49 protein-coding genes and 2 pseudogenes (2 of these 51 only partly in view) are annotated in these 56,102 nt (G+C 73.4%); 21 read left to right on the forward strand and 30 right to left on the reverse strand.

What is annotated here, in order from left to right:
* From QRN89_RS03775 to QRN89_RS03800, 6 genes and pseudogenes are all read right to left on the reverse strand, one after another.
* Positions 1-1,200 carry the 5' portion of a cytochrome P450 gene (locus QRN89_RS03775; protein WP_290347916.1) on the reverse strand. It extends 30 nt beyond the left edge of the window, so the window shows 1,200 of its 1,230 coding nt (coding positions 1-1,200); its start codon is at positions 1,198-1,200; the stop codon falls past the left edge of the window.
* Between the two features lies 1 nt (position 1,201).
* Positions 1,202-1,426, reverse strand: a pseudogene (locus QRN89_RS03780) (MbtH family protein); the annotation flags it as partial.
* Between the two features lie 72 nt (positions 1,427-1,498).
* Positions 1,499-2,248: a thioesterase II family protein gene (locus QRN89_RS03785; RefSeq protein WP_290347917.1), complete on the reverse strand. Its 750-nt coding sequence runs from the start codon at positions 2,246-2,248 to the stop codon at positions 1,499-1,501.
* Between the two features lie 3 nt (positions 2,249-2,251).
* Complete coding sequence (locus QRN89_RS03790) at positions 2,252-4,060, reverse strand: amino acid adenylation domain-containing protein (protein ID WP_290347918.1); 1,809 nt, start codon at positions 4,058-4,060, stop codon at positions 2,252-2,254.
* A complete protein-coding gene (locus QRN89_RS03795; protein ID WP_435833295.1) occupies positions 4,057-5,568 on the reverse strand; it encodes an aldehyde dehydrogenase family protein in 1,512 nt (503 codons plus the stop codon). Before QRN89_RS03795 ends, QRN89_RS03790 begins: the two co-directional genes overlap by 4 nt.
* A 90-nt stretch (positions 5,569-5,658) precedes the next feature.
* Positions 5,659-6,645, reverse strand: coding sequence for an AfsR/SARP family transcriptional regulator (locus tag QRN89_RS03800; RefSeq protein WP_290347920.1), 987 nt, complete (start codon positions 6,643-6,645; stop codon positions 5,659-5,661).
* Positions 6,646-6,901: 256 nt separating this feature from the next.
* Here QRN89_RS03800 and QRN89_RS03805 point away from each other — a divergent pair, with 256 nt between their 5' ends.
* The 3 genes from QRN89_RS03805 (at position 6,902) to QRN89_RS03815 (ending at position 10,601) form a co-directional block, all read left to right on the forward strand.
* On the forward strand, positions 6,902-8,500 hold the full coding sequence (locus QRN89_RS03805; RefSeq protein ID WP_290347921.1) for a tryptophan halogenase family protein: 1,599 nt from the start codon (positions 6,902-6,904) through the stop codon (positions 8,498-8,500).
* Positions 8,501-8,686: 186 nt separating this feature from the next.
* Positions 8,687-9,325, forward strand: a complete 639-nt coding sequence (locus QRN89_RS03810) for a flavin reductase family protein (RefSeq protein ID WP_290347922.1) — start codon at positions 8,687-8,689, stop codon at positions 9,323-9,325.
* Positions 9,312-10,601, forward strand: coding sequence for a cation:proton antiporter domain-containing protein (locus QRN89_RS03815; RefSeq protein WP_290347923.1), 1,290 nt, complete (start codon positions 9,312-9,314; stop codon positions 10,599-10,601). The genes QRN89_RS03810 and QRN89_RS03815 overlap by 14 nt, the downstream gene beginning before the upstream one ends.
* 431 nt (positions 10,602-11,032) lie before the next feature.
* On the opposite strand, the gene QRN89_RS03820 is transcribed toward QRN89_RS03815, so the two are convergent.
* The 6 genes from QRN89_RS03820 to QRN89_RS03845 all read right to left on the reverse strand — a co-directional run bounded on the left by QRN89_RS03820 (position 11,033) and on the right by QRN89_RS03845 (position 17,416).
* Positions 11,033-12,043, reverse strand: a complete 1,011-nt coding sequence (locus QRN89_RS03820) for an ABC transporter substrate-binding protein (RefSeq protein ID WP_290347924.1) — start codon at positions 12,041-12,043, stop codon at positions 11,033-11,035.
* 16 nt (positions 12,044-12,059) lie between these two features.
* The gene (locus QRN89_RS03825; protein WP_290347925.1) at positions 12,060-12,833 is read right to left on the reverse strand and encodes an ABC transporter ATP-binding protein; all 774 of its coding nucleotides are present in this window, start codon (positions 12,831-12,833) and stop codon (positions 12,060-12,062) included.
* A gap of 1 nt (position 12,834) precedes the next feature.
* Positions 12,835-13,854 (reverse strand): FecCD family ABC transporter permease, encoded by a 1,020-nt coding sequence (locus tag QRN89_RS03830; RefSeq protein ID WP_435833296.1) that lies wholly within the window; start codon positions 13,852-13,854, stop codon positions 12,835-12,837.
* 248 nt (positions 13,855-14,102) lie between these two features.
* A complete protein-coding gene (locus tag QRN89_RS03835; protein WP_290347927.1) occupies positions 14,103-15,482 on the reverse strand; it encodes an MFS transporter in 1,380 nt (459 codons plus the stop codon).
* Entirely contained in the window at positions 15,479-16,324 is an 846-nt protein-coding gene (locus QRN89_RS03840; protein ID WP_290347928.1) for a Rossmann-like domain-containing protein, read from the reverse strand. Before QRN89_RS03840 ends, QRN89_RS03835 begins: the two co-directional genes overlap by 4 nt.
* A 51-nt stretch (positions 16,325-16,375) precedes the next feature.
* Entirely contained in the window at positions 16,376-17,416 is a 1,041-nt protein-coding gene (locus QRN89_RS03845; RefSeq protein WP_290347929.1) for a pyridoxal-phosphate dependent enzyme, read from the reverse strand.
* Positions 17,417-17,749: 333 nt separating this feature from the next.
* Between QRN89_RS03845 and QRN89_RS03850 the strand changes: the two genes are divergently transcribed.
* Both QRN89_RS03850 and QRN89_RS03855 read left to right on the forward strand, forming a co-directional pair.
* A complete protein-coding gene (locus QRN89_RS03850; protein WP_290347930.1) occupies positions 17,750-18,709 on the forward strand; it encodes a GHMP family kinase ATP-binding protein in 960 nt (319 codons plus the stop codon).
* A 308-nt stretch (positions 18,710-19,017) separates the two neighbouring features.
* The gene (locus QRN89_RS03855) at positions 19,018-20,418 is read left to right on the forward strand and encodes an MFS transporter (RefSeq protein ID WP_290347931.1); all 1,401 of its coding nucleotides are present in this window, start codon (positions 19,018-19,020) and stop codon (positions 20,416-20,418) included.
* Between the two features lie 483 nt (positions 20,419-20,901).
* Here the strand turns inward: QRN89_RS03855 and QRN89_RS03860 are convergent, their stop codons facing one another.
* From QRN89_RS03860 to QRN89_RS03885, 6 genes are all read right to left on the reverse strand, one after another.
* Positions 20,902-22,797: a helix-turn-helix domain-containing protein gene (locus tag QRN89_RS03860; RefSeq protein ID WP_290347932.1), complete on the reverse strand. Its 1,896-nt coding sequence runs from the start codon at positions 22,795-22,797 to the stop codon at positions 20,902-20,904.
* Between the two features lie 105 nt (positions 22,798-22,902).
* Complete coding sequence (locus QRN89_RS03865; protein WP_435833240.1) at positions 22,903-23,730, reverse strand: 3-hydroxybutyrate dehydrogenase; 828 nt, start codon at positions 23,728-23,730, stop codon at positions 22,903-22,905.
* A 55-nt stretch (positions 23,731-23,785) separates the two neighbouring features.
* Positions 23,786-24,268: an NUDIX hydrolase gene (locus QRN89_RS03870; RefSeq protein ID WP_290347933.1), complete on the reverse strand. Its 483-nt coding sequence runs from the start codon at positions 24,266-24,268 to the stop codon at positions 23,786-23,788.
* 9 nt (positions 24,269-24,277) lie between these two features.
* A complete protein-coding gene (lnt, locus tag QRN89_RS03875; protein WP_290347934.1) occupies positions 24,278-25,882 on the reverse strand; it encodes an apolipoprotein N-acyltransferase in 1,605 nt (534 codons plus the stop codon).
* A gap of 354 nt (positions 25,883-26,236) precedes the next feature.
* Positions 26,237-26,800, reverse strand: a complete 564-nt coding sequence (locus QRN89_RS03880) for a hypothetical protein (RefSeq protein ID WP_290347935.1) — start codon at positions 26,798-26,800, stop codon at positions 26,237-26,239.
* 146 nt (positions 26,801-26,946) lie between these two features.
* On the reverse strand, positions 26,947-27,750 hold the full coding sequence (locus QRN89_RS03885; RefSeq protein ID WP_290347936.1) for a glutamate racemase: 804 nt from the start codon (positions 27,748-27,750) through the stop codon (positions 26,947-26,949).
* A gap of 58 nt (positions 27,751-27,808) precedes the next feature.
* Here QRN89_RS03885 and QRN89_RS03890 point away from each other — a divergent pair, with 58 nt between their 5' ends.
* A complete protein-coding gene (locus tag QRN89_RS03890) occupies positions 27,809-28,990 on the forward strand; it encodes a glycosyltransferase (protein WP_290347937.1) in 1,182 nt (393 codons plus the stop codon).
* A 13-nt stretch (positions 28,991-29,003) separates the two neighbouring features.
* Here QRN89_RS03890 and QRN89_RS03895 read toward each other — a convergent pair whose 3' ends face one another.
* Positions 29,004-30,329: a TerD family protein gene (locus QRN89_RS03895; RefSeq protein WP_290347938.1), complete on the reverse strand. Its 1,326-nt coding sequence runs from the start codon at positions 30,327-30,329 to the stop codon at positions 29,004-29,006.
* Between the two features lie 239 nt (positions 30,330-30,568).
* Here QRN89_RS03895 and QRN89_RS03900 point away from each other — a divergent pair, with 239 nt between their 5' ends.
* The 4 genes from QRN89_RS03900 (at position 30,569) to QRN89_RS03915 (ending at position 35,182) form a co-directional block, all read left to right on the forward strand.
* Positions 30,569-31,021, forward strand: coding sequence for a DUF6643 family protein (locus tag QRN89_RS03900; protein WP_290347939.1), 453 nt, complete (start codon positions 30,569-30,571; stop codon positions 31,019-31,021).
* 56 nt (positions 31,022-31,077) lie between these two features.
* Complete coding sequence (locus tag QRN89_RS03905; RefSeq protein WP_290347940.1) at positions 31,078-31,902, forward strand: MOSC domain-containing protein; 825 nt, start codon at positions 31,078-31,080, stop codon at positions 31,900-31,902.
* Positions 31,903-32,065: 163 nt separating this feature from the next.
* Positions 32,066-32,674: an Rv1733c family protein gene (locus QRN89_RS03910; RefSeq protein ID WP_290347941.1), complete on the forward strand. Its 609-nt coding sequence runs from the start codon at positions 32,066-32,068 to the stop codon at positions 32,672-32,674.
* Positions 32,675-32,764: 90 nt separating this feature from the next.
* Entirely contained in the window at positions 32,765-35,182 is a 2,418-nt protein-coding gene (locus QRN89_RS03915) for a right-handed parallel beta-helix repeat-containing protein (protein WP_290347942.1), read from the forward strand.
* Here QRN89_RS03915 and QRN89_RS03920 read toward each other — a convergent pair.
* Complete coding sequence (locus QRN89_RS03920) at positions 35,152-37,845, reverse strand: hypothetical protein (RefSeq protein ID WP_290347943.1); 2,694 nt, start codon at positions 37,843-37,845, stop codon at positions 35,152-35,154. The two genes, QRN89_RS03915 and QRN89_RS03920, sit on opposite strands and share 31 nt — an antisense overlap.
* 225 nt (positions 37,846-38,070) lie before the next feature.
* Here QRN89_RS03920 and QRN89_RS03925 point away from each other — a divergent pair, with 225 nt between their 5' ends.
* The 3 genes from QRN89_RS03925 to QRN89_RS03935 all read left to right on the forward strand — a co-directional run bounded on the left by QRN89_RS03925 (position 38,071) and on the right by QRN89_RS03935 (position 40,075).
* Positions 38,071-38,952 carry a DeoR/GlpR family DNA-binding transcription regulator gene (locus QRN89_RS03925; protein WP_290347944.1) on the forward strand — a complete coding sequence of 294 codons (882 nt, stop codon included), beginning with the start codon at positions 38,071-38,073 and terminating at the stop codon, positions 38,950-38,952.
* Positions 38,949-39,401, forward strand: coding sequence for an SRPBCC family protein (locus tag QRN89_RS03930; RefSeq protein WP_290347945.1), 453 nt, complete (start codon positions 38,949-38,951; stop codon positions 39,399-39,401). The genes QRN89_RS03925 and QRN89_RS03930 overlap by 4 nt, the downstream gene beginning before the upstream one ends.
* A 194-nt stretch (positions 39,402-39,595) precedes the next feature.
* Positions 39,596-40,075, forward strand: a complete 480-nt coding sequence (locus QRN89_RS03935) for an SRPBCC family protein (RefSeq protein WP_290347946.1) — start codon at positions 39,596-39,598, stop codon at positions 40,073-40,075.
* A 217-nt stretch (positions 40,076-40,292) separates the two neighbouring features.
* On the opposite strand, the gene QRN89_RS03940 is transcribed toward QRN89_RS03935, so the two are convergent.
* Positions 40,293-41,408 (reverse strand): PLP-dependent cysteine synthase family protein, encoded by a 1,116-nt coding sequence (locus QRN89_RS03940; RefSeq protein WP_290347947.1) that lies wholly within the window; start codon positions 41,406-41,408, stop codon positions 40,293-40,295.
* 182 nt (positions 41,409-41,590) lie between these two features.
* Between QRN89_RS03940 and QRN89_RS03945 the strand changes: the two genes are divergently transcribed.
* Positions 41,591-41,956 carry a hypothetical protein gene (locus QRN89_RS03945; RefSeq protein WP_290347948.1) on the forward strand — a complete coding sequence of 122 codons (366 nt, stop codon included), beginning with the start codon at positions 41,591-41,593 and terminating at the stop codon, positions 41,954-41,956.
* Between the two features lie 201 nt (positions 41,957-42,157).
* Positions 42,158-42,679 carry an ATP-binding protein gene (locus QRN89_RS03950; RefSeq protein ID WP_290347949.1) on the forward strand — a complete coding sequence of 174 codons (522 nt, stop codon included), beginning with the start codon at positions 42,158-42,160 and terminating at the stop codon, positions 42,677-42,679.
* 91 nt (positions 42,680-42,770) lie between these two features.
* Here QRN89_RS03950 and QRN89_RS03955 read toward each other — a convergent pair.
* From QRN89_RS03955 to QRN89_RS03975, 5 genes and pseudogenes are all read right to left on the reverse strand, one after another.
* Positions 42,771-42,872 (reverse strand): annotated as a pseudogene (locus QRN89_RS03955) (SHOCT domain-containing protein); the annotation flags it as partial.
* A gap of 55 nt (positions 42,873-42,927) precedes the next feature.
* Positions 42,928-44,166 (reverse strand): IS256 family transposase, encoded by a 1,239-nt coding sequence (locus QRN89_RS03960; RefSeq protein WP_290347950.1) that lies wholly within the window; start codon positions 44,164-44,166, stop codon positions 42,928-42,930.
* 37 nt (positions 44,167-44,203) lie between these two features.
* Entirely contained in the window at positions 44,204-44,506 is a 303-nt protein-coding gene (locus QRN89_RS03965) for an SHOCT domain-containing protein (RefSeq protein ID WP_290347951.1), read from the reverse strand.
* A gap of 532 nt (positions 44,507-45,038) precedes the next feature.
* Positions 45,039-45,896, reverse strand: a complete 858-nt coding sequence (locus QRN89_RS03970; protein WP_392857281.1) for an SAM-dependent methyltransferase — start codon at positions 45,894-45,896, stop codon at positions 45,039-45,041.
* Between the two features lie 251 nt (positions 45,897-46,147).
* On the reverse strand, positions 46,148-47,374 hold the full coding sequence (locus tag QRN89_RS03975; protein WP_290347953.1) for an ROK family protein: 1,227 nt from the start codon (positions 47,372-47,374) through the stop codon (positions 46,148-46,150).
* Positions 47,375-47,724: 350 nt separating this feature from the next.
* Between QRN89_RS03975 and QRN89_RS03980 the strand changes: the two genes are divergently transcribed.
* The 4 genes from QRN89_RS03980 (at position 47,725) to QRN89_RS03995 (ending at position 51,114) form a co-directional block, all read left to right on the forward strand.
* Entirely contained in the window at positions 47,725-49,011 is a 1,287-nt protein-coding gene (locus QRN89_RS03980) for an MFS transporter (RefSeq protein ID WP_290347954.1), read from the forward strand.
* A gap of 234 nt (positions 49,012-49,245) precedes the next feature.
* Positions 49,246-49,638: a TraR/DksA family transcriptional regulator gene (locus QRN89_RS03985; protein WP_290347955.1), complete on the forward strand. Its 393-nt coding sequence runs from the start codon at positions 49,246-49,248 to the stop codon at positions 49,636-49,638.
* Positions 49,639-49,928: 290 nt separating this feature from the next.
* The gene (locus tag QRN89_RS03990) at positions 49,929-50,291 is read left to right on the forward strand and encodes an SCO4225 family membrane protein (RefSeq protein ID WP_290347956.1); all 363 of its coding nucleotides are present in this window, start codon (positions 49,929-49,931) and stop codon (positions 50,289-50,291) included.
* Positions 50,292-50,373: 82 nt separating this feature from the next.
* Positions 50,374-51,114, forward strand: coding sequence for a maleylpyruvate isomerase family mycothiol-dependent enzyme (locus QRN89_RS03995; RefSeq protein WP_290347957.1), 741 nt, complete (start codon positions 50,374-50,376; stop codon positions 51,112-51,114).
* Between the two features lie 189 nt (positions 51,115-51,303).
* On the opposite strand, the gene QRN89_RS04000 is transcribed toward QRN89_RS03995, so the two are convergent.
* Positions 51,304-51,708 (reverse strand): MarR family winged helix-turn-helix transcriptional regulator, encoded by a 405-nt coding sequence (locus tag QRN89_RS04000; protein WP_290347958.1) that lies wholly within the window; start codon positions 51,706-51,708, stop codon positions 51,304-51,306.
* A gap of 88 nt (positions 51,709-51,796) precedes the next feature.
* On the opposite strand from QRN89_RS04000, the gene QRN89_RS04005 reads away from it, so the two are divergent.
* Together QRN89_RS04005 and QRN89_RS04010 are read left to right on the forward strand one after the other, a co-directional pair.
* Positions 51,797-53,305 (forward strand): MFS transporter, encoded by a 1,509-nt coding sequence (locus QRN89_RS04005; RefSeq protein ID WP_290347959.1) that lies wholly within the window; start codon positions 51,797-51,799, stop codon positions 53,303-53,305.
* A 95-nt stretch (positions 53,306-53,400) separates the two neighbouring features.
* Positions 53,401-53,694 (forward strand): DUF6332 family protein, encoded by a 294-nt coding sequence (locus QRN89_RS04010; protein ID WP_290347960.1) that lies wholly within the window; start codon positions 53,401-53,403, stop codon positions 53,692-53,694.
* Here the strand turns inward: QRN89_RS04010 and QRN89_RS04015 are convergent.
* The 3 genes from QRN89_RS04015 to QRN89_RS04025 form a co-directional block, all read right to left on the reverse strand.
* Complete coding sequence (locus QRN89_RS04015; RefSeq protein WP_290347961.1) at positions 53,655-54,320, reverse strand: response regulator; 666 nt, start codon at positions 54,318-54,320, stop codon at positions 53,655-53,657. The two genes, QRN89_RS04010 and QRN89_RS04015, sit on opposite strands and share 40 nt — an antisense overlap.
* Positions 54,317-55,558 carry a sensor histidine kinase gene (locus QRN89_RS04020; RefSeq protein ID WP_290347962.1) on the reverse strand — a complete coding sequence of 414 codons (1,242 nt, stop codon included), beginning with the start codon at positions 55,556-55,558 and terminating at the stop codon, positions 54,317-54,319. The genes QRN89_RS04015 and QRN89_RS04020 overlap by 4 nt, the downstream gene beginning before the upstream one ends.
* Positions 55,559-55,675: 117 nt before the next feature.
* Positions 55,676-56,102, reverse strand: partial view of a TetR/AcrR family transcriptional regulator gene (locus tag QRN89_RS04025; protein WP_290347963.1) — the 3' portion only. It continues 317 nt past the right edge of the window; only the last 427 of its 744 coding nucleotides appear in the window; its start codon lies off the right edge, out of view — the gene reads right to left on this strand; it ends in the stop codon at positions 55,676-55,678.

Consider the following 56,102-nt stretch of genomic DNA (forward strand, 5'->3'; position numbering starts at 1 on the left):
GACTCGGCTGCGCAGCAGCCGCACCGGGAGGCTCCTGATGCCCCAGGTGAAGTTGGACGAGTTGAAGAGCGCGGGCCCGGTCAGTTCGAACCCGTCGAGCGTGCCGAGCATCTCGGTGAGCAGGGCGCCGAGTTCGAAGCGGGCGAGGCGGGCCCCGAGGCAGAGGTGCCGTCCGTGGCCGAAGGCGACGTGCCGGTTCGGCCGCCGGTCGACGCGGAAGGAGTGCGGGTCGGTGAAGACGTCCTCGTCGCGGTTGGCGGAGACGTTCCACAGCGTGACGCGGTCGCCGGCGGCGATGCGCGTCCCGTTGACCTCCGTGTCGCGCAGGGCGGTCCGCAGGGCGTGCACACCCGGTGTGGTCCAGCGCAGGATCTCCTCGACGGCCGGGGCGATCCCGGCGGGCCCCAGGCTCCGCAGCAGCTCCCACTGTTCCGGCAGCTGCGCGAACATGTGCACCGCACCGGCGGCCGAGTAGCGCGTGGTCTCGTTGGCACCGGAGAGCACGCCGTTGCAGTTGAAGACGATCTCCTCGTCGCTGAGGGGCCGTTCGGTGCCGTCGCCCTCGTCGACGAGGGTGTCGTGGGCGATCTGGCTGACCAGGTCGTCACCCGGGCGGGCCCGCCTCTCGGCCAGCAGTTCCATGAAGTACAGGAAGATCTCCGAGTGGGCGTTGCTGCGCACGGAGTCGTCCGGGGAGTCGAACGCGTCGGTGGTGAGCGCCCCGATCCAGGACCAGTCGGCGCGGGGGATGCCCATCATGGCGCAGACCACCCTGTTGGGGAGCTGCTTGGCCAGGTCGATGAAGTCCAGTTCGTCCAGTTCGGTGGCCTCGGCGACGAGTTCGGCGACGACACGCGTGACGAGGGCTTCCAGCCGGGGCATCTGCTGGGGCCCGAACGCCTGGTAGAGGGCCCGCTTCAGCCGGGTGTGGTGGGGGGCGTCGGAGACGATCAGCATGCGCTGGCTGACGGCGGTGACGGCGGCGGGGTCGCTGCCGAGCCGCATGCCCTGTGCGGAGCTGAACGTGTCGCTGTCGGCGTACACCCGCACGATGTCGCGGTGCTTGCTGAGCACCCAGAAGTGATCCCCGCCGTCGGGTCCGGGGTGCCGGTGGACGGGGTCGTTGGCGCGCAGCCAGGTGAACACGGGCCAGAAGTCGTTGCGTCCGAAGGGCCCCGGGTCGAGCAGGTCGATGTGCATCTCAGGCTCCTTCGCCCGCGGCCGTGGCGGCGCGGGCGGCGGCGGTCGCGTCGCGGACGCTGCGGGGGCGGGTGTCGGTCCAGCGCGTGTCCACATGGGCCACGCACTCGTCCTCGCTGCCGCTGAACCCGGCCGGCGTCCAGCCGTCGGGCACCTCGCGTGCCGCGGGGTAAAGGGCGTACTGCTCCTCGTCGTTGACGAGGACCTGATGGGTCGTGGGCACGGCGTCCTCCGGGCTCGGGCGGTGCTGCGGGAAGCTGCGGGAAGCGGACTGCGCTGTCGGCGGATCACCCGCCGGTCACGCGGTGGTGACGGCCGCGGTCGTGTCGTCCCGCAGCAGTGAGGCGAGGTGTTCCAGGACCGCCGCGGGGCGCCGCAGCACGGCGTGGTGGCCGCCCTCGACGCGGTGCACCCGGAAGCCGGCCGTGGTGACGGCTGCCCAGCCGGCCAGGTCCCCGACGGTGACGGTCTCGTCGCCGGCCGCGCTCCAGGCGTGCACCGGCACGCGCAGCGGGTCGCCGGGCGTGTGGGTGTAACTCAGCGACAGCACGGCGTCCTTGCGGAGCATCGCGACCATCAGGGCCCGGGTGTCCTCGTCGAGGAACGCCGGGTCGAGCCCGGCCGTGTCGAAGAGCTTGTCCAGTTCCTCGTCGTCCTCGACGATGCCCCGCCCGGCGCCGTCCCAGTGCCCGGGCGCGCGGCAGGCGCTGACCACGAGGACGTCGGGCGTCACCCGGCGGGCGATCTCGTAGCCGAGGAGACCGCCGAAGCTGTGGCCGAAGACCACCAGCCGGCGGCCGCCCGCGACGATCGGGCGCAGCTCGCCGGTGATCGCCTCGACGGCCTCGCCGAAGGTCTCCGGCATCGGCTCGCGCCAGCGGTTCTCGCGTCCGGGCAGTTGCACGCCGTGGACCTGGCCGACTCCGGCGAGGGCCTTGGCCCAGGCACGGAACTGCTGGCAGCCCGCGCCGGCCTGCGGCAGGCAGAGCAGTGCGGGAAGGTTCCCGTCGTCCGGGCCGGTGGGCCAGGTGGAGATCCAGCTTCCCATGGCTCAGGCCCCCTCGGCGGTGCGCAGCGTGGTGTCCGGTGCCCCGGACTCCGCGGCGAGGCGGTCGAGTTCGGCGGCGACATCGGCGACGGTGGGCCGGGTGAGGAGCGTTCCGAGCGTGAGGCGCAGCCCGGTCGTCCGCCGCAGGTCCGCGACGACGCGGGCCGCGGCGAGCGAGTGTCCGCCCAGTTCGAAGAAGTCGGCGTCCGGTCCGGGGATCTCGCGCTCCAGGGCCTCGGCCCAGACCGCCATGACGTCGCGCTCCCGCGCGGTGGCGCTGTCCGTCCCCTCCTCCTGGGCGGGCGCGGCGAGCAGGCGGGCGAGCTCGCCGCGGTCGGCCTTGCCCGTGGCCAGGGTGGGGACACGGTCGACGACCCGGACCGTCGTGGGCACCGCCGCGTCCGGCAGCAGCTTGGCGCAGTGCCCGGTCACGGAGCCCGCCAGGTCCCCGCCCGCTCCGGGGGCGGCGACCACCGCGAGCCCCAGGGTGCCGCCCGGGCCGAGGACGCAAGCGGCGGCGGCGACCACCTCGGGGAGTTCGGCGGCGACCCGCTCGACCTCGCCCAGTTCGATGCGGTGGCCGCGGATCTTCACCTGGTCGTCGCGCCGGCCGCGGTACTCCAGTTCGCCGCCGGGCCGGCGGAGCACGACGTCCCCGGTGCGGTACATCCGGGCGCCGCCGCCCTGGAACGGGTCGGGCAGGAACCGGGCGGCGGTGAGCCCCGGCCGGTTGCGGTAGCCGCGGGCCACGGCGGGTCCGCCGAGGTAGAGCTCGCCCTCCGTGCCTTCCGCGACCGGGATCAGGTCGTCGTCGAGCACATAGGCGCGGTAGTCCGGCAGTGGCCGTCCGATGGCGCTCACGTCGTCACCCCGCTCGCTGTCGGCCCAGGTGGCCGCGATGGTCACCTCCGTCGGGCCGTACACGTTGAGCAGCCGCCGGCCGCGGGAGAAGCGCTCGGCGAGAGCGGCCGGGCACTGCTCACCGGCGACCACGACGGCCTCGGCCCCGGTCAGCGCCCCGCCGTGGGCGGCGAGCAGCGACGGGGTGAGGGAGGCGGTGCGCAGTCCGGCGGGGATCGGTTCGCGGCCGGCGTCGGCGGCCCGCCGCAGCCCGTCGAGGGACAGGTCCACCAGGGCGACGCCCTGGCCGTGCACGAGGTACAGCAGGGTGCACCACAACCAGCCGTCGAAGGCGGGCGAGACGGCGTTCAGGCCCAGTCCGCCGGGCGGCAGGCCGAGTCCGGCGAGGGCGCGCACGAAGACGTCGAGGCCGCGGTAGGTGACCTCGACACCCTTGGGGCGGCCGGTGGTGCCCGAGGTGTAGATGACGTACGCGCAGGTGTCCGGCCCCGGCGTCGCCACGTCGAGCGGGCCGGTCGCGGCGCTCACCCGGCAGGCGGGGCCCACCGGGTCGAGGGTGCGGACGCCGGTGACGTCCAGCCCGGCGGGCACCTCCGTGGCGACCAGGACGGCGACGCCGGAGTCGCGCAGTACGGACGCGAGCCGTTCGACGGGGTGCCCGGGGTCCAGCGGCACGGCCGTGGCGCCGAGGCTCCACACGGCCAGCAGCGCGGGCACGCTGTCCCGGGACCGTCCGAGGAGCAGGCCGACGGCGGTCTCGGGACCGGCCCCGGCGCCGGACAGCGCGGCGGCGATGGCCGCGGTGCGTGCGGTGAGTCCGGCGTGGCTCAGCTCGCCGTCCTCGGCGCTGACCGCAGGGTCGCCGGGCCGTTCGCGGGTCCAGCGCTCCAGTGCCGCGAACAGGGGCGGCGGGGTGGTGTCCGGCCGCGTGGGGGCGGGGTGGGCGGTCATGCGTCGTTCCTCTCCTGGCCGTTGTCGACGGCCGGCGCGGTGGCACGCAGACGCGGGCCGACCACCTGGCCGCCGGACGCCTGGGGCAGCTGCATCGACTTGGTCTCGAGGAAGGCCTCCAGTCCGGCGGCGCCGCACTCGCGGCCGATGCCGGACTGCTTGAACCCGCCGAACGGGGCGGCGGGGTTGAACGAGCCGCCGTTGACGTCGACGAGGCCGGTACGGAACCGGCGTGCCACGCGCTCGGCCCGGGCGTCGTCGCCCGACCAGACCGCGCCGTGCAGTCCGTAGCGCGTCCCGTTGACGATCCGTACGGCCTGGTCCTCGTCGTCGTAGGGGATGACGCACAGCACCGGCCCGAAGATCTCCTCCTGCGCGACGGTGGTCAGCGGGTCGACGTCGGCGAAGATCGTGGGGCGGACGTAGTAGCCGGTGTGCAGGCCGTCGGGCCGGCCGGCGCCGCCGTGGACCAGCCGGGCGCCGCCCTCCGTCACGCCGCGGCGTATGTACTCGGCCACGCGGGCGTGCGCGGCGGCGGACACCAGCGGGCCCAGGTCCGTCGCGGGGTCGCGGGGGTCGCCGGTCACGTAGCCGTCCATGATCCGGCCGGCGAGTTCCACGGCTTCGTCCTGGCGCTCCCGGGGCACGAGCAGCCGGCTCCACTGCAGGCAGGTCTGGCCGGTGTTGAACAGCACCTGGTCGACCGTGGCGCCGACGGCGGCGCCGAGATCGGCGTCGTCCAGGACGAGGCTCGCGTTCTTGCCGCCGAGCTCCAGGTGGATCCGCTTGACCCCGTCGGCGCCCAGGGCCGACACCTGACGCCCGGCGCGGGTGGACCCGGTCAGGGACACCACGTCGACGAGGGGATGGGAGACGAGCGCGGTACCGAGGGTGTCACCGGTGCCCACGACCATGTTCACCACACCGGGCGGCAGGTCGGCCTCGGCGAACACCTCGGCGAGGAGCCGGGCGTGCAGCGGAGTGAGTTCGCTGGGCTTGTGCACGACGGTGCAGCCTGCCGCGAGGGCGGGCAGCAGCTTCTGCACCGTGAGCAGCAGCGGCACGTTCCACGGGGTGATGCAGGCGGCGACACCGGCCGCCTCACGCACCACCAGAGAGTGGCCCACCCTCTCCTCGAAGCCGTAGGAGGCGGCGGTCTCCACGCAGTGCGCGGCCATGCCCACGGCCAGCCCGACCTGGGTCTGCAGCGCCACGCGGGTGGGAGCACCCACCTCGGCGGTGATGATCCGGGCGAACTCCTCGGCGCGGCGCTCCAGTCCCTCCACCACGCGGCGCAGCAGTCCGGCCCGTTCCCGCACGGGCGTGGCGGCCCAGCCGGGAAAGGCGCGGGCGGCGGCGCGTACGGCGAGGTCGGCGTCGCGCGGGGTGCCCGCGGGCACGGTGGCGAGGGGTCGTTCGGTGCCGGGGTCGGTGACGACGAGGCGGCCGTCGGCGTCGGAGGCCGTCCAGCGGCCGCCGATCCACTGGTCGTCGTGGCGGGGCGGCAGGGCGGGTGCGGGCGGCTCGGCCGATGGTGAGGCGGAGTCCTGCGGCACGGTCAGCACGGTCACGGTGGATTCCTCACTGGGATGGCTCGGTCACTGGGTTCGCGCGGGCGGGACGAGTCCCGGGGCAGCCGTGGGGGGCAGGGGCCCGGCCCGGAGGCCGGCCGTGGGGGCGGCAAGGCCCAGGGCGGCTGCCCGGGCGTCGGGCCGGGCCCGCCGTACGGCCCGCGGGCGGAGCCCCGGGAGCGCCGCGGCCGTCATCGGTGCGGTGTGCGGCGGGGGGACGGCGGCCCGGGCGGGCAGCATCGCGTGCAGCAGCCGGTCGGTCTCCCGGGACGGGGCCACCGCGAGGTCGTCCCGCAGCCGGCGGGCGCACAGCTCGTACCAGCGGCGCACGCAGGCGTGTTCGCCGCGCACGCCGTGCGCCGCCATGAGGGCCCGGTACGTCTCCTCGTGGTGACGGTCGATGCCGAGGGTGCGGCGGCAGACCTCGATGAGGTCCGGGAAGTCCTCGCGCTCGGCGGCGTCGGCGCGCAGCACGTCCAGGGCTCGCAGGGCCAGCGACCGCAGGTACTCGCGGTGTTCGGCGACCCAGTCGGCGCACTCGCCGCGGAGGAACTCGCCGCCGTACAGGGCGACGGCGGACCGCAGCCGCTCGCGGGCGAGGGCCCGGTCGCCGGACGCGGCGGCCCGCAGACCGGTGTGGGCGAGCTCCTGGAAGCGGTCCACGTCCGACCAGAGGTCGGCGATGTCGAGGGCGTAGCCGAAGTCGCGGTAGTGCAGCCGGATTCCGGACTCGCCGGGTCCGTCGGGGTGGGCGTCGAGGACCCGGCGCAGTGCGTGCGCCGCGACCTTCAGCGAGCTGTCGCCGGCCGCCCCGTCGGAGCCGGGCCACAGTGCCTCGTACAGCCGGTCGCGGGTGAGGGTCTGGCCGCGGTGGATGACGAGGTACTGGAAGAGGCCCCGCGCCTTTCCGGCGCGCCAGCGGCGCACCGGGTCGCCGTTCACGGTCAGCTCGAAGTCGCCGAGGAAGCGGATGCGTACCGCATGCCGTGCGATTCCGGTCACCGCGGTGGTCATCGCTTCCTCCTGGGGTCCGCCGCACGCCGTTCTGCCTGCGGCGATTGTGTTCCCGGGGTCTACATCCGGCCTATACCGGCCGGATAGCGCCTCTGTAGTTCCGTCATAGAGCGGCCGCGCACACTGAGGCCTCGACGGTCCCGGCCGGCGCCGGAGTTCAGGCCCTGCCCGGTCGGTCGAGCCGCGTCCGGCCCGCCTCTCCGCCGGCTCCCGGGCGCCCGACCGCGACACCCGACTCCGAAATGAGGGCTGCTCCATGACCAGCACCGACACCCGACTGAAGAAGGTCGTCATCCTGGGCGGCGGCACGGCCGGCTGGATGACGGCCGCGTATCTCGGCAAGGCTCTCCAGGGAACGGTCGACATCACGGTGCTGGAGGCGCCGACGATTCCGCGGATCGGGGTCGGCGAGGCGACCGTGCCCAACCTGCAGCGCGCGTTCTTCGACTACCTCGGCATCCCCGAGGACGAGTGGATGCGGGAGTGCAACGCCAGCTTCAAGATGGCCGTGCGGTTCGTGAACTGGCGGACCGAGGGCCAGGGCGAGTCGACGGCCAGGACACTGCCCGACGGCCGGCCCGACCACTTCTACCACCCGTTCGGTCTGCTGCCCGACTACGACCAGACGCCGCTGTCGCACTACTGGTTCAAGCGCAAGTACGAGGGCCGCACCACGGAGCCGTTCGACTACGCCTGCTTCCGCGAGCCCCCGATCATGGACGCGATGAAGGCGCCGCGCTGGCTCGACGGGCGCTCGGCCACCCGCTACGCCTGGCACTTCGACGCCCAGCTCGTGGCCGACTTCCTGCGCCGCTTCGCCATCGAGAAGCAGAGCGTCCGCCACGTCGAGGACGAGATGACCGAAGTGGTCCAGGACGAGCGGGGCTTCGTCACCTCGCTGCGGACGAAGGGCGGCAAGGACCTGGACGCCGACCTCTTCGTGGACTGCTCCGGCTTCCGCGGGCTGCTGATCAACAAGGCGATGGCCGAGCCGTTCATCGACATGAGCGACCACCTGCTGTGCGACAGCGCGGTCGCCACCGCCGTCCCGCACGACGACGAGGCCGGCGGCGTGGAGCCGTACACCTCGGCGATCGCGATGTCCTCGGGCTGGGCGTGGAAGATCCCGATGCTGGGCCGATTCGGCACCGGCTACGTGTACTCCGGCAAGTTCACCGACCAGGACGAGGCGACGGCCGAGTTCGCCGCGATGTGGGGTCTGGACCCGGAGAAGACGGCGTTCAACCACATCCGTTTCCGGGTGGGGCGCAACCGCCGGGCCTGGGTGAAGAACGTGGTCAGCATCGGGCTGTCCTCGTGCTTCCTGGAGCCGCTCGAGTCCACCGGCATCTACTTCATCACCGCGGCCATCTACCAGCTCGCCAAGCACTTCCCCGACGCGACCTTCAACGAGGGTCTGATCGACGCCTTCAACCGCGAGATCGAGGTGATGTTCGACGACACCCGCGACTTCATCCAGGCGCACTTCTTCTACGCCCCGCGCAACGACACGCCCTTCTGGCAGGCGAACAAGAAGCTGACCCTGCCCGACAACATCCAGCAGAAGATAGCGGCGTACCGCGCCGGGCTGCCCATCAACTCCCCCATCACCGACGAGTCGACGTACTACGGCAACTTCGAGGCCGAGTTCCGCAACTTCTGGACCAACGGCAGCTACTACTGCATCTTCGCCGGCCTGGGCCTGGAGCCGGACGCGCCGCTCCCGGCGCTGGCCTACAAGCCGGAGTCCGTGGCGGGCGCCGAACCGCTGTTCGAGACGGTCAAGCGTCAGCAGCAGAACCTGCTGGAGACGCTGCCGAGCGCCTACGAGTACCTGACGCGACTGCACTCGTAGGCCGACCGGGGGCGGGGGCTCCACTCCCCCGGCCCCCGCCCCGACCCCCTCCAGGCTCCGCAAGCACCCCGGCACGGACCCGGGCCGATCCAGGGCCCGGTCCGGCGCCGCTCCCACGGCCCGGTGCCCGGCGCACGTCCGCCGGGCACCGGGCCGCACTGCTTCGTCATCCACAGGGAGTCAGACATGCCCACTTTCTCTCCCCATCCGGAGATACCGGATCAAGACGCAGCCGCAGGGACATCGGCGGAGGATCCCGTCGTCCTCCGCGAGGCGGACCTCCGCCCCTTCATGGCCGCCTTCCCCTCGGGCGTATCCGTCGTCACCACCCTCGACGCCGACGGCCTGCCCCGCGGCCTGACGTGCAGCTCGCTGGCGAGCGTCGCCCTGGCCCCGCCCACCCTGGTGGTGTGCATCCGGACGGCGAGCCCGACCCTGGAAGCACTGCTCGCGCAGGGCCAGTTCGCGCTCAACCTGCTGCACGAGCGGGCCCGGGCCACCTCGGACCTGTTCGCCTCCGGGGATCCGGCACGCTTCGAACGCACCGAGTGGCGGCTTCCGCTGGGGGCGAGTGGTCCGCACCTGACCGCGTCCGCCCACGCCGTCGCCGACTGCGCGGTCGTGAAGACCGCGGACTTCGGGGACCACACGGCGGTCTTCGCCGAGGCGCACCGGGTCACCGTCCGCCCGTCGGCGCAGCCGCTGCTGTACGGGCTGCGCCGCTACGCGGGGTGGTCAGCCGCCGCGGCCGCTCCGCCGCCGGCCGCGTCCCCCCTCCCGCCCTCCGCCGTGCCTCCCGAAGGAGCCGCCCGTGTCCGCAGCTGAGATCATGCCGGCGGTGCTCGTGGCCGTACCGGCGGCGATCCTCGCGTGCCAGGCCGGCGCCGCGCTCCTGCGGAGGTTCGGCCAGCCGCCCGTGATCGGCGAGATCGCGATGGGCATCGTCCTCGGCCCGTCGCTGCTCGGCTGGCTGTGGCCGGAGGCGCAGCACTGGCTGTTCCCGGAGTCGGTCCTGCCATACACCTCGGTGCTCGGACAGCTCGGCCTGCTGGGCTTCATGTTCCTCGTCGGGCTGGAGCTGGACCTCGGCGCGCTGCGCGGCAGTTCACGCACGGCGGTGGCCGTCAGCCAGGCGGGCATGCTCGTGCCGCTGGGCCTCGGCGCGCTGCTGGCCCTCCCCTTGTATAGCCGGCTGGCCCCGGACGGGGTGGGGTTCGTGCCCTTCGCCCTGTTCATGGCGGTGGCCATGAGTGTCACGGCGTTCCCGGTGCTGGCCCGGATCCTGGTCGACCGGGGCTTGTACGGGACGCCGCTCGGCGCGCTCGCGATGGCGTGCGCGGCGGTGGACGACGTGGCTGCCTGGTGCCTGCTGGCGCTGGTGGTGGCGCTCACCGCGGCCGGGTCGCCGTTCGACGCCCTGTCGGCGGCCGGGCTCACGGTCGCCTTCGGCGTCGCGATGGTGCTGGTGGTCCGTCCCCTGCTCGCCCGTTGGGCGGCGCGGGGGCGTGCGGACCGGGCCAACGACGGGGTGGTCCTGGTCCTGCTGTTCAGCGGTCTGTGCCTGTCCGCGCTGGCCACGGACCTGATCGGGGTGCACACGCTGTTCGGCGCGTTCCTCTTCGGCGTGGCCACGCCGCGCGGCCACCGCCGTGTCGAGGCGTCGGCCGCGCGGCTGCGCGCGGTGGTGGTGCCGGTGCTGCTGCCGCTCTTCTTCGTGCACACCGGGCTGAGCACGGAGATCGGCGCCCTGGCGGCGGACCCGGCGCAATGGCTGTGGACCGGCGCGCTGCTCGCGGTGGCCGTGCTCGGCAAATGGGGCGGAGCGGCCGGCGCGGCCCGGATGTGCGGGCAGCCCTGGAGGGAGGCGATGTCGATCGGGGCCCTGATGAACTGCCGGGGCCTGACGGAGCTGGTGGTGCTGACCATCGGCCTCGAACTGGGCGTGATCGGCCCGGACCTCTTCACCATGCTCGTCCTGGTGGCACTGATCACCACGGCTCTCACCGCCCCGGCCGTCAGTCACTTCCGGCGCGGGAAGAGGCAGGTGGCCACGGAGCCGACGGCGAGGACCCCGGCGGACACCGCCGCGCCGTCGGGCTGAGCGGCACGCCCCGGGCGGCGCCCGGCCCGGCGCCCCGCCGATGGGCAACCGCTCACCGGCAGGCCGCCCGTCCGGACGGGAGGTCACGGCCCGGGGCGGGAGTCCGCCCGTACCCGTGTCCGCGCGAGGGATGCCGGGGTCTGCCCGTACCCCGTGCGGCGGCTACCGGGACCGGCCCGTGCCCGTGTCCGCGCGAGCGATGCCGGAGCCCGTCCAGCTCCGCACGCCGGTGCCGGGGTCTGCCCGTACCCCGTGCGGCGGCTGCCGGGGCCGGGCCGCACCCGGAACGCGGGGCGATCACGGGGCGCACACCCGGGGGTCCGTGAGGCACCGGCGCGCGGCGACCGCGCCGCGCGCCGACGCCCGTGCGGATACGGCTCGGCGCCGCGGGCCCGTCTCCGTGCCGACACGGCCCCGCCCGCAGGACGCGGTCAGCGATCGAGCGTGCGCAGGTACTTCGCGAACTTCTCCAGGCCGTCGACGTTCCGCGGCCCGCTGATGCCCTCGTTGTAGTCGAGGACGAAGAAGTTGTTCTTCTTCACCGCGGGAAGTTCCTTCGTGTGGGGGGACTTCCTCAGAAACTCGATCTTCTTCCGGGCGGGCTGGTCACCGTAGTCCAGGATCATGATCACTTCGGGCTCGGCCTCGGCCACGGCCTCCCAGTTCACCTGGGTCCACCGCTGCTCCAGTCCGGCGAAGACGTTCCTGCCGCCCGCGGTGCCGATGATGTCCGTGGGCGGTACCTGGCTGCCCGCGGTGAACGGCTGGTCGGTGCCCGAGTCGTAGAGGAACACGGGCACCGGATCGCCCTTCGGCGCCTGGGCCCTGACCGCCTCCACGCGCTGCTTCAGGCCGTCGACGACCTCGTCCGCCCGGTCCTCGACCCGGAAGATCCTGCCGAGCCGGCGAAGGTCGGTGTACAGCGCCTCGAACGGGGTGACCTTCTGCGGGTAGCGGGGGTAGTTGAAGCAGCTCTCCGTGTGCATGAAGCTCTGGACGCCGAGCTTGTCCAGGATCTCGGGGGTGATGCCCCGCTCGTCCTTGAAGCCGGAGTTCCAGCCCGCCACGACCAGGTCGGCCCTGGCCTCCACGACGACCTCCTTGTTGAGGAGGTCGTCGCTGAGCATCTTCACCCTGGCGTACTCGGACGCCCACGGGGACTCGCTCACGGGCGGGTTCGCGGGCGGCATCACATAGCCGTGGACGTGCTCGGTGAGGCCGAGGCTGAACAGCTTGTCGGCACTTCCGCCCTCGTACGCGACGGCGCGCTTCGGGATCGTGTACGGGACCGGCTCGCCGCAGCGCTCGACGGTGACCTTGCCGGACGTCCCGGCGTCAGGTTCGACCTCGGCACCGCAGCCGCCGAGCAGGAGGGCGCCGGCGAGGGAGGAGGCGAGGGCGGCACGGCGCCGCACCGAGCCGGGAGATCGGGTGGTACGCATGTCGTGGATGTGCCTTTCAGGGAGAGGGGTTGAGCGAGTAGAGGAGTTGGGGGCCGCCCGTCAGCGGATGGGGGACGACGACGGCCCTGACGCCGAAGACCTCTTCGACCAGTTCGGTGGTGAGGACGTCCGCGGGCGGACCGGCCGCCACCAGGCGCCCCCGGGACAGCACGCCGAGGCGGTCGCAGGCGGCCGCGGCGAGGTTGAGGTCGTGCAGCACGACCAGGACGGTGAGCCCGCAGCCGCGAAGGAGCGAGAGCAGCTCGACCTGGTGGCGGACGTCGAGATGGTTGGTCGGCTCGTCCAGCACCAGGACCTGCGGCTCCTGGACCAGCGCCCGCGCCAGCAGGACGCGCTGGCGCTCCCCGCCCGACAGGGTCAGCACACCCCGGCGGGCGAGATGGCGGATGTCCAGCCGCTCCATCGTCCGCTCGCACAGGTCCCGTTCCCGCCGGCCGAGTGCCTGGATGCCCCGGAGGTGCGGGGTGCGTCCGAGCGCGACGACCTCCTCGACCGTGAAGTCGAGGTCGAGGGTGCCGTCCTGGGTCATGGCGGCGACGACCTGCGCGCTGCGGCGCAAGGTCATGCGGGAGAGGTCGTCCTCGCCTACCCGGACCGTGCCGGACGTGGGCCTGAGCGCGCGGTACACGCACCGCAGGGCGGTGGACTTCCCGCTGCCGTTCGGACCGACCAGGCCCACGACCCGGCCGCTCTCCACCTCCAGGGACAGCTCGCGCACCAGGCTCCGGCCGTCGGTCACCACCGAGAGCCCGTCGAGGGTCAGGTCCATCTCAACGGCCCCCGAACATGTAGCCCTTGCGGCGCATCAGGGTGATGAACACCGGCACGCCGACGAGAGCGGTGATGACGCCGAGCGGCAGTTCACGCGGCGCGACCAGCGTCCGGGACACCAGGTCGACCCACACCATGAACACCGCCCCGGCCAGGGGCGCGACGGCCAGCACGCGGGCGTGGGTGGCCCCGACGGCCATGCGCACCACATGCGGCATGACCAGGCCGACGAACGCGATGGCACCGCTGACGGCGACCATCGCGCCCGTCACGAGCGAGACGAGCACGAGAAGGCCCTTGCGGTGCCGGTCCGGGCTGACGCCCAGGCTCGCGGCGGTCTCGTCCCCGAGGGCCAGGACGTCCAGCGCCCGGCCGTGCCGGTACAGCAGGACCAGCCCCGCGAGCACGACCGCGGACACGGCCGGCAGGGCGCCCCAGGTCGCCGCACCGAAGCTGCCCATCGTCCAGTACAGGACCATGCTCGTCGCCTCGCTGTCCGGGGCGGAGTAGACGATCAGGCTCATGACCGCCTGGAACCCGAGCGACATGGCGACCCCCGTCAGCACCAGGCGCAGCGGCGACAGCGTGCCTCGGCCCGCGGAGGCCGCGTACACGAGGAGCGACGCCGCCAGTGCGCCGATGAAGGCGCCGGCGGAGACCGCGTGGATGCCGAGCGCCGCAAGGCCCCCGGTCACGGAGACGCCGACGGCACCGACGGAGGCACCCGACGAGACGCCGAGGACGAACGGATCGGCGAGGGCGTTGCGCACCATGGCCTGGATGGCGACGCCGATCGCGCTCAGCCCGGCGCCGACCAGCGCCGCGAGCAGGACCCGGGGCGTACGGATCTGCCAGACGATCTGATACGTGGTCAACTCGTTCGCGGCGATGCTCCCACCACTGACGGCCGCCCACAGGTACCGGGCGGTCTCCCCCGGCGTGATCACGGCCGAGCCCAGGCCGACGGCCACGACGACGGAGGCCAGGAGAGCGGTGGACAGGACGGCGCAGATCGCCACGAGTCCGGTGCGGGTGGCGAGCCGGCCCTTCGCGCCGGTGGCGGGTCCGGCGGGCACGGCACCTGCCGGCCCGGCCGCGCCGGTGGTGGTCGTCGGGGTGGGGATCGTGGGCGGGGACATGGTGCCGGCCTTTCGCATCGGTCGTGGAACGTGGTGCATGCAGAACGGGGTGCATGCGGCGGGGGTACGGGCGCCCCCTGGCGTGCCGCCCGCTCACGGCGGCGGTCGGGCGGCACGTCGCGCGTCGGTTACTCCGCGCCCGGCGCCTCTGGTTCCCGCTTCCCCGCGCCGCGCCGGGACACCAGGAGGGCGGCACCGAGCGCCACGAGGACGAGAGCGCCGAAGACGGCGGCGACGCCCGGGAAGCCGGCCAGTCCGAGCCCGGCGCCGCCCAGGGCCGCGCCGATGAAGACCCCGAGGCTCTGGCCCGCGGAGTTGAGGCTCAGGGCCGTGCCGCGCAGAGAGCCGCAGCGCCGCACGAGGAGGCTGACGGAGCACGCGGCCACGACCGCGTGGGCGGCCGCGTGGAGCGAGGTCAGTGTGAGGGCGAGCGGCAGCCAGTGGGTGAAGTAGAAGCCCACGACCGAGGCCAGGGCGGCGACCAGACCGACGGCCAGCAGGCTCTCGGTACGGAGCCGGGGTGCGGCGGAGTTGGTGATCCGCCCGGTGAGGAGATTGCTCACGAAGTACGACGCGCCGCTCAGCGTCCAGACGAACGCGAAGAGTCCCGGGGCGAGGTGGAAACGGCCGTCGTAGAAGGCGGCCAGGTAGGCGAGGTAGCCCATGAACACCGCGGTGCGGAGGAGGGAGACGAGCAGCAGCGGCACGGCCCCTCGCACAGCCGCCAGGGCCCGGAACGACGCGGCGTAGCCGAGGTGCCGTTCGCCGCCTGCGCGCACCGGCCCGCTCCGCCCGCCCCGTGCGAGGAAGACGACCGCGAGGAGGACCGAGGCGCCGGCCACGGCGATCAGGTCGCCCTCCCACCCCCAGAGGAGCGCGGGCAGGGCCACGACCGGCGCCGCGAGCATCGCCGTCATCGACTGTGTGGCCGTGACGAGCGTCGCTGCCCGGCCGGCCGCCTTGCCCGTTCCGTAGCGGTCGGCGGCCGCCGCGGTGAGAGCCGGGTTCAGCACGGACGTACTCGCGCCGACCAGCAGACAGAACACCGCCAGCGGGACGAAGTCCCCGCTCGCGCCCAGCGCCGCCGAGACACCGAGGGCGGCGAGTCCGCCCGCGATCGCCCACTCCTTGCGCGCCCGGTCGATGAAGGGCGCAAGGGCGGCGCCCACCAACAGGGCGGCCAGGCCGCCGAGTCCGCGCAGGCCGCCCACGGCGGCGACGCTGCTCCCGGCGTCGTCGGCGATGGGCACCAGGTAGGTGCTGAAGACGGTGAACGGCAGCAGGCCGACGGCCGAGGCGAGCAGGACGGGCCACAGGGCACGGACCATCCTCGGATCGCTCGGCAGTGCCTCCTCCGGCTCGGCGGCCTCGCGGTCCGTCACCTCGCGGTCCGTGTCCCGGCCGGTCGCCCCGCGGAACGATGCCCCAGGGGCCGCCGCCTCGCGGTCCGGCCTCTCGCGAACCGCCGCCTCGCGGTCCGGCCCGGGCTTCTCGGCGTGGGTGCTCACGATCCGTCCACCCTCTCGCGCGCCGGCACGCCGGCGCGGTAGCGGTACATGAGCGTCGGATCGGCGCTGAACTGCGAGAAGGGGAAGGGTTCGGCGTTCAGGGCGGTGACTCCGCCGGACAGGAACGCACGGGCGACCGCGCTGCCGGTCTGCGCGTAGACGACCAGTGGAACGCCCTGTTCCCGGCAGTGCTCGAGGATGAGGTCGAACGTGCCGTTGCTGAGGGTCATTCCGGTGGCCACGACGGCGTCGGCTTCCCTGAGCACCTCGGTCATGTCGTCGGCGACCTGCTCGCCCCACTGCGTGGTGCGAAGGTTCAGATCACAGGGCAGACAGACGCCGCCCCGCTCGCGTATCGCCGCCACCAGCGGATTGACCACACCGATGAGCGCGACCTTCGTCCCCGGCTCGATGTCGAGGAGACCGGCGATGGACGCGTCACGGGCGCGGGCACGGGCCTCCGGCGTTCCGCCCGGCAGCGCGACCGGCTCGGCCCCGTCCGCCTCCCGGTGCGGCCGCGCCCGGGAGAGGTACGCGTCCAGGGCGGCGACGCGGACCGGCGTCGCGTCGTGCCGCAGCAGTGTGTCGAGGGTGTGGCCGGAGGCGTTCTCGCAGAAGTCGGGGGCGAGTTCACCGGCCTCGAAGGAGCAGGCGCCGAAGGAGTGTCCGACCCGGAGCACGAGGTAGTGGTTGTGGTAGGTCACCTCGCTCCCGGCGAGCCGGGTGGTGTGGTAGAGCCAGAACGCGCTGGTGACGGCCAGGTCCTCGGGGTCGGGGCCGTAGGCGCCCGACAGCACGGCGTCGGTCAGTTCGGCGACCGTCTGCGGTTGGGGGTGTGGCATTTCGGGTTCCCTCGTCGGAGTCGTGGGTGCTGCTGGGGCGGGGTCGTCCGGTCAACCGCCGGCGCGGTTGACGGACTTGCCGGCGGGCCTCGGCCCCGCGCTGCGGTGGCCGCCGGACCAGGAGGTGGTCGACCAGGGGAGTCTCAGCTCGTCGAGCGAGGCGATCTCGTGCGGTTTCAGGGCGTCGACGGGTTCGGCCTCCGCGTGCCGGGCGTAGGCGCTCTCGACGTAGCGGTGGCCCGTGTCGGCCGCGATGAAGACGTAGGTGCGGGAGGCGTCCCGAGCGCGTTCCCACCGGGTGGCCAGATAGGCGGCGCCGGTCGACAGACCCGCGAAGATGCCGCTGCTCCGGAGGAGTTCGACCGCGCCGGACAGCGCGCAGTCGAAGTTGACCCAGTGGATCCTGTCGTAGAGCTCGTGCCGGACGTTCCGGAACTCGATGGCGCTGCCGATCCCCGCGATGATCATGTCGGGATCCGGCACCTGCTCCGATCCGAAGGTGACACTGCCGAAGGGCTGTACACCGACGAGCGCCACGTCGCGGCCGGCGTCGCGCAGATAGGTGGCGATGGCGCCGGTGGAGGCTCCCGAGCCCACGCCGCCCACCAGCGCCAGGGGGCCGTCGGGCACCTCCCGGGCGATGGTGTCGGCCACGTCGCGGTAGCCGTGGTAGTGGATGCCGTCGTGGTACTGCCGCATCCAGTGGTACGAGGGGTTCTCCTTCAGGATCTCGGCGATGCGCCGTACGCGGAGCTCCTGGTCGAGGCGCAGGTCCTGCGACGGCCGGACCTGCTCCAGCGTGACGCCGAGGATCTCCAGCTGGGCGCGGAGCGTGCGGTCGACGGTCGTGGAGCCCACGATGTGGCACTTCATTCCGTAGCGGTGACAGGCCAGTGCCAGGGCCTGCGCGTAGATCCCGCTCGAGCTGTCGACGAGCGTGTCGCCGGGTTGGACGGTGCCCGACTCCAGGAGGTGGCGGACCGCCCCCAGTGCCGAGTAGATCTTCATCGTCTCGAACCGCAGACAGACCAGGTCCGGCTGCAGGGATATGAGATCGGGTCTCTTGACCGCTTCTGCTATGTGCGCGTACATCCCCTTCTCCTGTCAGAAGGCCGCACTGCGGCCCGGACCGGTCCGGCGGTTCCGTCGGGCGTCCGGACCCCCGGCACGCCGGTACGACGCCGGTTCGGCCACCCCCTCCGGAATGCCCGAACCGGCGGCCGTCCGGGCCTCGTTCCGTTCGTCCATGCGCCCTCCTCGTGCTGGATACCGACGGGATCGAGCCGAGAGCATCACACTAAATGAAAATGATTGTCAACTTCGACTGACCAGCCGTCATCGACCCCCTTCCGGCTTGCCTTCCCGAGCCCCGCTCATATAGAAATGATTATCAGTTTCATCTGATGGCTCGGCAGGAGGAGTTCCGTGAAGTCGTCCCAGAAGGCCGCGCCTCGACGCGGGCTGCCGGCGGGGGCACCGGCGGGAACGGGGGTGGGTACCGCCTTCGGGACCTTCGGTGAACTGCTCCAGGGCGTACTGCCGGAGGAGAACGGGGACTTCCTCGTCACCCTGCCCGTCGCCAGGTGGACGAGGGCGGCCTTCCGGCCGGACCCCGGCATGGACGAGCTGATGGTCCGGCCGCACCGGAAGCAGAAGGCGCTCCGGCTGGCACGCATGATCGTCGGCGAGGCGCCGCAGCCGACCGGTGGGGTGCTGACCCTCAACAGCGTCATCCCGGAAGGCAAGGGGCTGGCCAGTTCCTCGGCCGACCTGGTCGCGACCGCGCGGGCGGTGGGGCAGGCGCTCGGCCTCGCGATGCCCGCCTCCCGGATCGAGCGCCTGCTGGCGCGTATCGAACCCACGGACGGCGTGCTCTACCCGGGCATCGTCGCCTTCCACCATCGCAGCGTTCGCCTGCGCGCGGTCCTGGGTTCCCTGCCGGCCATGACCGTGGTCGGCGTCGACGAGGGCGGGGCGGTCGACACGGTCGACTTCAACCGCATCCCCAAGCCGTTCACCGTGGCCGACCGGCACGAGTACGCGCGCCTGCTGGACCGGCTCGCCGACGCCATACGGTCCCGCGACCTCACGGAGGTGGGCAGGATCGCGACGCGCAGCGCGCTGATGAACCAACCCCTCCGGCACAAATGGTCCTTGGACCGCATGCGGGAGATCTGCCGCGAGGTCGGCGGGCTGGGCATCGCCGTCGGCCACAGCGGCACGACCCTGGGAGTGCTGCTGGACGCCACGGACCCCGCATGCCCGCACCGCGCCACCGCGGCGGCACAGGCGTGCACGGAACTGACGGGAGGCGTGGCGGTCTACCGCACGCTCAGCTTCCCGAACACCCTGCGAACGGATCCGGGCCTGCGCGTACGGGTGTGACCCCCGGCGTCCGGCCCGCTTCCACGGCACCGTCGGCGCCTGCTGCCGTTTCCGGAACCGCCACTGCCGCCACTGCCGCCACTGCCGCCACCGAAGAGGGTGGGCACGGGCGGGCTCCGACAGTGACACGACCGCGAGCAGACGACATCCGATGCAAGATCGTGCACATGCCATTCGTCGTGCTCATGGTGGTCTCGCGCACAGCTGAGGACAGAACTATGGTGTCCCACCACATGTGACGGTGACGTGCCGCTTTCTACGTTGTGCCGACACGAAAACGTCCCCGCCAACGCCTGGAAGTGGTGTTCATGGCCGCCTCGGCAACCGCTCCACCCGAGCCCTCGAACCTGCGCCGCATCGTCGCGGCGAGCCTCATCGGCACGACCATCGAGTGGTACGACTTCTTCCTCTACGGATCAGCCGCGGCGCTGGTCTTCAACAAGCTGTTCTTCCCCGAGTCCGATCCGCTCGTGGGAACCCTGCTGTCGTTCCTGACGTACGCGGTCGGGTTCGCCGCGCGGCCGCTCGGGGCGCTGGTGTTCGGGCACTACGGGGACCGACTGGGGCGCAAGAAGCTGCTGGTGCTGAGTCTCCTGCTGATGGGCGGCGCGACGTTCGCGATCGGTCTGCTGCCGACGCACGCCACCATCGGGAGCGCCGCCCCCGTGCTGCTCACGGTCCTGCGGCTGGTCCAGGGATTCGCCCTCGGTGGTGAGTGGGGCGGCGCCGTCCTGCTCGTGTCGGAGCACGGAGACGCGCGCCGGCGCGGCTTCTGGGCCTCCTGGCCGCAGACCGGGGCGCCGGCCGGGCAGTTGCTCGCCACCGGTGTGCTGTCGGCGCTGACCGCCCTCCTGTCGGAGAGCGCCTTCACGTCATGGGGCTGGCGCATACCGTTCCTGCTGTCCGGTGTGCTGGTCATCGTCGGCCTCTGGATCCGCCTCTCCGTCGACGAGTCGCCGGTGTTCAAGGCCGCGCTGGCGCAGGCCGAGCAGCGCAAGGCCGCGACCGACCAGGTGGAGAAGATGCCCCTCGTCGCGGTGCTGCGGCACCACTGGCGGGACGTCCTGATCGCCATGGGCGCCCGGATGGCGGAGAACATCAGCTACTACGTGATCACCGCCTTCATCCTCGTCTACGCGACCACCTCGACGGGGCTGAGCAAGCAGACCGCGCTGAACGCCGTACTCATCGCGTCGGCCGTGCACTTCGCGGTGATCCCGCTCTGGGGTGCGCTGTCGGACCGGATCGGACGGCGTCCCGTGTATCTGATCGGTGCGGTCGGCGTGGGCGCGTGGATGTTCCCCTTCTTCGCGCTCATCGACTCCAAGTCGTTCGGCAGTCTGCTGCTCGCCGTGACCGTCGGCCTCGTACTGCACGGCGCGATGTACGCACCGCAGGCGGCCTTCTTCTCGGAGATGTTCGCGACGCGCGTGCGGTACTCGGGGGCTTCCATCGGTGCCCAGTTCTCCTCGGTGGCCGCCGGTGCGCCCGCGCCGCTGATCGCCACCGCGCTGCTCGCCGACTACGGCAGCTCCACGCCGATCTCGCTGTACGTCATCGCCGCCGCGCTGCTCACGGTCGTGGCCGTGGCGTGCGCCCGGGAGACCCGCGACCGCGACCTGGCCTCGGTCGAGGCGGGCGGCCAGGGCGCCGACGCCGTCCCGGGCGCCCGGGAATCGAGCGCCGCGGACGCTCCTGCGTCCGCCTGATCCCTCTCCGCAGCGGCAGGGCCGTGTGGACCGTGGCAACGGTCCACACGGCCCTTCGCGTGGAAGGCTGCCGGGCGGACGCGGCACCCGACGCCCGTGATCTGACCGAGGCGGTGCGGTCCCGGTGCGGTGCCGATGCGATGCGGTGACGGGCCTGCCCCGTGCAGTGTGGTGCGGTTCAACACGGTGCGGTGCGGGGCGGTTCAGCACGGTGCGGTACGGCGCGGAGTCGTCAGGGCGCCGGGCCGTGCGGTGCGGTTCAGCAGGGTGCGGTACGGCGCGGAGTCGTCCGGGCGCCGGGCCGTGCGGTGCGGTTCAGCACGGTGCGGTACGGCGCGGAGTCGTCCGGGCGCCGGGCCGTGCGGGAACGGCGTCCGTCCGGTGGGCCGGGCGACCACGTACCGCCCGGTGGCACGGGCAGCCGCCCGCCCCCGAGCACGGGCCTGGGCTCGCTCGGTGCGCCCCGGCCCGCGGATGCGCCCGTCAGCGCGCCACTGCCCCCGATATCGCGTGCAGCCGCAGCGCCAGCTGGATCTCCAGGGCGCGGGCCGGCGACTGCCAGTCCTCGCCGAGGAGTCTGCCTATGCGTTCCAGCCGCTGGGCCACCGTGTTCACATGCACGTGCAGCTCGTCCTTGGTGCGGGCCGGGCTCATCCCGCTGGCGAAGTAGGCGTCGAGGGTGCGCACCAGGTCGGTGCCCCGGCGCTCGTCGTAGTCGGCGACCGTGCCGATCGTGCGGTGGACGAAGCCCTCGATGTCCCCGGTGTCGGCGAGCAGGAGGCCGAGGAACCCCAGGTCCGGTGCCGCGGCTCCTTCCCCGGAGCGGCCCAGCAGCCGCAGGGCCTCCACGCAGCGCCGGGCCTCGGCGTAGGCCGCCGGCACCGAGCCGGGTGCGCCGGCGGGCGCCTCGACCGGTGCCGAGGCGCCGACGGTGACGGGCTCGCGGAGGGTGGAGCCGAGGTGCTTGGCGGTCTGGCGGGCCAGCTCGGGCGCGCTGTCACCGGGTCCCAGCGGCAGCAGGAGGACCGTGCCGCCGTCACGGGTCGCCGCCAGCCCGTGGCGGGTGGCCGCCAGATGCGAGGCCGCGGACCACAGGCGCTGGCGGTCGGCGGTGGCGCGGTCGCTGCCGCCCGTGCCCGGCGGGGCGTCGATCCGGGCGGCCAGCACGACGTGCGGGGCGTCCAGATCGGCCCGGAGACGCGCGGCGCGCTCGCGCAGCAGGCGGGGGTCGCGTCCCGGTGCGTCCAGCAGGTCGTCCAGCAGTTCCCCGCGCACCCGTTGCTCGGCTTCACCGGCGGAGCGGCGGGCGAGCAACAGCAGGGAGGTCACCATCGCGGCCCGCTCGAGGGTGCGCCGGTCGACGGGATCCAGGGCGGGGTGGCCCCGCAGCACGAGCGCTCCGAGGAGTTCCCCGCCCGCGGAGACGGCGACGACCCAGTCCTCCGCGTGCCGCACGGCGTGGCCGTCGGCGCCGGTGAGCTCGACGCCGGTCAGGGAGGGCGCGTCCGGTTCGGCGAACTCCACTGTCCCGTCGAGCACTTCGGACACGGCTCCGGCAACGTCGTGGACCCCGCCGCCGTGCAGGACCAGTTCGGTGAGCCGGTCGTGGACCTCGGAGGCCCGCTCGATCACGGCGCTGTGGTCGCGGATGATCGCGTTGGCCCGCTCCAGCTCCGCCAGCGCGCTCCGCGTCTCGGCCAGCAGGTTCGCGGTGTCGATGGCGACCGCGGCGTGGGCGGCGAAGGAGCCGAGGAGCGCGACCTGCTCCCGCTCGAAGACGCGGGCGCGCCGGTCGGCGGCGAAGAGCACACCGATGACCTGGCTGCCCAGCATCAGCGGGACGCCGAGGATCGCGACGAGCCCCTCGTCGCGGACGCCCGAGTCGATGGCGCGGGTGTGCTGGAAGCGCTCGTCGTCGAAGTAGCTGTCGGTCACGTACGGCCGGGCGGTCTGGGCGACGAGTCCGCCGAGCCCCTCCCCCATGCCGAGCCGGAGCTGCTGGAAACGTGCCGAGACCGAGCCCTCGGTGACCCGCATGTAGGTGTCCCCGGCCGCCGGGTCGTTGAGGCTGAGATAGGCGACCTCCGTGCCGAGGAGGGACCGGGCGCGCTGCACGATGGCGCGCAGCACCGCGTCGAGGTCCCGCAGCCCGGCCAGGTCGTGCGCGGTCTCGAAGAGCGCGGACAGCTCCGCCTCTCGGCGGCGTCTGCCTTCGAGTTCGGCGCGCACACGCAGGGCGAGCTGCTTGGCGTGCTCCAGGGCCGAGAGCGTCTCGGGACCGGCGCCGCCCGCACGGGCGAGCAGTGCGGGCCGGTCGTACGCCTCGGCGGGCGCGCCGCGTGCGAGGAGCTCCAGGTAGGAGGCCTGATCGTGGGACATGGTCACAGGGATACCTGCCGTGCCGGGGGTCCCGCCAGCCCTGTGGACGACGGGGCCCGTGTGGACAACTCCGTCACCCGCTGCCTCGGGGTGCCCAGGCCGGTTTCAGTGCGCGGTCCAGCCGCCGTCCAGGACGAGCGAGGCACCGGTGACGAAGGACGCCTGCGGGGTGCAGAGGTACGCGACCGCCTCCGCGACCTCCTCCGGTTCGACGAGCCGCTTCAGGGCCGAGTCCTTCAGCAGGACCTCGGTGAGCACCCGCTCCTCCGGGATCCCGTGGGCGGCGGCCTGGTCCGCGATCTGCTTCTCGACGAGGGGGGTGCGCACATAGCCGGGGTTCACACAGTTGGAGGTGACTCCGTGGCCCGCACCTTCCAGGGCCGCGGTCTTGGACAGTCCCTCCAGCCCATGTTTGGCGGCCACATAGGCGGACTTGAAAGCCGAGGCCCGGAGCCCGTGCACGGAGGAGAGGTTGACGACGCGTCCCCACCCCTGGGCGTACATGTGCGGGAGCGCTCCTCTGATCAGCCGGAACGGGGCCTCGAGCATCACGGTGAGCACGGTGTGGAAGACGTCCGGCGGGAACTCCTCGATGGGACGGACGAGCTGCAGGCCCGCGTTGTTCACGAGCACGTCGGTGCCCGCCGCCGCGTCCTCCGCGGCGCCGAGGTCGGTGAGGTCCAGGACGAGGGGTTCCACGACGCCCGCGAGACCGTGGTCCTGGGCCTGCGCGACGAGCGCGTCCAGCCCTTCCGCGTCCCGGTCGACGGCCCTGACCTTGGCTCCGGCCGCCGCGAGCCGCAGGGCGCAGGCGCGCCCGATCCCGCCCGCGGCCCCGGTGACCAGGGCGGTACGGCCGCCGAGGTCGAGGGAGACGGACGGCTGTCCGGTGGAGGGAACGGCGTGGGGGGCGGGACCCGGGTTCATGGTCATGTTCCGCACCCTAGGGACAGCGAAGACACCGACCGATGTGGTCAGCGCCCATAGTTCACTCAGTCACCGTGGCGTCGAACCACGTCGGTCCGTCGGTGAGCGCCTGCTTGATCCGGAACAGCGCGAACTCCTGGAGTTCGGGCAGCGCGTCGACGGGGAACCACCCCACCTCCAGCGACTCCTCGTCGTTGACGCGTGCCTCACCGCCGACCGCCCGGCAGCGCAGGCACACGTCCATGAACTGGCACTGGTCGCCGTTGGGGTAGGTCACCGGCTGCGCGAGCGTCTGCACGAGCACGACGCGCTCGGGGACGCAGCGCACGGCGGTCTCCTCGTACACCTCCCGCACCGCTGCCGTCGCCGGCTGCTCACCCGGTTCGGGGATGCCGCCGATGATCGACCACTTGCCTGTGTCGGCGCGTCTTCCCAGGAGCACCCGTCCGTCGTCGTCGAGGACCACGGCGCTGACCCCCGGCAGGAAGAGCAGCTGGTGACCGGCGGTGGTCCGGATGTCGCGGATGAAATCGGGGATGCCCATGAACCGACCCTAACGGGCTACGGCCCGGCGCTCCTTCGCACGGGCGCGGGCCACCCAGCCGAGGGCTCCGAGCGCGAGGGCCGCGAGGACGCCCTCGGGCAGGGTGCCCAGGCGGGTCGCGGGGGTCAGGGAGGAGCGCAGCGGCACCTCGGCGACCAGGGCGTCCGGGGTGAACATCCGGGACTGCTGGACGATCGTCCCGTCGGGGCGGATGATCGCGCTGACACCGCTGGTGACGGGCACGACGACGGCCCTGCTGTGCTCGACCGCACGCACCCGGGACATCGCCAGCTGCTGGTAGGTCATCTCGCTGCGGCCGAAGGTCGCGTTGTTGCTGGGTACGGAGATCAGCCGGCCACCGTGGGTGACGGTGTCCCGCACCGCCCAGTCGAAGGCCGCCTCGTAGCAGGTGGCGAGGCCGACCTTGGTTCCGGCCAGGTCGAAGACGCCCACCTTGTCGCCGGGGCCGAAGTCGCGGCGCACCCGGTCCACGTCGGAACTGAAGAGGCGCACGAACGGCCGCATCGGGATGTACTCGCCGAACGGCTGGACGTGGCGCTTGTCGTAGGTGGCCACGGGCCCCTTGTCGGGGTCCCAGGTGATCAGGGTGTTGCGCAGCGGCCCGGTGTCGGGGGTGAGGACGGCCCCGATCACGGTCGGTGCCCCGATGGCGCCGACGGCCCGGTCGATGACGAGCCGTGCGTCGCTGTTGCGGTAGGGGTCGAGGTCCGAGGAGTTCTCCGGCCAGAGCACGAAGTCCGGCTTCGGCACCTTGCCCGCGGCCACGTCGCGGGCGAGCTGCTCGGTGCGGTTGGCGTGGTTGTCGAGGACGGCGCGCCGCTGTGCGTTGAAGTCGAGGCCGAGCCTCGGCACATTGCCCTGGATGGCCGCGACGGTCGCCGTGCCCTCCTCGGCGGAGTCGTCGACGAGGGGCAGCGCGGCGAGGGCCGCGGTGACGGGCACCAGGACGGTGAGCGCCGCGGCGGCGAGCGGCCCTCGCGGGAGCCGGCCGGTCCTGCGGTGGTCACGGACGCGACGGGCCGTCTCGTAGAGTCCGAAGCCGCAGAGCGCGACCGCGAAGCCCAGCACAGGGGTGCCGCCCACGGCTGCGAGCGGCAGGAAGACACCGTCCGCCTGCCCGAAGGCGATCTTGCCCCACGGGAATCCGCCGAACGGGACGCGCGCGCGCACGCCCTCGCCGAGGACCCATACGGCGGCTGCCCACACGGGCCACAACGGCAGCCGGGACACGGCGGCGATGCCGACGCCGGCCGCGGCGACGAACAGCGCCTCGACGGCGGCCAGGGCCAGCCACGGGACGGCGCCGACCTCCTCTCCCGTCCAGACGAGCAGCGGCAGCAGGAAGCCGAGGCCGGCGAGGTAGCCGAGCCCGAACGCGGCCCGCGGCCGCCGCCCGTACAGGGTCCGGCCGAGCAGCGCGAAAGCGGGGAGCGCCAGCCACCACAGCGGTCGCGGCGGGAAGGACAGGAACAGCATGACCCCGGACAGCGCGGCGGCGGCCGGCCTGGCGAACCGCCGCAGCAGCCGGCCGGCCCGGTCGGAGGGGGCGGGTACGGGCGGCCGGGTACCGGCGGGAGTGATGGTGGCGCTCACGTGCCGGAGTCTACGGCGGAGCGGCCCGCTCCCGTCCGCACGGCCCGATCCGCCCGGCCTCGGCGAAGCCCCCCGCCCGTGCCCACCCCGCACACGGAAAGGGCCCGCACGCACGGCCCGCTCACCTCCGTCCGGCCTGCTCTCCTCCGTCCGGCCCGGTCCGCCCGGCCGCGGGAAGGAGCCCGACCCCGGGCTGGAACCCGACCTCGGCACCGGGCGGGCAGGGGGTCCCACCCCGGCGGGGCAGGGCTCGGCCCGGATGGAAGAACGGAACCAGGAACGGAACGAGAGCGCTCGCCCAGCCCGCGGGTCGAGCACTCGCGCGCGGGTGGGGCGACCGGGCTCCGCCGTCCGTCAGACGGCGCTCGTCGTCCCCGTGGACGCTCCCGGACGGAGGTGGTCGCGGATCACCCGCACCGCCGTCTCGGCGTCGTCCACCGTGACCGTGAAGGTGCGGCCGTCGCCGAGGGTGAGCGCGATGCCCTCGCCCCGGCGGACGATGACGGCGGTGCCCTGCTCCGGGCGCCAGCGGCAGCCCCAGCCGCCCCAGTGGCAGGGCGTGACCTTGGGGACGAATTCGGCGCCGACGACCTGGGCGAGCGGGATCCTGCGTCGTGGCAGTCCCATGTGGCCGCAGCGCACTTCCATCGCGTCCTCGTCGACCTTCACCGCCACGTGGACGAAGGCGAGGGTCCCGAAGAGCATCAGCAGCCCGGCCGCGACGCAGCCGATGACCGACATCAGGAGCGGGACGATGCCGGACGTCCACGGCGCGTCGACGGCGAGTTCGATTCCGAGGGCCATGCAGGCCGCACCGGCAGCGGCCAGTACCCACTGGAGGCGGTTGGTCGCGCGACCGGTCCAGAGGGCGGGCAGTGGCTCTCCGGCCTGCCCCTTGTCACGGGGGTGGTCCGTCATGCCTCGCACAGTACTCACCTTCCGGTTCGGGAGCACTGCCTCGTGCGGATGTTGTCGGGGCCGCGGGAACGGCTCCCCCGAGGCTCTGCTGATGCGCTTCTGCCCAGGTCATCGCGGACGAACCGGCTCCGCGGCCGCGCCGCCGCTCAGTGTGCGGGCGTGACCCGTTTCACCGCTTCGAGCAGCTTGCCCTCGGCGTACGCGCGGGCCGCCGCGGGAAGCTCCGACTCACGGCCGCTGAGCAGTACCGTCAGCCCGCCGTCGGGTGCGGCCGACGGCGCGGGACGTGCACCGAGGCGCCGCAGCGCCTGGGCGGCGACGGCCCCGGCGGAGCCGTGCAGGACGACCGGCGGGAGTCCTTCCGCGCGGCCCTCCGCGACGGCGGCGCGAATCTGTTCGGCGACGAGCTCGTAGTGGGTGCAGCCGAGGACCACGGCGCGTACGTCCGAAGGGGTGAGTGCGGCCGCGGCGGCCACGGCGCGGGCCACGGCCCCCGCGTCCGCCCCTTGCACGGCGTCGGCGAGGCCCGGGCACGGCACCTCGGTGACCTGGGCTCCGTCGGCGAAGTCCGCTATGAGCCTGCGCTGGTAGGGGCTGCCGGTGGTGGCCGGGGTGGCCCAGATGGCGACGCGGCCGCCGCCGGCGGCCGCGGGCTTGATCGCCGGTACCGTGCCGACGACCGGGAGGCCGGGCTCCAGTGCGGCGCGCAGCGCGGGCAGGGCGTGGACGGAAGCGGTGTTGCAGGCGACGATCAGCGCGTCGGGGCGGTGGGCGGCCGCTGCCGCGGCGACGGTGAGGGCGCGCTCGGTGACGTCGTCGGGAGTGCGCGGGCCCCAGGGCATGCCGTCGGGGTCGGAGGAGAGGACGAGATCCGCGTCGGGCCGCAGCCGGCGCACCGCGGCGGCCGCCGCGAGGAGGCCGATTCCGGAGTCCATGAGCGCGATCTTCACCCGGTCACCCTAGCCGACCCCCCTTGCGGTCCCCGCGATGTGGTGCACACTGCGGCGAATGAGCCCCCTTGCGTGGATCGCCCTGACTTCCCTGACCGCGTGGTTGTGGCTGCTCCTCGGGCAGGGCTTCTTCTGGCGGACGGACCAGCGGCTGCCGCGGCGGACGGCGCCGGCGGACTGGCCGTCGGTGGTGATCGTCGTCCCGGCCCGGGACGAGGCCGACGTACTGCCGGAGAGTCTGCCGTCACTGCTGCGGCAGACCTACCCGGGCAGGGCCGCGGTGGTGCTGGTCGACGACGGCAGTACGGACGGCACGGGCGAACTGGCCCGCAAGCTGGGCGAGCAGTGCGACGGGCTGCCGCTGACGGTGACCTCGCCGGGCGAGCCGGAGCCGGGGTGGACCGGCAAGCTGTGGGCGCTGCGGCACGGCATCGCCCTGGCGCGCACCCTCCGGCCCGAGTACCTGCTGCTCACCGACGCGGACATCGCACACGAGCCGGACAGCCTGAGCGAGCTGGTCGCGGCGGCGAGGAGCAACGGCCTGGACCTGGTGTCGCAGATGGCGCGGCTGCGGGTGGCGACGGGCTGGGAGCGCCTGGTCGTGCCCGCCTTCGTCTACTTCTTCGCCCAGCTCTACCCGTTCCGCTGGATCAACCGGGAGCCGGCCCGGGCCACGGCGGCGGCGGGCGGGTGCGTGCTGCTGCGGACGGAGGCGGCGGTGCGCGCCGGGATCCCGGAGTCCGTGCGGCAGGCGGTGATCGACGACGTCGCGGTGGCGCGGGCGGTGCGCCGGGCCGGCGGACGGGTCTGGCTGGGGCTGGCCGAGCGGGTGGACAGCATCCGCCCCTATCCGCGGCTCGCGGATCTGTGGCGGATGGTGTCCCGGAGTGCCTACGCCCAGCTCCGGCACAGTCCGCTGCTTCTGATGGGGACGGTCCTGGGTCTCGCGGTCCTCTATCTCGCACCGCCCGTCGCGGTCTGCGCCGCCACGGTCCCTGGAGTTCACGGATCCGCCGTGGCCGGCTGGGCGGGGCTCCTGGCGTGGGCGGTGATGACCGCGACGTACGTCCCGATGCTCCGCTACTACCGGCAGACCCTGTGGCTCGCCCCGCTGCTGCCGTTCACGGCCCTGCTCTACCTGCTGATGACGGTGGACTCGGCCGTGCAGCACCACCGGGGCCGGGGCGCGGCCTGGAAGGGTCGTACGTACTCCCGTCCCGAGGCCGCACCCGACCGTTGACGTCCGGCGGAGGTCATTTCCTGCCGGGCGTCCAGTTCATCCCCCACCCGTAGGCGTGATCGACGGTGCGCTGGGGGCTCACTCCGCGTTCCGGCACCAGGTAGCGGGCCTCGCGCTGGACGACGAGGTCCCCGCCCTGGTTGGTGATCAGGGCGAGGGCGCAGACGGTGGACGGGACGGTGCACTCGTCCAGGGAGAACTCGACGGGGGCGCCGTGCTGCGGCTGGAGGGTGACGGTGGCGTGCAGATCGGCGAAGCTGCGGGCGCCCTCGTAGATGGTGACGAAGATGACCACGCGGCGGAGCTTGTCCCGGTGGTCGAGGTTGACGGTGAGGTTCTCGCCGGTGGTCACCGCGCCGGTGCGGTCGTCGCCGTCGAGGTGGATGTACGGGGGCTGGTGGAGGGAGCCGAACGCGTTCCCGAGGGCCTGGACGACTCCCTTGCGGCCGTCGGCGAGTTCGAAGAGGGCGCACAGGTCGAGGTCGAGGTCCGCGTGCATGGCCACGGCCCGGCCGAGCTTGGCCCCCCAGCCCTTGAACTGCTTGCGCACCTCCCAGTTGAGGTTGACCCGCAGGGCGCCGGACGTACCGCCCTGCTTGCTCAGCGAGACGGTCGGCGACTCCTTGGTCAGGGTGACCTTGGTGAGGCGCACGGGCACGGTGGGCGGCGCGGGCGCCGGCACGGGCGCCGGCGCGGCGACGGGCGCCGGGGTGTGCGCCGGTGCGACGGACGGGGGAGGCACCACGGGGGTCGGTGTCCGCGGTGCCGCGGGCGGGGCGGGGGGCGCCGCCTGCCGGGGTTCGTCGACCGAGATGCCGAAGTCGGTGGCGAGGCCCTCCAGTCCGCTGTCGTACCCCTGCCCCACCGCACGGAACTTCCAGGCGCCCTGCCGCCGGTAGAGCTCGCCGAGGATGAAGGCCGTCTCGACCGTCGCGTCCTCGCTCTCGTAGCGCGCGATCTCGGTGCCCGCCGCGGCGTCCAGGACCCGCACGTACAGTCCCGGCACCTGTCCGAAGCTTCCTCCGTCGGCGGAGGCGGCGAGCACGATGCGCTCGACGGCGGGCTCGACGCGCCCCAGGTCGACCGTCAGCCGGTCGGTCGTGGCGCCGCCGGCGACGTGCTTGCCCTCGTGGCGGACCGCGCCCGAGGCGTGCGTCGGCTGGTTGTAGAAGACGAAGTCCGCGTCGGAGCGGACCTTTCCCGATCCGGAGTCGAGCAGCAGTGCCGACGCGTCCACGTCCGGGACCCCGGTTCCCGAACTCCAGCCCAATTCGACCTGAACGCTCAGCGCGGCCACCGGAACATTGGCTCCTTTGAGCATGGACATCCTCGCCCCCATCGCGGTTCCTCGTGCCCGGAGAAGTGTGTGCGGACAAAGTAGCCGCGGTGCCGCCCGAGCACCCCCCGCGACCCGTGGGTAACCCCTTCTCAGCTTGCCCTTTACACGACCCAGACGCCGCGGGGCGACCGTTTTTGCCAGGTTCGCTCTGATTGGGGAATACCGATCACAGGTAACTCGTCAAACAACCCTCTTATCGGGCTCCCCAACCAGCACATCGTGGGCTTAACTTATGTGCCATGACCTCCCCCCGCTCCACCTACGGTGGCGGTTACTACTCCGCGCCGTCGTTCCCCGACACCCCGATCTACGACTCCCTGGTCGCTGAGCGGGGCACGCCTCAGATCGCGCCGATCCGAGTGCCCTCCGCGTACGACACCGGCAACAGCTACCTGCCGGCGCTGCCCGCGGCCCTCCCCGCCCTCCCGGCGGGCCCCTCCCAGCCCGGCCCTGCCTACGGCTACCCCCAGCCCATGCCGCAACCGGTCCCGCTGCAGCAGGCGGCGGCCCCGTACATCCCCCAGCAGCCCACCGGCCCGCGCGGCTACCCGGGCGGCCAGCAGCAGCCCATGGCCCGTCCGATGGCGGGCGGGTACGAGGCGATGCGGCCGGCGGCGGCACCCCGGCCGATGCCCACGCCCGCGCCGTACGACGACCCGTACAACCGGCCGTACCAGGGCGGTGGCTACTGACAGCGCCCTGACGGCGTGACCGGCGGAAGGTGCGGGCCACCTGGCAGGATGGCCGTATGGCCACTCCCGTGCTCCGTTCCCTCCACATCCACCCGGTCAAGTCCGTCGCCGGGCACACGCCGGCCGAGGCCGCCGTGGAGCCCTGGGGTCTCGCGGGCGACCGTCGGTGGATGCTGGTCGACGCGGCGGGCCGTGCCGTCACCCAACGCCAGCAGCCGCGCCTGGCGTTGGCCGCGGCGGCGCCCCTCGCCGACGGCGGCGTCCGGCTGACCGCGCCCGGCTCGGCACCACTGGCCGTGGCGGTGCCCGAGCCGTCCGGCACCGCCGCCGTGGAGCTCTTCGGGGAGAAGGTGGAGGCGGTGCCCGCGGGTGCCGCCTCCGACCAGTGGTTCAGCGCGTACCTGGGCGCGCCGGTCCGGCTGATGCACCTCGACGACCCCGCGTACCGCCGCCCCATCGACCCGGAGTACGCGCTGCCGGGCGAGACCGTGTCGTTCGCCGACGGTTTCCCGCTGCTGGTCACCTCCGTCGCCTCGCTCGACGCGCTCAACTCGCTGATCGCCCAGGGCGACCACGCGGACGAGGGCCCGCTGCCCATGAACCGCTTCCGGCCCAACCTCGTCGTGGACGGCACGGCCCCCTGGGCCGAGGACGGCTGGAGGCGCGTCGCGGTCGGCGGCGTGTCCTTCCGGGTGGCCAAGCCCTGCGGCCGTTGCGTCGTCACGACCACCGACCAGACCACCGCGGAGCGCGGCAAGGAACCGCTGCGCACCCTCGCCCGGCACCGCCGCTTCGGGGACCGGCTGGTCTTCGGCCAGAACCTGGTGCCCGAGCACACCGGCACCCTCCGCGTCGGCGACCCGGTGCGCGTCCTCGCCTGAGCCGCCCGGGCCGAACCCGCATCAACCGCCTCTTCCGGGGGAACCCGCCGCAGAGGCACGCTCGTTGGGAGAGCGACGACGTGTGATTGCTCTCTCTTCGCCCAGGACGCGCGCGAGCCGTGCCCCAGGAGGTTACGACTGACGCGGAAGGGGGTGCGGAACGGTGCGAGCGGTCTCGGGTCTCTGGCGCTGGCGGCACAATCCTCTGCGCCGCACGACCGATCTCGTCGAGGCGTGGGTGGCGTGCGCCGCCGTCCTGCTGCTCGTCCTCGCCGTGCCCACGGCCGGCTGGGGGCTGGGCGGGATGGCCGAGGAGGCGCTGCGCGAGTCGGTTCGGGAGCAGGCGGCGGAGCGCCGTCCGGCGGTCGCCCGGGTGCTGCGTGCCGCGCCGGCGCCGGGGCACACCACCGCCGATCCCGACTCGGCGGTGGACCAGCGCATCCGCAGGCCGGTGGTCGCCGAGTGGAGGGCACCGGACGGCACCCGGCGCAGCGGCACGGTGGCCGCGGCGGTCCGCACGGCCCGGCCCGGGGACACCTTCCGGATCTGGACGGACGCGCGGGGCGACCCGGTGGCCCGCCCTATGGACCCCGGCACCGCGCGTGCCCACTCCGTGCTGGCGGGCCTCGGTGCCGCCACCGCGGCGGCGGGACTGGTCGAGGCCGTCCGGCGGCTGGTCGTACGGGGTCTGATGCAGCGGCGGTACGAGGAACTCGACCGCGAGTGGGCGAAAGCCGGTCCCGACTGGGGCCGCACGGGTGCGGGAAGCTGACCGGTCAACCCCCGGTTCCCACGCACGCTACGGTGGTGCGACGCGCGGCACGGGCGCGACCAACGCACGAGGTGGGGGCAGAGCAGCACCATGGCACAGGGCACGGTCCAGGTGACGCACACCGGCACGTCGCGGTGGCGGCGCCGCACGGGTGAGTACGCCTCCCTCGCCGCGGCCCTGGAGGCGGCGGCCGACGGCGACATCCTCACCGTCTCCCCCGGCACGTACCGGGAGAATCTCGTACTCCGCCGTGCCGTGACCCTGCGCGGGGCGGACGGCTCGGCCGGCTCGGTGCGGATCGCCCCCTCCGACGGGGTGCCGCTCACGGTCCGCGCGTCGGCGACCGTACAGGACCTGCACGTCGAGGGGCAGGACGCCACCGCGCCGGCGCTGCTCGTCGAGGACGGCGCCCCGGAACTGACGGATCTGCGGATCGTGACGCGCTCGGCGGCGGGCATCGAGGTCCGCGGGGCGGCCCGGCCGACGGTCCGGCGGTGCACGGTGGACAACCCGGCCGGTGTCGGAATCGGCGTACTGGACGGCGCGGGCGGGGTGTTCGAGGAGTGCGAGGTCGTCGCCGCCGGACAGGCCGGGGTGTCGGTCCGCGGCGGCGGGCACCCCCGACTGGAGCGCTGCCGGGTGCACCACGCCTCCGGCACCGGGCTGAGCGTCACCGGCGAGGGCAGCTCGCTCGAGGCGCTCGGCTGCGAGGTGTACGAGATCAAGGGCGCGGGCATGCAGGTCACCTCGCGGGCGACGGCCCAGCTGACGGACTCCCGTGTGCACCGCACCTCCTCCGACGGCATCACGCTCGACACCGACGCGGTGCTCACCCTCGCCGACTGCGACATCCACGACGTGCCGGAGAACGCGGTGGACCTCCGGTCGCGTTCGGTGCTCACGCTCACCCGCTCCACGGTGCGGCGGTTCGGCCGCAACGGCCTTTCGGTGTGGGACCCGGGGACCCGGGTGGACGCCAACCAGTGCGAGATCCACGACAGCACGGGCGACTACCCCGCGGTCTGGGTCAGCGACGGGGCGACCGCGGTGCTCGACTCCTGCCGGGTGCACGACGTTCCGGACGCCCTGTTCGTCCTGGACCGCGGCTCCCGCGCCGACGTGGTCGACAGCGATCTGACCCAGGTGCGGAACACGGCCGTGTCCGTCAGCGACGGGGCCACGGCCCAGCTCGACGACTGCCGCATCCGGGAGGCTTCCACGGGCGCCTGGTTCCGTGACCACGGCAGCGGCGGCACGCTCGCCAACTGCACCATCGACGGCGCCCAGACGGGGGTCATCGTCACCAAGGGCGCGGACCCGTCGATCGAGCGGTGCACGGTGACCAACCCGGCCGAGGCCGGGTTCTACGTCTCCGCCGAGGGCCGGGGCACCTTCCTCGGCTGCCGCGTCTCGGGCAGCGGAGGCTACGGCTTCCATGTGATGGACGGCTGCCGCACGACGCTGACCCGCTGCCGCACGGAGCGGTGCGCACGCGGCGGTTACGAGTACCCCGAGGACGGCACGACCGTGGAGGACTGCACCAGCGACGAGAGCGGTGTCCGCTCGACGCCGCCCCTGACGACCCCGGCCGTGGCCACCGCCACCCAGCCCCCCGGGCTGCTGTCCATGATCCCCGGCCAGCGGACGGCCGAACCGGAACCCGCCGCCGTCCCGGCACCCGCTGCGGCGGCCGCGGCCAGGACGTCCGACGCGGTCCTCGGTGAACTGGACGCGCTGGTGGGCCTGGAGAGCGTCAAGCGCGAGGTCCGGACGCTCACGAACATGATCGAGGTGGGCCGGCGCCGGCAGGAGGCGGGGCTGAAGGCCGCCTCGGTCCGCCGCCATCTGGTGTTCACCGGCTCCCCCGGCACCGGCAAGACGACGGTGGCACGGCTGTACGGCGAGATCCTGGCGTCCCTCGGCGTGCTGGAGCGCGGCCATCTCGTGGAGGTGTCCCGCGTCGACCTGGTCGGCGAGCACATCGGATCCACCGCGATCCGTACCCAGGAGGCCTTCGAACGGGCCCGCGGCGGCGTGCTGTTCATCGACGAGGCGTACGCCCTCTCCCCGGAGGACTCCGGGCGCGACTTCGGGCGTGAGGCCATCGACACGCTGGTCAAGCTGATGGAGGACCACCGGGACGCCGTGGTCGTGATCGTCGCCGGGTACACCGCCGAGATGGAGCGGTTCCTGTCGGTCAACCCCGGTGTGGCGTCCCGTTTCTCACGGACCATCACCTTCAGCGACTACGTGCCCGACGAGCTGCTTCGCATCGTGGAGCAACAGGCCGAGGAGCACGAGTACCGGCTGGCCGAGGGCACGGCCGAGGCGTTGCAGAAGTACTTCACGGCACTGCCGAAGGGCCCGGCGTTCGGCAACGGCCGGACCGCGCGCCAGACCTTCGAGTCGATGGTCGAGCGGCACGCGGGCCGGGTCGCCGAACTCTCCGAGCCGAGCACGGACGACCTGTCGCTGCTCTACCCGGAGGACCTGCCCGAACTGCCGTGAACCGGGGCGGTCTCGTCGCGCTGACGGGGCAGCGCGGGCGGCAGACGTTCCAGCAGTACCCGGCGCTCCCCGGCGAACGCCGGGTCGGCCTGGTAGTCGGAGTGTCCGAGGACGGGCTCCGGCAGGGGGTGGGTGTCCGTGCGCCCGTACACCACGGGGTCCCTGAGTGCTTCCCGGTCGACCGCGGGCTTGCCGTCCTCGGCGGGGAGCCGGACCGGCCCTCCGATCGGGTCGGTGTGCCGCCACAGATTCCGCCAGCAGTGCAGCTCCCGGTGCAGACCGCGCAGCTGCGCGGCACCGAAGTAGGCGGGGAACCAGCGCCCGTACAGCCGCTCCAGCGGTGAGCCGTAGGTGAGCAGGGCGACGCGACGGCGGGTGGCCGAGGGGAGCTGCCAGACCGCGGCGGCGGCCAGCACACTGCCCTGCGAGTGGCCGGAGATCACGAGCCGTCCGCCGGTGGTCGACGTCCAGGACGCCATGCGCCAGGTGAGGTCGGGAACGGCCCGTTCGGCGTAGCAGGGCGGTGCGAACGGGTGGGCGGCACGTGGCCAGAACGTGCCGACGTCCCACAGGATGCCGATGGTGCGGCGGGCGGAGGCGTCCCGGTAGGCGCGCCGGCCCCAGGTGACGAAGAGGATGAAGCCCAGTCCGATCAGCCAGGAGCCGAGGGCCTGCGCGACGTCGGCCGCCGCCTCGACGACCGGATGGGCCCGGTCGAAGGCTTCGCCCGGTACCTCAGCGCTCAGCCACGCCCCCGCGACCGCACCCGCACCGAGCAGCAGTGTCGCGATGCACACGATGCCGAGGACGGCGGGCGCGGCGTCGGTGAGACCCGCCCGGGCGCGGGTGCCCGCGATCCGGCGGGTGCGCACCTCGTCGGGCTGCTCGTCCGGATAGTCCTGCTCGACACGGTCCCCGAGGGCCCGCGCGGTCCGCCAGGTCCGTACGCCGAGGACGCACAGCGGCACCAGGAGCAGGAGCAGCAGTACGGGGATGACGGACGCCTGCCAGCTGAGCAGCACCGGCGGACCCGGAATCGCGCCTTCCCCCTCCCCGGGGGTGCCCGACCCGTCGAGCCAGTCGGCGACCCGCTGGGCGAGACCGCCGGTCATCACTCCCCCGAGGGCGCAGGCGAGAAGGGCGACCGCGGGACCGCCCAGGCCCCGCATGACCGTACGGCCGTGCCGGGCACGGCGGTGCAGCAGATGCGCGGCGACGGCGAGCACGACGACGAGCGCCCCCTGGGCGAGGGTGATCACCCGGAAGGCGACATCGCCGGGGAGCGTGCCCTGGGAGGCCCAGCCGGGACGGGACCAGGACGCGTACACCGTCGCGACGGCGAGCAGGGCGAGGGAGGCACACGGCAGCCATCTGACGACGGCGCGGTCGATGCGGTTGTCGAGGACCTTCTCACTGCGTCCGCGCCGGAGGACGACGGCGACGGCGAAGACCCCGGCGAGCACCAGTACCGCCTCGAGGACCCAGCCGATGATCTCCAGTGCGCGCACGTCGGCGCTCCGGTCGTGGCGCGCGGCGGCGCCCGTCACGGCGGCCGCGATGGCCAGGAACCCGGCGGCGGTGTGCGCCGCGCGGAGCCGGGCGACCAGCCGGCGGCCGTACCAGAACCCGGGCCGCCCGAGCGCGGGCCGGACGGTGCTGCCGGTGGGGACGGGGCCGTCGCCGGACGCGGGGCCGGCGGGGCTGTCATCGGAGGCCGGGCCGACGCGGTCGTCGTCGTCAGCGGGCGCGACGGGACTTCCGTGGTGCGCGGGGCCGGCAGGGCTGTCGCCGGACGCGGAACCGGCGGGGGTGCCGGTGCCCTCGGGACCGGCGGGCGTGCCGCTGTGCCCGGAAGCGGCGGGACCGCCGTCGTACGCGCCGGTGGGACCGTGACCGGGCCCGGAGACGACCGGCCCGGCGACGAGGGGGGGTCCGCCGGGGGCCGGGGCCTCGGAGTCCTCGATCCGCGCGGGAGCGGTGCTCCCGGCCGGCGTGGGCAGGGTGGTGACGTTCGGCGGGCGCTGGGCCTCGTACGCACTCCAGGTGCGGTTGGACAGGTACCAGAGCAGCCCCACCAGTGCGGCCGGCAGCAGGGCGGCCAGGGAGAGCCGGCGACCGGGCTGCGACCACCAGCCGTCGTTCGCGGCGGAGAGGAAGCCGATCCAGGAGCTGTCCCCGGAGCAGCGGGCCGACCCCGCGCACTGCCAGGCCGTCAGGTCGAGGGCGACCTCGCAGGCGGCCGCGGTGAGGAGCACCGTCAGGCTGAGGGCGATGAGCCGCACGAGCGTTCCGTAGAGCCGTAAGGTCCGCGGCCTGCCCGTGGTCGCGGGCCGCATCCAGTGGGCCAGGTTGACGACCATGAACGGCAGGAGGAGCAGCCACAGCGCCCGGGCCCCGTTGCCCGAGGTGAGGTTGGACCAGCAGTACGCCTCGGGGATCGGTTCGTCCCGGTCCCGGTCGCGGTCGGGCTCGCGGCCCGGGCGGTGCTCGGCGTCGGCGTCGTCGGTGCGCCGGTACACGGCGGCGGTCGCGTCGCCGGTGATCCGGACCGTACGGGGGTCACCCAGCATGTCCTGCGGAGTGGCTCCGCCGACGCCGTGGACCAGCAGCTCCAGTGCGGCTCCGCCGCGCCGCGGCACGGGGTCCGGTGTGGCAGGGGACACTTCTGCGGCTCGCTCTCTGCCGACGGGATCACGGCGGTGGAAGGATCTGCGGCGCGCCCAGAATCCCGGATCACGGCGCGCCGCCGCATGCTCCTCCACGTAATCTCCCCGCCCCCGGGGCGAAGCCACCGTGGGAGGATGAGAATCCTCGGTGAACAGCGGCGACACGACGACAACGCGTCAGACAGCGCACCCGGCAACGAAACGGAAGGACCGGCCACGGCGGTGAGCGACAATCAGAACCTCCTCGCGGAGCAGCGTCGTGCTCTGATCCTCGACGAGGTACGGCGACGCGGCGGTGTACGGGTCAACGAACTGACCCGCCGGCTGAACGTTTCCGACATGACCGTGCGCCGCGACCTGGACGCGCTCGCCCGGCAGGGCGTCCTGGAGAAGGTGCACGGCGGCGCCGTGCCGGTCGCGGAGGCGAGTACGCACGAGCCCGGTTTCGAGGCCAAGTCGTCGCTGGAACTGACGGCCAAGGAGGACATCGCCCGTGCCGCGGCGGCGATGGTCGCCCCGGGCAGCGCCGTCGCCCTGTCGGGCGGTACGACGACGTTCGCGCTGGCGCACCACCTCCTCGACGTGGCCGATCTGACGGTGGTGACCAATTCGGTGCGGGTCGCCGACGTGTTCCACACGGCGCAACGGTCGGGTGGGGCGTCGGGACGGCGTCCGGGTGCCCCGACGGTGGTCCTCACGGGCGGGGTACGCACTCCGTCGGACTCGCTCGTGGGCCCGGTCGCCGACCAGGCGATCCGCTCCCTCCACTTCGACGTGCTGTTCCTGGGGGTGCACGGCATCTCCGTGGAGGCGGGGCTCTCGACGCCCAATCTGGCGGAGGCCGAGACCAATCGGCGGCTGGTGCGCTCGGCCCGCCGGGTCGTGGTCGTGGCTGACCACACCAAGTGGGGCACGGTCGGGCTGAGTTCGTTCGCCCGGCTGGACGAGGTGGACACGCTCGTGACGGACTCGGGGCTGCCGGACGGGGCGCGCGCGGAGATCGCCGAGCACCTGCCGAACCTCGTGGTCGCCGGAGAGCTCGCCGAAACGGCCGAGCCGTCGGAGCCCGACGAGCCGACCGAGCTCGACGAGCCGTCGCCATGACCGTCTTCCGGGTGGTGCGGACGACGCCGCTGCCCGCCGGGGAGGCATGGCGTCGGCTCACGGACTGGCCGGCCCATGCCGCGCAGGTGCCCCTGACCCGAATCTCCGTGGTGACGGACGGCCCGAGCGGCGAGGGCACGCTCTTCGTCGCCCGCACGGGTGTGGGCCCGGCCCACTTCGACGACCCGATGGAGATCGTGCGCTGGGAGCCGCCGGCGGCCGGGCGTCCCGGGCGCTGCCGGCTGGAGAAGCGCGGCCGGATCGTGCTGGGCTGGGCCGAGATCGAGGTACGGGACTCCCCGGCCGGGTCGGTGGTGACCTGGACGGAGGATCTGCGGGTACGCGGGCTGCCCGGTGCGGCAGCACCGGTTCTGGCACGGGCCGGCCGGCGGGTCTTCGGCCGCGCGGTGGACGGCCTGCTGCGCCGGGGTCCGGAGGCGCGGGCGTAGTGTCCGTCTGACGGGTTGCCAGTTATCGTGTGCGGGCCCTCGTCCGACCGCGCCCGCTCCTGTCCGACCGCACGCCCGCTCCTGTCCGGCCGACCGCCGGCCATGGCCGACCCCGGCGTCCCGCCCCGGTTCCTGGTCGCCCGGTCCGCCCATCCCTCGTCCGCCCCTGCCCTGCTGCCCCGGAGGTACGGTTCATGGCTCATCGACTCAGGCCCGTGGAGCTGGACTTCATCGAGTCGGCACCGGTCCGGCTCGTGTTCACGGCCGAGGTACGGGCCGATCCCGCCGCCGTGTACCGCGCGCTCGCGGAGGACGTGGAGGGCTGGCCCGGCTGGTTCACGGCCATCACGTCCGCCCGGCCCACCCGGAACGGCGGCGGCCGGGAGGTCCGGCTGCGCGGCGGTACGCGCTTCCGGGAGACGATCATGAGCACGGAGCCGGGTGAACGCTATGCGTACCGGATCGACGAGACCAACGCCCCGGGCATACGGGCGATGCTGGAGGAGTGGCGGCTGATGCCCGCGGGCTCCGGGACCCGGGTGCGGTGGACGATGGCGGTCGACGGCACCGCTCCGCTGCGCCTGCTGATGCGGCTCGCGCAACCAGGAGTGGGCCGCGCCTTCCGCGACGCCGTGCGCAATCTGGACCGCCGGCTCACCTCGACGGCGGCGTAGCCGCCTTCCGCCCGGTCCCTGTGGCGCGTCGGCAGTGGGTGCGGTGTCTACGGCGTGGCGCGCCGGCCCTCCGCGGGCCGGTGGCCGGCCCGCCCTCCGTCGACCGACGCCGCTCGGCAGGCCCCCGTCGGGCGGGCCCGGTTCGGCAGGGCCCGGCCCCTCGCGCCGGCCGGCCGCTCAGCCGCTCGGCTGGTCAGCAGGTCAGCAGGTCAGCAGGTCAGCAGGGCCAGACTCCCGTGTCCAGGAACGCCTCGATGGCCCCGGTGTACGGGGCGATGTCGAGCCCCTGCCCCGCCAGCCAGTCGTCGGAGTAGTACTTGTCCAGGTAGCGGTCGCCCGGGTCGCAGATCAGGGTCACGACGCTCCCCTGCTCCCCCGCCTCCACCATCTCGGCGACGATCTTCAGCGCGCTCCACAGTCCCGTTCCGGTGGAGCCGCCCGCCTTGCGGCCGATGGCGTTCTCCAGGGCCCGTACGGCCGCGACGGTCGCCGCGTCGGGCACCTTCATCATCCGGTCGACGGCCCCGGGCACGAAGCTCGGCTCCATACGGGGCCGCCCGATGCCCTCGATGCGGGAGCCGCAGTCGCTCGTGGCCAGCGCGTCGCCCCGGGTCCAGCCGTCGAAGAAGCAGGAGTTCTCGGGGTCGGGGACGCAGATCCTGGTGTCGTACTGCATGTAGTGGACGTACCGGGCGATGGTCGCCGAGGTGCCGCCCGTACCGGCGGTGGCCACGATCCACGCCGGCTCGGGGAAGCGCTCCAACTTCAGCTGCTGGTAGATCGATTCGGCGATGTTGTTGTTGCCGCGCCAGTCGGTGGCCCGCTCGGCGTAGGTGAACTGGTCCATGTAGTGCCCGCCCGTGCGGGCGGCGAGCGTCGCGGACTCCTCGTACATCTTCCGGGAGTCGTCCACGAAGTGACACCGACCGCCGTGGAATTCGATGAGACGGCACTTCTCCGCGCTGGTGGTGCGCGGCATCACGGCGATGAAGGGAACGCCGATGAGTTTCGCGAAGTACGCCTCGGAGACGGCGGTCGAACCGCTGGAGGCCTCGATGACCGGCTTGCCCGGCCGGATCCAGCCGTTGCACAGCCCGTAGAGGAACAGCGAACGCGCCAGCCGGTGCTTGAGGCTGCCGGTCGGATGGGTGGACTCGTCCTTGAGGTAGAGGTCGATGCCCCAAGCCTCGGGCAGCGGGAAGCGCAGCAGATGCGTGTCCGCCGAGCGGTTGGCGTCGGCCTGGACCTTCCGTACGGCCTCTTTGAGCCATGCCCGGTATTCGGGATCGCTGCGGTCCACATCGACGGTGGTCATCGCCTCGTAGGTGGTCATGCGCCCCGCTCCTCACTCTCAGACCGACGCTCCCCACTGCCCACAATAAGCCCCTCACCTGCACAAACGTTGACTTTGGGGTTCCATAGGGGTTGCTTGTGGAAGCGGCGGGGACGCGCTCTGGTGCCCGTGCGGATGCCTGTGCAGACTGAGGTGCAGGAGCGGGCGTGAAGGGGGCGGCCATGTCGGAGGCGGAGTTCACGGCGGCCATGCCGGAGCCGGACACCGTGCCGGAACCGGAGTTCAGCGCCACGGGCGTGCGGATCGAGCGGTGGCCCCGCTCGCTCACGACGGCCGGTCAGGTGCTGGTCGAGGGCGGCACACTCGCCCTGCTGACCAGTTACGGACGGGTCATCGACAGCGCGCCCGTGCAGGCGGTCCGGGTGGGCAGGCCCTGGTTCGCGGGGAGCGGCGACAGCGCGGTCGCGACGGTCAACGGCACCCGCTACCGCCTGACACTGAACGGCGCCCGCCGGGGGCTCGACGACGGGGCACTGACGGGCCGCCTTCTGGAGGTGCTCCGCAAGGCCGGGGGCTCCCCCGGCTGATCCGCCGGACCGTCCCCCACCTGCGCCGTGTGTGCGCGGAGTTGCGCAGCAGTCACGCCGGGTTCACTCTTGACTCATCACTCAGGGTTCACCGGCGGTGACACTGTGACCCAGTCCCGCCGGCAACAGACAGCAGGCAGCAGCCCACTGCTGGATCCGATCCTTCGTCTTCTTCCGGACCTATTTCGGGGAGTCGCAGCCGTGATCAGCGAGGCAAGCAGGCATTGCACGGTCGAGCTCCAGGCTCTTCCGTCGCGGATCGGTCAGGTCCGCAGAATCGTGTCGGCGCAATTGCGCTACTGGCAGCTCGATCGCTTGATCGACCAGGCGGCTCTCGGCGTGACGGAGCTCCTGACCAACGTCCACCGGCACGCACAGCCCGACAAGCTGTGCACCGTGGAGATGGAGCTGCTCTTCGACCGGCTCACCGTTTCGGTGCACGACCACGACCCCCGGATACCGTTGCCCGGATCCGCGGGACCGCTCGAGACCACCGGCCGTGGACTCGCGCTGATCGAGGCCGTCAGCGAGAGCTGGGGGGTGCTGCCCAAGGGCGATGCGGGAAAGGTCGTCTGGTTCACGCTCCCCACGGCGCTCCCGGCACCGGCGGCACCCACGCCGTACGCGGTCACCGCGGTGTTCGGTGCGGCCACCACCCCCTTCCCCGTCGTCGAGGCCGAACCGCGGGAGCGAACCCCGGTGCGAGCCGCCGTGGCGACCTGACGCGACCGTCATCGACCCGCGACGACATCTCATCGGCCAACGGCCCGACCGGCCGTCCCGGACTCCGGGGCGGCCGGTCGGCGTGCGGGCGTCAGACCGGCCCGTCCTTCGCGGGCGGTCCGAACTGCTCGTCCAGCACCGACAACCGCCGCCAGTACTCCTCCTCGTCGATCTCCCCGGCGGCGAACCGCCGGGTCACGTCCGTTGGAGTGGTGTATCGACGGCCACTCGGCGATCTCGGTTTGAGGCTATGCGGTGAGTTCGGTGGGCAGGAGGGTGTCGTTGTTTTCTGACTCGATCGGGTGGAGTCGGGCCTTGGCCAGCAGGTCGCGGCCCATGTAGCGGCGGGCTTCGGTCCACTCGTCGTTCTGCTCGGCCAGGACCGCCCCGACCAGCCGGATGACGGCTGTGCGGTCGGGGAAGATGCCGACCACGTCTGTGCGGCGGCGGATCTCCTTGTTCAGCCGCTCCTGCGGGTTGTTCGACCAGATCTGTCGCCAGATCTCACGCGGGAAGGCCGTGAAGGCCAGCAGGTCATGCTGGACAGCGTCCAAGTGGGCTGCGGCTTTCGGGAACTTGGCCTCCAGCGCGTCCAGGACGTGCCGCATCTGTGCTTGGACCGCGTCGGTGTCGGGCTGTTCGAAGACGGTCCGCAGCAGCGTGGCCACCCAGGGCTGGGCCGATTTCGGAACCTGGCTCAGCAAGTTCCTCGCATAGTGGGTGCGGCAGCGCTGCCACGACGCGCCGGGCAGAACGGCACCGATGGCGTCGACGAGGCCGGCATGGGCGTCGGAGATGACGAGCTGGACGCCGGTTAGGCCGCGAGCGATGAGTGAGCGCAGGAAGGCGAGCCAGCCGGCGCCGTCTTCGGCGGTGGCGACGTCGATGCCGAGGATCTCGCGGTGTCCGTCGGCGTTGACGCCAACCGCGATCAGCGCGTGGACGTTGATGATGCGGCCGCCTTCCCGGACCTTCTGGGTCAGTGCGTCGACCCAGACGAACGCATACGGCCCGGCGTCCAGGGGCCGGTTGCGGAAGGCGGCGACCTGTTCGTCCAAGTGCTTGGCCATCGCGCTGACCTGGGACTTCGACAGCTGGGTGACACCGAGGGACTCGGCGAGCTTCTCGACCCGGCGGGTGGAGACGCCGAGCAGGTAGGCGGTGGCGACCACCGAGATCAGGGCCTGTTCGGCCCGGCGACGGCGTTCGAGCAGCCAGTGCGGGAAGTAACTGCCCTGCCGCAGCTTGGGGACGGCGAGCTCGACGGTCCCGGCGCGGGTGTCCCACTCGCGCGGGCGATAGCCGTTGCGATGGTTGACGCGTTCCTCGCTGACCTGCCCGTACTCCGCGTTGCAGAGGGCGTCGGCCTCCGCCGACATGAGCGCATCGGCGAACGTCTTCACCATCGCGCGCAGCAGATCGGGACTCGCCGAGGCGAGGTTGTCCTCGGCGAGGGCGTGCAGGGGCAGACTGTCTGGTGCGGTCATCGTGCTGATCTCCTTCGAGGCTTCGACACTTCGAAGATCAGCCGGTGGCCGTTCGTCTATGCGGGCGCCATCCCGATGCCGGAGCAAACCCCCGGATCAGGTCGAACCCGTACACCACTTCCCAGGACGCAACCAACCGCCGCCCGAGCACCGCGATCGGTGAGCGCTCGCCGTACGAGGGTCGCGAGGGGTGCGCGGCGTGCGCGTGCTGCCACGGCCCGGGACGACCTCGCAGGCCGGCGCGCCTCAGCAGCGTGATGCCGCCGAGGATCACCGCCGCCCAGACGAGCGGGAAGAACAGGATCCACGGGGCGGGCCCGACGTGTGCGAGCGAGTTCATTGCGGTCAGCTCCTCGTGTTCCGGTGGTGATGTCCTCTGCGCATCGAGGGTCACTCCGGGAGGGCGTGCGGGTCGTCGTACGGGCGGCGGCACTGTGCGTACGGCTCGGGGAGTACGGACGCGGGAGTACGGGGGGGTGCGGAGTACCGGGGTACGGCGGGCGAGCCGGTGGCCTGGGCACGACCGCGGCCCGGGGCCCAGCCGCGGTCCGGGCACGACCGCGGCCCGGCTGCCCCCGGTTCCGTGCGGCGCGTCGGTCCGCGGACGCCGACCAGTCGCGGGAACCGGGGAGGGCTCGGAGCCGGAGGTGGTCTCGGAGCCGGAGGTGGTCTCGGAGCCGGAGGGTGGTGGGGTGGCCGGGGCCGGCGACCGGGGGCGGCGTGGGCGCCGGGCCACCGGGAACCGGTTGGGGGACCGGGCGACCGGGATCGGCCCGAAGGCCGGGCCACCGGGGCCGGGGGCCCGAAGGCCGCAGCGCCAGGGCCGGGGGCCCGAAGGCCGGAGCGCCGGGCGAACGCAATCGGCCCGAAGGTCAGACCGCCGGGATCAGCGTGAGGTACGCGAGGCCAAGCACCCCCCGGTATCCGCGGAGCCAGCTCGCCCGGTGACGGTCCACCCGCTCGCGGGTGCCCTCGGCGAGGGGGTGCCCCGGGTGGGTGGTGAGCCATTCCTCCAGGTCGGCGAGGTAGCCCGACTCGAAGTCCTCCCACTCCGTTTCACCGGCGGTCTCGATCGCCTCGATACGGAATCCGGCGGCGACGGCGGCCTCTGCGACGTCGGCCAGCAGCAGGTGGTCGTCGGCGCGGGCACCGGGCCACATCGCGGCCAGTTCCTCCGGCGCGGGGGTGCGCTGCCAGAAGCCCTCGCCGAACAGCACGCGCCCGCCCGGGGTGACCAGTGAACGGAGCGCCCGGAGCGCCGCGGTGGTCGCCCGGAGCGCCCCCGAGGCGCCGGTCTCGCCGCCGGTGACCGGGCCGGTCCCGTCCGCGTCACCGCCGTCCGGGCCGAGCAGGGCCTGGCCGGAGCCCACGCACAGGACGACGTCGGCCGGTCCGTGCGGAGTGCCGGTCGCCGACTCCTCGAGGAACTCGACGCGTGCGAGGAGCCCGCGCGTGGCCGCGTTGCGGCGACCGCGGGAGAGGTCGTCCCCGTTCAGGTCGATGCCCACGCCCTTGGCGTCGGGCGCTGCCTCCAGCAGTCGCAGCATCAACTCGCCCCAGCCGCAGCCGATGTCGAGGACGGTGGCCGGCTCGCGGCGGGCGAGACGCGCGACGAGCCGGGCGGCGCGCTCCTCGGACAGCGGCCCGTGGAAGGTCAGGCGGGTCAGGCGGGGCGGGAGATCGGTGTCGGCCATGCCGGGGACGGTACGGTGAGCGGCACGCGCGCGCATCCGAATTGCCGCGCACCGGCAGGGCGTCGGCCGGTGCCCCCGTCGGCACTCGAGCGGAGTCCCGGCGGCGCGCTGCCGCCGTCCCGCCCACTCCGGTCGTCCGCGGTGCTCCCCGCTCCCGCCGAATCCCCTGGTTCCTGTCGCTCCGGTCGCTCAGGTGGTCCCGCTGCTCCCGGTCGCACTCACTGTGCTCCCGGTCGCACTCACTGGCGCGCGCAGCGCAGGCCGCACGGGCCGTTCGTCGCGGGCGCTCACGGAACGCGCTGCGCCAGCACGGTCAGCGGATCGTCCAGCACCGGCTGCCAGGCCAGTTCGGCGGCGCCCACCAGGCTGTTGTGGTCGAGGGTGCAGGGCAGGATCGGCACACTGCCGCTGCGGCCCCAGAGGCTGCGGTCGGCGACCACTGCTCGCAACCGCTCGGGATCGGCGTCGAGCAGTTCACGGTGGAGACCGCCGAGGATGATGCGGTCCGGATTGAGGATGTTGACGAGCCCCGCGAGTCCGAGGCCCAGCCGGTCGACGATCTCCTCGGCCGCCGCCCGTACCGTCGGGTCGCCGTACTCCGTGCGCAGCAGGTCCCTGGACTGCTGGAGCAGGGAGACCTCGGGGCCGGGGGCACGGCCGGCCGCCGTGAGGAACGCGAGGGGGTCGGCCTCCACGTCGAGGCAGCCTCGGCTGCCGCAATGGCAGGCACGCCCCTCGGGGTTGACGGTGAGGTGGCCCACCTCCAGGGCGAGGCCGGAGCTGCCGGTGTGCAGTCTGCCGTCGAGGACGAGCGCGCCGCCGACGCCGCGGTGGCCGGTGGCGACACAGAGGAGGTGCTGTGCTCCGCGGCCGGCACCGTGCCGGTGCTCGGCGAGGGCGGCGAGGTTGACGTCGTTGCCGGTGAAGGCGGGCCCCGTGACACCGGCCGCCCGCACGCAGTCGGCGAAGATGTCACGCACCGGAACGCCCGCCGGCCAGGCGAGGTGCAGCGGATTGAGGGCGGTGCCCTCGGGCTCGGCGACGGCGGAGGGGACGGCGAGCCCGGCGCCGACGCAGTGGCGGCCGGACTCCTTCAGCAGTTCCGCGCCCGCGTGCACGACCTCGCCGAGCACCTGCGCCGGATCGGCGGAGACCGTGACGCAGCCGGGCGCGGTGGCGACGATCGTGCCCCCGAGTCCCACCAGCGCGGCCCGGAACCCGTCCGCGTGCACCTGGGCGGCGAGAGCGACGGGGCCCTTCTCGTCCACGGCGAGACGGTGGGAGGGGCGCCCCTGGGAACCGGCGGCCGCCCCGGGCCGGGAGTCCACCCGGATGAGGCCGAGCGCCTCCAGTTCGGCGGCGACCGCGCCGGCCGTGGCCCTGGTGACGCCCAGCTCGGAGGTCAGCACGGCCCGGGTGGGCGCGCGACCCGTGTGGACCAGTTCCAGTGCGGGGCCGAGGGCGCTGCGACCTCTCTCCAGCCGCGTCCGGGTGCTCGTCACCTTGCCGTTCATGGGCGCAGTCTCCCATGATCCCGCAGGCCGGGGGACACTTCGGCGGGGCACTCGCCCGGGGCGCGGGAGCGGCGTCGGGGCTCTCTGCCGGTGCGGGCGGACACCGTCTCCGTTCCCCTCCCGTCCGGCCGGACCCCGTCTCCGTTCCCCTCCCGTCCGGCCGGACACCGTCTCCGTTCGGCCGGGCCTCGGCCCGTCGTCTCGGTCGGCCCCGCCCTCGTCGGGTGCGCGGTTCACCCGGGAGCGCCGGCGGTCACTTCCCCAGTCTCGTTCCCGGCCTCCTCCCCGGCCGCGCGCCGGGCCGGTCGGCTCGGTTGTGCGGGAGCGGCGGCCGCCCCTATCCTGACTTTGTGCCGCTACTAAACAAACCCTCCTCGCCCCTCGCTCTCTCCCTCTCCCGGCTCCGGATCGCCCTCACCGTCTTCTTCGCCCTGGACGGGTTCCTCTTCGCGGGCTGGGTCGTCCGCATCCCCGCCATCAAGGAGCAGACCGGCGCCTCGGCGAGCGATCTGGGCCTCGCCCTGCTCGGCGTGTCCGCCGGGGCCGTGGTGACGATGACGCTCACGGGACGCCTGTGCGCGCGTTTCGGAAGCCATCCGCTGACCGTCGCGGCCGCGGTCCTGCTCTCCCTCAGCATCGCGCTGCCGGCGCAGACGCACTCCGCCCTCACCCTGGGGCTGGTGCTGCTGGTGTTCGGCGCCGCCTACGGCGGGATCAACGTGGCCATGAACAGCGCCGCCGTGGACCTCGTCGCCGTTCTGCGACGGCCCGTCATGCCCAGCTTCCACGCGGCCTTCAGCCTCGGCGGCATGATCGGCGCCGGTCTCGGCGGGCTGGTGGCCGCGGGCCTCTCCCCCGCCTCCCATCTGCTGGTCCTCACGGTGACCGGGCTCGTCGTCACCGCCGTGGCCGGTCCGGTCCTGCTGCGGCACCCCTCCCCCACCGCCCACGAGGGCACCGGCCCGGCCCCGTCCTCCGGCGCACGCGGGGACGACCGGGCCCAGCTCTCCGGACGTACGCGGCGGCTCGTCGTGGTCTTCGGCGTCATCGCCCTGTGCACCGCGTACGGCGAAGGTGCCCTCGCCGACTGGGGAGCGCTCCATCTGGAGCAGGACCTCGGGGCGCACGCGGGCGTGGCGGCCGCCGGATACTCGCTGTTCGCGCTGGCGATGACCGCGGGCCGGCTGTCCGGCACCACGCTGCTGGAACGGCTCGGGCAGACCCGGACACTGGTCGCGGGCGGGCTGACCGCCGCGGTCGGCATGCTGCTCGGCTCGCTGGCTCCGACGGTCTGGCTGGCCCTGCTGGGCTTCGCCGTGACCGGACTCGGGCTGGCGAACATCTTCCCCGTCGCGGTGGCACGTGCGGGCGCGCTCGCCGGGCCCAGCGGTGTGGCCACCGCCTCCACGCTGGGCTACGGCGGCATGCTGCTCGGGCCCCCCGCCATCGGCTTCCTCGCCGACTGGTTCTCGCTGCCGGTGGCGCTGACGACGGTGGCCGTGCTCGCCGCCGTGGCCGCGGTGATCGGCTTTGCGGCACGCCGGACGCCGGCCGTGCAGGACTCGGCACGGGCCGAGAGCCGGCGGCCTGCGTCCGAGCCGGCATCCGCCGAGCCGTGCCGGACCGTGCGCCGCTGACGACGGCCGCAGCGCGGGCCGCGCCCGTGGGGCCGCGCCAAGCCACGGGGCCCGCCCCCACGCCCGCCACGCGGACAACGGGACAGTGCGTCCCGCGCCCTGCCGGCCCGGGAGCGGGAACGGGAGCGGCGGGGCCGTCGTCGCCATGCCTTGCCCGGGCACGGGCGACGGGCGCGGCGGCCGTACCGCCGAACGGTCCGGAATGGGACGCGACGTACGGGCGTTGGCAACAGGATGACCGATCTCTCCCCCGATGAGCCGGACCTCTCGGCCGAGCGGAGGGCCGCCCGCGAGCGGCTCGCTGCCGACCGTGCGGGGACGCGCGAGCGGATCGACGCCCTGAACCGGGAGTACGAGGGAATCGTCGAGGCGAACGCCCTGGTGGCCGTCGACGACGAACACGACCCCGAAGGATCGAGCACCGCCTTCGAGCGCGCTCATGTCGCCGCGCTGCTGGCCCAGGCGCGCGAGCACCTGGCCGATCTCGATCTGGCGCTGGACCGGCTGGAACGGGGCGGCTACGGGCGCTGCGAGACATGCGGCGAGCCGATCCCCCCGGAGCGGCTGGAAGTGCGCCCGGCAGCGACCACCTGCGTTCGCTGCGCCGCCACGCCCCGCCGACGCTGACGCCGCCCCGGCCGCTCCCCGCGCCGCGACGCCCGGCACCGGCACCGGCACGCAGGCACCGACACGGCCCCGGACGACGGACCGCGCCCGAACCGCCGAACCTCCCCTCACACCGCCTCCCCCGCCCCCGTCGTCCCACCACCGGCTCGTCCCACCACCGGCACAACGCGCCGCGCCGGCAGCCGAGTACCGGCCCCTGAATGAGTACCGGCTCCCTGAGTACCCGTACTCAGGCACAGCGCCGCTCACCGTGCGCACCATGGACGCATCGACATCAGGGGGCATCCGCCATGACACTCCGGTTCAGCAACGCCCGGCGCCTGCCGGGCCTCGTCCGGACGGCCGTCGCCAGTCCCGCTTCCCTCGCGTACCTCGGCGTCGTCGTCGCCACGGCCGTCTTCGTCGCCGTGGACACCCTGTTCGTGCACCACGAGGACGCCTCGCTCGCCGGCGTCTGGCTGTTCCTCCTCGCCGCGCCGGCCGTCTTCCTCTTTCTGATCGCCGGCTCGCTGCTGGGCGACGGGGTCGCCGGCTCCGCCTGGTTCCTCTACCCCTCGCTGGTGGTGTCGGTGCTCGTCCAGGCAATCGCACTCGGTCTGTTCGTACGGCTGCTGCGGGCCGAGCGGCACGCGGCACGTCCGCACGGCGTCTGACGGGCACCTTCGGCCGCCCCCGGCCCGGGCACTTTCCGGCCGGACCGCCCGCCGCCGCCGTGCCTCCGGCAGAATGCCCACCATGGAGACGGCCGAGCTGATCGAGCACCTGAGCACAGAGGGCCGGTTGCTGGCCGCTGCCGCCGAGGCCGCGGGGCCGGACGCGGCCGTACCGACCTGCCCCGGGTGGCGGATCGGGGACCTGCTGCGGCACACCGGCATGGTGCACCGCTGGGCGGCGGCCTTCGTGACCGAGCGGTACGCGGACCACCACCCGGCCGCCGGTGAGCCGGACCTGGACGGGACGGAGCTCCTGGAGTGGTTCCGGGAGGGACACGATCTGCTCGTGGCGGCGCTCGCCGAGGCCCCGGCCGACCTCGCCTGCTGGACCTTTCTACCGGCGCCCTCGCCTCTGGCCTTCTGGGCACGCCGCCAGGCCCACGAGACGGCCGTGCACCGCGTGGACGCCGAGTCGGCGCTCGGCGAGCCGGGTCCCGTAGCGGCGCGGGCCGCCGCCGACGGCATCGACGAGCTGCTGTGTGCGTTCCACGGTCGTCGGGGAAGCCGGATGAGGACCGACGTACCGAAGGTCCTGCGCGTGCGGACGACCGACACCGGCGACGTCTGGACCGTACGGCTGTCGGCCGAACCGCCGCGCACCGATCGCGCGTCGGAAGGATCCGCGGACTGCGAGCTGAGCGGTCCGGCAGGCCGCCTCCACCTCGTGCTGTGGAACCGGCTTCCGGTCACCGACGTGAGTCTGGACGGCGACGGGGGCCTCGCCCGGCTGTGGCGGGAGAAGTCCGCGATCACCTGGGCCTGAGTGCTCCCGGTCCGCGCCGCCGAGGACCGGCCGGGCCGGAGTCCTCCCCGGGTTCTCGCATCGGGCCGGAGCCCTCCCCGGCTTCTCGCGTCGGGCCGGATTCCTGCCCGCATCGCGGATCGGGCCGTCGGCGCCGCGCCGTGCGGCGGGCTCGGCCCGGGGCGGCCACCGGCCCTGCGGGCCCGGCACTCAAGGGGACTGGCGGTCCGTCAGCATCCGGGACAGCACCGCCCGCTGAAGCGGCTGCACCTCCGCGTGGCGCTCGCGTCCCTTGTCCGTGAGCACCACCCGTACTCCGCGCCGGTCCTCACTGCACATGCCGCGGGACACCAGGCCGTCCTTCTCCAGCCGGGCGACCAGCCGGGAGAGGGCGCTCTGGCTCAGATGCACGCGGGAGGCGAGCTCCTGCACCCGGTACGAACAGCCGCCGTCCTCGGCGGTCCCTTCGGCGAGCACGTCCAGGACCTCGAAGTCACTGGCGCCCAGTCCGTGCCGGTGGAACTCGCGGTCGAGCTCGCACATCGTCCGCGCATGCAGCGCGAGCACGTCACGCCATTCGTTCACGAGCGCACGCTCGGACTTCTCCGCGGCCATGACCGCACGTTAGCAGAAGTCGCCCACTTTGTTGCATAGGAATTAAATGCACTTGCATTCAATGCATGTGCATGTAGTGTCGCGTCCCATGACCTCTCCGACCGACGTCCCCACCTCACCGGAGCGCTGGACCCCGCGGCTGTGGGGCACCCTCCTCGTGCTCTGCGCCGCGATGTTCCTGGACGCTCTCGACGTCTCGATGGTGGGTGTCGCCCTGCCTTCCATCGCCACCGACCTGGGCCTGTCCACCGCGACGCTCCAATGGATCGTCAGCGGCTACATCCTCGGATACGGCGGGCTCCTGCTGCTCGGCGGCCGCGCGGCCGATCTGCTGGGCAGGCGCCGGGTCTTCCTGATCGCACTCGCCGTGTTCGCGCTCGCCTCGCTGCTCGGCGGGCTGGTGGACTCCGGGCCGCTGCTCATCGCCAGCCGCTTCGTCAAGGGCCTGAGCGCCGCGTTCACCGCACCCGCCGGACTGTCCATCATCACCACGACCTTCAAGGAGGGCCCGCAGCGCAACCGGGCCCTCGCGATCTACACCACCTGCGCCGCCACCGGCTTCTCGATGGGACTGGTGCTGTCCGGTCTGCTCACCGAGGTCAGCTGGCGGCTGACGATGCTGCTGCCCGCGCCGATCGCCCTGCTCGCCCTGCTCGCGGGCATCAGGCTCATCCCGCACAGCCGCCGTGAGGACTCCGGCAAGGGCTACGACGTCCCGGGCGCCGTCACCGGGACCGCCGCGATGCTGCTGCTGGTCTTCACCGTCGTCCAGGCACCCGAGGCGGGCTGGACCACGGCCCGGACGCTGCTGTCCTTCCTGGCCGCCGCGGCGCTGCTCGCCCTCTTCGTCAGGATCGAACGGCGCAGCTCCCATCCACTGATCCGGCTGGGTGTGCTGCGTTCGGGCAGCCAGATCCGGGCCAATCTGGGCGCCGCCTTCTTCTTCGGGTCGTACGTCGGCTTCCAGTTCCTCGTCACCCAGTACATGCAGTCCCTGCTCGGCTGGTCGGCGCTGCAGACGGCTCTGGCCTTCCTCCCCGCCGGTGCGCTGGTGGCGCTCTCCTCCACGAGGATCGGCGGACTCGTGGACCGCTTCGGCACCCCCCGGGTGATCGCGACCGGGTTCGCGCTGCTGGTGATCGGCTATGCGCTGTTCCTCCGGATCGACCTCGTACCGCGCTACGCCGCAGTCGTCCTCCCCTCGATGCTGCTGCTGGGTGCGGCCTGCGCCCTGGTCTTCCCCTCGCTCAACATCCAGGCCACCAACGGCGTGGAGGACCACGAGCAGGGCATGGTCTCCGGGCTGCTGAACACCTCGATCCAGGTCGGCGGAGCGGTCTTCCTCGCCGTCGTCACCGCGGTGATCACCGCCGGCGGCGCGGCGGACGGCGGTCCGCAGGAGGTGCTGGACAGCTTCCGGCCGGGCCTGGTGGTGGTCACGGTGATCGCGGCGGCGGGCCTGCTCGTCACCGTCACCGGGCTGCGCGGCCGGGGGACTCCGCGGGGTTCCGTCGTGGTCGCGCGGTCGGGCGAGGGCCCGGCCACCCAGGACGCGACGGCCGCGCCCGCGACCGAGCCGGTCGGCGCCCGCGACTGACACGGCGGTCCCCGTCCTGACACGGGCGGGGCGACCCACCGGGGCGGCGGGGGCGGGGGATTGCCCGCTCGCCGCCGCCCTGTGACACTCTCCGCATGGGGGCACGTACACAGGCACAGCGGGACGAGATGACCGTCGAGATCGGTTACGAGCTGTTCAGCGCGGCCTTCGCGGCGGCGGTGGTGTTCGGGGCGATCGCGGGACCGAAGCTGATGTTCGCCATGCCGTACGCCGTCGAGCGCGGGCTCCTCCTCGCCGCCGTGGCAGCGGCGGCGCTGGTCTTCCCGCTTCGGGTGGTCACGGTGCTGCGGCGGTTCTCGCGCGAGACGGCCCGGCGCGGTCTGCCGGGTCAGCCCAGCCAGCCCGGCCGAACGAGCCCCGACTCGTAGGCGAGGACGACGAGTTGGGCGCGGTCCCGGGCGCCGAGCTTCACCATCGTCCGGCTGACGTGCGTCTTGGCCGTGAGGGGGCTGACCACGAGGCGGCGGGCGATCTCCTCGTTGGACAACCCGATGCCGACGAGGGCCATCACCTCCCGCTCCCGCTCGGTGAGGTCCGCGAGGGCCCCGGCCGCGGCGGGCTCCTTGGAACGGGCGGCGAACTCGGCGATGAGCCGGCGCGTGACACCCGGCGACAGCAGCGCGTCGCCTTCCACCACGGCCCTCACGGCGCGCAGGAGTTCCTCGGGCTCGGTGTCCTTCACGAGGAAGCCGGAGGCGCCGGACCGGATCGCCTCGAAGACGTACTCGTCCAGTTCGAAGGTGGTCAGCATGACCACCTTCACCCCGTCGAGCGCGGTGTCCCCGGTGATCCGCCGGGTGGCCGCGAGTCCGTCGAGCCGGGGCATGCGGATGTCCATCAGGACCACGTCGGGCCGGAGTCGGGCGACGCCGGTGAGGGCCTCCTCGCCGTCCGCCGCCTCCCCGGCGACCTCGATGTCCGGCTGGGCGTCGAGCAGCGCCCGGAAGCCGGCGCGTACGAGCGCCTGGTCGTCGGCGAGCAGTACCCGGATCACGATGTCTCCTTCGGCTCGACGGGCAGTCGGGCGTGCACGCGGAAGCCTCCGTCCCCGCGCGGGCCCGCCTCGATCGTGCCGCCGAGCGCCGCGGCCCGTTCCCGCATGCCGACGAGCCCCCGGCCGCTTCCCCCGTGATCGCCTCCGGTGGCGGGTCCGTCGTCGTCGACGGTGAGGTCGAGACGGCCGGGCGCGTGGGCGATCCGGACCCGGGCGGTGCGGGAGCCGGAGTGCCGTACGACGTTCGTGAGCGCCTCCTGCACGATCCGGAAGGCGGCGAGGTCGGCGCCTGGCGCCAGGGCGGTCTCCCCGCCCTCCGTCGCGACCTCCACCGTGAGCCCTGCTCCGGCGGCCTGCTCGACGAGTTCGGGCAGCCGGCCGAGTCCCGGAGCGGGCGCGCGGGGCGCCTCCCCCGGCGCCCGGAGGGTGTCCAGGACCTGCCGCACCTCGCCAAGGGCCTCCTTGCTGGCCGCCTTGATCGTGGTGAGGGCCGAACGGGCCTGTTCGGGGTCGGAGTCGAGCAGGGCGAGCCCGACTCCGGCCTGGACGTTGATGAGGGAGATGGAGTGGGCGAGCACGTCGTGCAGTTCGCGGGCGATGCGCAGCCGCTCCTCGTCCGCACGGCGCTTCTCGGCGGCCTCTCGTTCGGCACGTTCGCGGGCCCACTGCTCCCGGCGTACGCGTACCGCCTCGGCGGACGCGAGCACGGCCGCGATCCAGGCGGCTCCCACCAGTTCCTGGCCCCAGGGCGCCGCGTGGTCACCGGCGGGCGGCAGATACGCGTACAGCCGGTGCGCGACGAGGAGATGACCGGCCCACAGCAGGCCGACGGCTCCCCACGCCGCATGGCGGTGTCCCGTGACGACGGCGGAGAACACGGCCACGGCGACGGTGAGGAAGACCGGCCCGTAGGGGTACCCGGCACCGAGGTAGACCAGGGTGACGACGACGACCGCGTACAGGACCGCGACCGGATGCCTGCGGCGGACCAGCAGGACCGCGGGCCCGGCGAGCAGCAGCAACAGGGCGAGCACGTCCAGGGGCTCGCGATCGGGCTGGTTCCGGGCCGCGAAACCCGTCGCGACCGACACGATCACGGCGAGGACCAGGCTGGACCGCCACGGCAGTCCCGTCCCGCTCCACGGACCCGGTCCACGGCGCCGCCACGGCGCGCCGCCGTGCGTGCACGGCGGACCGTGTCTCCACGGCGGGTCGGGGCGGGAGCGCTGCTCGTCCATACCCGTCACGCTAGACCCGGCCCACCGCCGGGGTCGTCAGCCGTGGGCGGTGATCACGCGTACTCCCGGCGGAGTACGCCGAAGGCCGCGCCGCCCGGCCGGGGAACGGCGGCGCGGTCAGTCCCGGTCGGCGGCGGACGGGGCGATCCCCGCCTCCCGGCCGAGCCGGGCCGCGGCGTGCGCGAAGAACGCGTCCCTGTCCTCCACGACCCGGTGGAACTGCCCGAAGACCTCGAAGGAGATCAGCCCGAAGAGCTGCGCCCATGCCGCGACCAGCGCGGCGACGAGCTCCGGCGGCAGTTCCGGAGCGAGGTCCGCGGCCATCCTCTCCGCCTCGGGGCGCAGCCGGCCGGGGAGTCCGGGCGGTGCGGTGCCCGGTCCGCGACGGGCCTCGCGCGCGATGCCGACGAGGACGAGACCCACCCGGGAGGCGGGTGCGACGGTGGTCTGCGGGGCGGCGTAGCCGGGTACGGGCGAGCCGTAGATCAGCGCGTACTCATGGGGGTGCTCGAGGGCCCAGGCCCGAACCGCGGCACACACGGCG

It is taken from the genome of Streptomyces sp. HUAS CB01, from assembly GCF_030406905.1.
Lineage (GTDB): Bacteria > Actinomycetota > Actinomycetes > Streptomycetales > Streptomycetaceae > Streptomyces > Streptomyces chengbuensis.

Excerpts from the sequence above, each read along its gene's own strand:
- QRN89_RS03785 (WP_290347917.1), bottom strand. The coding sequence starts at position 2,248 with ATGGGAAGCTGGATCTCCACCTGGCCCACCGGCCCGGACGACGGGAAC.
- QRN89_RS03790 (WP_290347918.1), bottom strand. The coding sequence starts at position 4,060 with ATGACCGCCCACCCCGCCCCCACGCGGCCGGACACCACCCCGCCGCCC.
- QRN89_RS03800 (WP_290347920.1), bottom strand. The coding sequence starts at position 6,645 with ATGACCACCGCGGTGACCGGAATCGCACGGCATGCGGTACGCATCCGC.
- QRN89_RS03805 (WP_290347921.1), top strand. The coding sequence starts at position 6,902 with ATGACCAGCACCGACACCCGACTGAAGAAGGTCGTCATCCTGGGCGGC.
- QRN89_RS03810 (WP_290347922.1), top strand. The coding sequence starts at position 8,687 with ATGCCCACTTTCTCTCCCCATCCGGAGATACCGGATCAAGACGCAGCC.
- QRN89_RS03820 (WP_290347924.1), bottom strand. The coding sequence starts at position 12,043 with ATGCGTACCACCCGATCTCCCGGCTCGGTGCGGCGCCGTGCCGCCCTC.
- QRN89_RS03825 (WP_290347925.1), bottom strand. The coding sequence starts at position 12,833 with ATGGACCTGACCCTCGACGGGCTCTCGGTGGTGACCGACGGCCGGAGC.
- QRN89_RS03840 (WP_290347928.1), bottom strand. The coding sequence starts at position 16,324 with ATGCCACACCCCCAACCGCAGACGGTCGCCGAACTGACCGACGCCGTG.
- QRN89_RS03845 (WP_290347929.1), bottom strand. The coding sequence starts at position 17,416 with ATGTACGCGCACATAGCAGAAGCGGTCAAGAGACCCGATCTCATATCC.
- QRN89_RS03855 (WP_290347931.1), top strand. The coding sequence starts at position 19,018 with ATGGCCGCCTCGGCAACCGCTCCACCCGAGCCCTCGAACCTGCGCCGC.
- QRN89_RS03860 (WP_290347932.1), bottom strand. The coding sequence starts at position 22,797 with ATGTCCCACGATCAGGCCTCCTACCTGGAGCTCCTCGCACGCGGCGCG.
- QRN89_RS03865 (WP_435833240.1), bottom strand. The coding sequence starts at position 23,730 with ATGACCATGAACCCGGGTCCCGCCCCCCACGCCGTTCCCTCCACCGGA.
- QRN89_RS03870 (WP_290347933.1), bottom strand. The coding sequence starts at position 24,268 with ATGGGCATCCCCGATTTCATCCGCGACATCCGGACCACCGCCGGTCAC.
- QRN89_RS03880 (WP_290347935.1), bottom strand. The coding sequence starts at position 26,800 with ATGACGGACCACCCCCGTGACAAGGGGCAGGCCGGAGAGCCACTGCCC.
- QRN89_RS03890 (WP_290347937.1), top strand. The coding sequence starts at position 27,809 with ATGAGCCCCCTTGCGTGGATCGCCCTGACTTCCCTGACCGCGTGGTTG.
- QRN89_RS03895 (WP_290347938.1), bottom strand. The coding sequence starts at position 30,329 with ATGGGGGCGAGGATGTCCATGCTCAAAGGAGCCAATGTTCCGGTGGCC.
- QRN89_RS03900 (WP_290347939.1), top strand. The coding sequence starts at position 30,569 with ATGACCTCCCCCCGCTCCACCTACGGTGGCGGTTACTACTCCGCGCCG.
- QRN89_RS03905 (WP_290347940.1), top strand. The coding sequence starts at position 31,078 with ATGGCCACTCCCGTGCTCCGTTCCCTCCACATCCACCCGGTCAAGTCC.
- QRN89_RS03915 (WP_290347942.1), top strand. The coding sequence starts at position 32,765 with ATGGCACAGGGCACGGTCCAGGTGACGCACACCGGCACGTCGCGGTGG.
- QRN89_RS03930 (WP_290347945.1), top strand. The coding sequence starts at position 38,949 with ATGACCGTCTTCCGGGTGGTGCGGACGACGCCGCTGCCCGCCGGGGAG.
- QRN89_RS03935 (WP_290347946.1), top strand. The coding sequence starts at position 39,596 with ATGGCTCATCGACTCAGGCCCGTGGAGCTGGACTTCATCGAGTCGGCA.
- QRN89_RS03940 (WP_290347947.1), bottom strand. The coding sequence starts at position 41,408 with ATGACCACCTACGAGGCGATGACCACCGTCGATGTGGACCGCAGCGAT.
- QRN89_RS03945 (WP_290347948.1), top strand. The coding sequence starts at position 41,591 with ATGTCGGAGGCGGAGTTCACGGCGGCCATGCCGGAGCCGGACACCGTG.
- QRN89_RS03960 (WP_290347950.1), bottom strand. The coding sequence starts at position 44,166 with ATGACCGCACCAGACAGTCTGCCCCTGCACGCCCTCGCCGAGGACAAC.
- QRN89_RS03965 (WP_290347951.1), bottom strand. The coding sequence starts at position 44,506 with ATGAACTCGCTCGCACACGTCGGGCCCGCCCCGTGGATCCTGTTCTTC.
- QRN89_RS03970 (WP_392857281.1), bottom strand. The coding sequence starts at position 45,896 with ATGCGCGCGCGTGCCGCTCACCGTACCGTCCCCGGCATGGCCGACACC.
- QRN89_RS03975 (WP_290347953.1), bottom strand. The coding sequence starts at position 47,374 with ATGAACGGCAAGGTGACGAGCACCCGGACGCGGCTGGAGAGAGGTCGC.
- QRN89_RS03985 (WP_290347955.1), top strand. The coding sequence starts at position 49,246 with ATGACCGATCTCTCCCCCGATGAGCCGGACCTCTCGGCCGAGCGGAGG.
- QRN89_RS03990 (WP_290347956.1), top strand. The coding sequence starts at position 49,929 with ATGACACTCCGGTTCAGCAACGCCCGGCGCCTGCCGGGCCTCGTCCGG.
- QRN89_RS03995 (WP_290347957.1), top strand. The coding sequence starts at position 50,374 with ATGGAGACGGCCGAGCTGATCGAGCACCTGAGCACAGAGGGCCGGTTG.
- QRN89_RS04000 (WP_290347958.1), bottom strand. The coding sequence starts at position 51,708 with ATGGCCGCGGAGAAGTCCGAGCGTGCGCTCGTGAACGAATGGCGTGAC.
- QRN89_RS04005 (WP_290347959.1), top strand. The coding sequence starts at position 51,797 with ATGACCTCTCCGACCGACGTCCCCACCTCACCGGAGCGCTGGACCCCG.
- QRN89_RS04010 (WP_290347960.1), top strand. The coding sequence starts at position 53,401 with ATGGGGGCACGTACACAGGCACAGCGGGACGAGATGACCGTCGAGATC.
- QRN89_RS04020 (WP_290347962.1), bottom strand. The coding sequence starts at position 55,558 with ATGGACGAGCAGCGCTCCCGCCCCGACCCGCCGTGGAGACACGGTCCG.